Consider the following 57,671-nt stretch of genomic DNA (forward strand, 5'->3'; position numbering starts at 1 on the left):
CGCGCACCGCGAGTCGACCCACCGCGCCAAGGTAGCCGGCCGGGCGATCGGCCACCGGTGGTTCGAGTACCGTCAGGGTCTGGGGCGCCGAACGCGCCGAATGGCTCTCCTCGCGCGAGAAGATGGAGTTCGAGAGGGGCACCGAATACGTCAGCCGAGCCGGAGGGACGACCTGCGTCCCGGGCGACAGGGGAAAGAGCGCGCGGGAGAACACGTGCACATCCCACGTGCGATCCGCCTCGCGACGCTGGAAGAGCCGCGCCGGGACCGGCAGGTCGTAGGCGATCATCGATCGCACGTCGGGAGGCACAAACTGCGGGTTGCTCCTCAGGCGGCTGCGCATCGCCTCGCTGAGGAAGATCCCGATCTGGTACGTGGCCTGCTGACCCACGTAGAGCCGCGCGGGCCAGACCCCCGACGCGAAGTTGATCTCGCGCGACGGATCGAGCCGCGCCGCCTCGACGATCTCGGGCGGCGTGCCCGACGAACGGCCCTGCGCGCCAACGCTCACGGCCATCGCCGCCAGCGCGCCAGCCACCACGACGCAGCCCCTCACCAGTCCTTGCCCCCGGGCGGTGGCTTGGGACGCGCGTCCTTCTGCTTGCGCCCCTGCACGCCCCGCTCCTCGCGGGCTGCCGCGTTCAGCAATTGCTCCGCCTGTTGCTGACCCAGTCCACCGGCCGGCTGCTGCGACTGCGGCGTGTCGGGCTCGGATTCGCTCTGGTCCGCGTCGCTGTTGCCGCCTCCACCACCGCCGCCGCCTCCGCCACCTCCACCGGCCTGATCCTCCTTGCGCAGGGCCAGTTCGTAGTTCCACTTGGCGTCGACATCCGACGACCGAAGGAGCAACGCCTCCTTGTAGGTCGCCACGGCGGCCGAAAATGATGCTCGCGCCGACGAATCCTGCAGGGCCTCCGCGGCCAGCCCGCGCTTGAGGTGTGCGAGCCCACTGTTGAACAAGGCCCGAAAGCGCAGCTCCGCGTTGTCGCTGGTTCGCACGCGCTCCAGCGCTTCGATGCCGTTGAGGGTCGAATCCGCGGCCACGAGGGCCGTGCCAAAGTTGTAGGCCATCGACGGCCTCGCGTCGCCCCGCGCAATGGCCCGGCGGTACAGCGCGCTGGAGGCTGCGTACCGCCCGGCGTTGAATTCGCGCGCGGCGTCACGCGGCACGTTGCTCGCGAGTGAACACGACGCCGTCACGAGCGCCCCGGCCGCGACCCCCGTGAGCGCGGCCGCTCGCCGCCGGCGCCTCACCTGCATCCACGAGTCCAGCCCAAGCAGCAACAAGGCCGGCCACAGGAACCACTGGAAGCGCGGCGTGCGACTCGTGCCACCGGCCAGCGAACGCTGGGACGTTCGGAGGCCCTGCAAAGCGCCGCGAATGCGCGCGGCCTTGTCCGTCGCTCCCGCATCAATGAAGGTGCCCTGCGCTCCCTCGGCCACCGCGCGCAGCGTTTCGGGATGATAGCGCGAGATGACGACGTCGCCGTTCTCGTCGCGCTTCACCTCGCCACGATCGCCAGCCAGCGGAATCGTGCTGCCCTCGGTCGTGCCGAAGCCCACCGTCACGACGTACACGCCGTTGTCCTTCGCGCGCTGCGCCGCCTGGGCAATATCCTCGGCGGGCTCGAAGGCCTCGCCATCGCTCAGGATCACGAGCGCGCGATCCGATGCCGTGCGCGTGGCCAGCAACAGGTCCGTGCCCTGTGCGATCGTGCGCGCGAGCGAGCTCCCGGCCTGTCCCACGACCGAGGGGTCGAGGTTGTCCAGGAACAGCTCGATGGCACCCTCATCCACGGTCAGCGGGGTCAGGATGTAGCTCCGTCCGGCGAAGGCGAGGAGCGCGACACGATCGCCGCGCGAGAGGTCGCGGTAGCGGCGCACCTCCTGCTTCATACGCTCCAGACGATTGGGGCGCTCGTCGGTCGCCATCATGGACAGCGACGCGTCGAGCGCCAGGACCACGTCGACCCCTTCTCCTCGCATGGCGGTGGGCTCCTCGCCCCAGCGCGGGCCGGCGAGCGCGAGCCCGCCGAACACGGCCACGAGACCGAGCCGAATCGCACGCGCACCGGCGCGACCGGCATCCAGGGGAACGAGTCGGGGAAGCAGGTGCGCCTCGGCGAGTGCCAGCAATCGACGCCGGCGGCGTGCGTGTCCACCGATCACCAGCCAGCCCGTCAACGCGCCAAGGAATACGGCCACGGCAACCAGCAGCAGCGAGTCGAAGACGCGTGTGGTCATGCCGCCTTCGCCGCCGTCGCTGCCTGCCGGGCCTCGTGCACCGACGTGACGATGGCCCGGCACTCACCCGCGAGTTCGACCGCCCGTGCCTCGGTGACCGGCAGTCGGGCAAACTTCACGAGGTCGATGTCGTGCAGCACCCGCGCGAGTCGGGGCAACGAGACCCGCGACTCGCCACGAAGCGCCCACGCGACCTCCGAGGTCGTCAACGAGACCCTGGCGACCGGGACGACGCGCGCGAGATACCCGCGAACGACCTCGGCGTTGAGCGCCAGGTAGTGGCCGGTCTCACCGGCCGCAACGAGGCCTAACGATTCGACGTGCGCAAAGGCAGCGAGGGCGTCGTCGTAGGGGTCGCGCGCGATCGAGGGGGCCCGCTTTCGTCGTCGCCACCACCACCACAGGAGACCGACGAGGGCCAGCCCGATCAGGGCAACGACTACCCAGTACCACCATGGCGGGCCAAACTCGAACACCGGCCGCACGGGCTTCGGCACGCGCAGCGCGCTGTCCGCGGGCAGCACGCTCGTGACCACGATGGCAAGGTCACGACCGACGGCGATGCGACGCTCCTGTCCGTCGAGGCGCAGGAGCACGTCGGCGAAACGGAGCGGCAGCCGGCCCACGTCCCAGGCAACCAACCGGTAGGTCGCGGTGTGATCGACCACTGTCGTGTCGGCCCCCGGTGTCACGCTGACCCGATCGAGCGCCTCCACCCCGCCCGCGGAGTCGGGCATGTCGGGAAACTCGAGCACGGCGCCCCTGGGTGCCCGGATCCGGATCGTGACGTGGAATGGGTCGCCCACCGTGACCGATTCCGGCTGCACGGCCACCCCGCGCTGGATCGACACGTCCTGGGCCGCGGCAACAACAGGCGCGAGGAGCGCGCACATCAGAACCGCGGGCCTCATCCGCGCGCCACCCGCCGCTCGCGGGCCCTGAAGAAGCGCAGCAGCGGCTCGATGAAGCTCTCGCGCGTCGATATCGGAATCTCGTCGATGGCCAGTCGGCGGAGCATCTGACGCACCGCCGCGCGATCGGCGACCATGGCCGACTCAAAGGCGCGGCGTACCTTCGGATCGCTTGTGTCGACGTCCACCAGGTCACCCGTCTCCGGGTCCACAAACCGCGCGAGCCCGAGATCGGGCAGGGAGGACTCCGTGGGATCTTCGATACGCACCACGACCACATCGTGTCGCTGGGCCAGCAGCTTGAGCGGCCGTTCGATCGCCTCGTCGGCAAGGTCTGAGATCAGGAACACGATCGTGTGCTGCCGGAGCAGCTGGCGCAGAAAGTCGAGCGCGGCCCCGATGTCGGTCCCGGTTCCCCTCGGTTGATGCACGAGCACGTCGCGGAGGATTCGCAGCGCGTGCCGCCGGCCCTTGCGCGGCGGCACGAAGTGCTCAACGCGATCGGTGAACAACAACGCGCCCACGCGGTCGTTGTTGCGCACCGCGCTCATCGTGAGGACCGCGGCCAGTTCGGTGGCCATCTCCGCCTTGAAACGCGACACGGTGCCAAACTGCTCCGAGCCGGAGACGTCCAGCGCCACGACCAGCGTGAGTTCGCGCTCCTCGATGTAGCGCTTCACGAACGGCCGCCGCATCCGCGCGGTGACGTTCCAGTCGATTGACCGCACTTCGTCGCCGGGCTGATACTCGCGCACCTCGGCGAACTCCATGCCCTGCCCCTTGAAGATCGAGCGGTACTCCCCGGAGAACAGCGAGTTCACGAGCCGGCGCGTGCGGAGCTCGATGCGCTTCACCTGACGCAGCACATCCGGCGAGATCCCCAGCGCCGATGACGAGCGACCCGCGGGCGTGAACGACTCGTGCGAAAACGCGTTCGGCGAGGTGCCCGAGCCGGCACGGCCAGGCGTCTTCGCCGTCGCCGCCCGCCGCCAGAACCGCACCTACGGCGCCTCGACCGTGTCCAGGATGCGCTTCACGATCTCATCGCTCGTGACCTCTTCGGCTTCGGCCTCATAGGTCGTCAGCACCCGGTGCCGTAGCACATCGGGCGCGATGGCCTTCACGTCGTCAGGCGTCACGTACGTCCGCCCGCGCAGGAACGCATGGGCCCGCGACGCCTGCGCGAGCGCGATCGTCGCGCGGGGCGAGGCACCAAACTCGATCAACCCAGTCAGGTCCTTCAGGCCCGCTTCCGCCGGCACGCGCGTGGCGTGGACGATGTCGACCACGTAGTCGACGATGCGGTCGTCCATGTACAGCTCGGTGATCCGCTTGCGCGCCTCGAGGATCGCCGCTGGATGCGCCACGGGCGTGATGGGGATGGGTTCGCCACCTGCCATGCGCCGCATGATCTCCTTCTCTTCATCGCGCGACGGATAGCCCACCCGCAGCTTGAGCATGAAGCGGTCCACCTGCGCCTCGGGGAGTGGGTAGGTCCCCTCCTGCTCGATCGGGTTCTGTGTCGCGAGCACGAGGAACGGTTCTTCGAGGACGAACGTCTGGCCGCCAAGCGTGACCTGCTTCTCCTGCATCGCCTCGAGCAGCGCGGCCTGCACCTTGGCCGGCGCGCGATTGATTTCGTCGGCGAGCACGATGTTGGCGAAGATCGGGCCGTGCTTGACGCTGAACGACCCGGTGGACTGATCGAAGATCTGCGTGCCAAGCACGTCGGCCGGGAGCAGATCCGGCGTGAACTGGATGCGTTGGAACGCCGTGTGGATCGTCTCGGCCAGCGTGCGCACCGTCAGGGTCTTGGCGAGCCCCGGCACACCTTCGAGGAGCACATGTCCGCCGGTGAGAAGCGAGATGAGCAGCCGCTCGACCATGTACTCCTGACCCACCACGCGTTTTCCGACTTCGCGTGTCACCCCCTGCACGAGGGCCATGTCTGTACTGCTGGCTACCGCTGTCGTCACGAAGCGCTCCGTCGCACGTAGTCGTCGAGTCCCTGGCCCCGGGGCCGAGGGCCACGCATCACGCTACCGCCCTACCCCCTCGCGAAGGTCGCGGTTCCCCGCTCACCCTTCGTCGAACGCGTCCCCGAGGGCCAGAATCTCGCGACGTGTCAGCGGACGTGACACCCCCGACGCCAGCTTCCCGAGCTTGACCGGCCCGAACTGCGTGCGCACGAGCTGCTCCACCTCGAGGCCTAACGCGGCGCAGATGCGACGCACTTCGCGATTGCGGCCTTCGCGCAGCGCAATCTCGAACGCCCAGCGCCGCTGGCCGAGCGGCCGCACCTGGACCCACGCCGGCCTGACCGGGCCGTCGTCGAGATCGAGCCCGGCGCGTGCCTGCTCCATCGCGGCCTTCGCATTCCCGCGGACCGTGGCCACGTACACCCGCTCGACGCGCGCACTCGGGTGTGTCAGGCGGTGCGCTGCCTCGCCATCGGTGGTCAGCAGCACCACACCTTCCGTGAGGTAGTCGAGCCGACCGACGTAGGTGAGCCCCGGGACCTTCGGCACCAGATCGAACACCGTGCGGCGCCCCTCGGGATCGCGCCGTGTCGTGACCACGCCCGCCGGCTTGTGCAGCACGAACCAGCTCGCCTCCGATGGCGCCGGTTCGATCGGCGCGCCGTCGACGACGATGCGATCCCGCGAGGGATCGACGGACTGGCCGGTCCGCGCGACTGCTCCGTTGACCATCACGCGTCCGGCGGCGACGAGTTCCTCGGCGCCGCGTCGGGATGCGACTCCAGCGCGCGCGAGGGCGCGTTGGATCCGCATGGTCTCGCCCATCAGAGCGCCCGGGGCTCGGCGCGCAGGGCCACGGCGAGCTCGTCGGCCCGTGGCAACTCCTCGAGGTGACGGAGGGCGAACTGTTCGAGGAACAGTGGCGTGGTGCCGTAAAGGAGCGGGCGACCGAGCCCTTCACCGCGACCGATCACGTCGATCAGGCCGCGCTCGTGCAGGGACTTGAGCACGCCTCCGACGTTCACGCCCCGGATCTCCTCGATCTCGGCGCGGCCGATCGGCTGACGGTAGGCGATGATCGCCAGGGTCTCGAGCGACGCGGCTGAGAGTCGGTGCGGGCGCGCCGCGAGCTGGGCGCGCTCGATGGCCTCGGTGTACTCCGGACGTGTGAGCACCTGATAGCCCTCGCCCAGCTCCACCAGCTCGATGCCGTGGCCGTTGACGTCGTACGCTTCACGCAATTCGTCGAGCGCGGCGCGCACGGCGGCAGGCGACGCCTCGGGGTCGAGGGAGGCCAGCTCTTCGACCGGAACGGGCCGCGCGCTGGAGAACAGCGCGGCCTCAAGCAGCTTCGCTAGGGGACTCACGACGGATGTGGACGTTGGCAAAGGGCGACGCCTGCGCGAGCCGAAGCTCCCCGCGGCGTGCCAGTTCGAGAAGGGCGAGCAGCGCCGAGAGAATCTCCCACCGCTCGGCGCCGGACCGGACGACGTCACGCCAGCGAAACTGTGCCTTGAGTTCGAGCACACCGCGTATCGTGGCGATCGCGCCGTCCACGTCCAGCGCGCGCGGAATGACGTCGTGCATCGCCGGATCGCGCACCACCCGCAACACCCGATCGACGGCGGTCAGCAGCTCAACGAGGGAGAGCGCCAGCGGGGCCGGCGCCGGCTCCACCGAGGATGGCGGAAAGTAGGAGCGAGAAAAGCGCGAACGACGATCCTCGGCCAGGCGCTCGAGGACGTCGACCACTTCGCGCATCTGCTGGTACTCGAGCAGGCGCCGGACGAGGTCCGCACGGGGATCCTCCCACGCGTCGTCACCATCCTTGCGCGGCAACAGCAACTGCGCCTTGATGCGCACCAGGCGCGCGGCCATCTCGAGGTAGTCGGCGGCCTGGTCGAGCTCGAGCGACGCGATACGGGCCAGGAACTGATCGGCGATGCGGGAGACCGGGATGTCGTAGATGTCGACGCGCTCGTCGCGGATCAGCGAAAGCAGCAGGTCGAGCGGCCCCGAGAACTGCGTGAGCTCGACGACGAAAGGCGCGGCCTCGTCGGCCCAGGGCGGCGTCATCGCAGGAGAGACTCGGTGAACGGGCTCGTGAGGAAGAAGCGGCTCACCAGGCGCATGGCGTTCACCTCCATCGCAAAGGCGGGCGCCATCCAGGCGCTGAGGAGCCCGCGACCGACGCCGGTCGCCATGAAGAACACGAGGATGAGGATCCCGTACATCCCCAACTGCTGGTAGCGGAGCGCCCAGGCCGGCGGCAGGATGTACTTCATCACGTGCGATCCGTCGAGCGGCGGAATGGGCAGCAGGTTGAACATGGCCAGCATCAGGTTGAACCGGATGCCGAACACGGTCATGACCTGCAGGATGGCGAGCGTGTCGTTGGCCGCGGGCAGGGCCCGGCCGAGGAGTCCCAGGACGGCGAACAGGCCCACGAGGACGACGAACAGGATCAGGTTTGTGACGATCCCGGCCATCGATACGATGATGTCGCCCTTGCGGTAGTTGCGATAGTTGCGCGGGACGACCGGGACCGGCTTGGCGCCGCCAAAGAGGAACCCTCCCCCGAAGAACGTGAGAATGGGGAGGAGGATGGTCATGAAGGGATCGATGTGCTTGACCGGATTCCAGGTCAGGCGTCCGAGCTGGTACGCCGTGGGATCGCCTTGCCTGAGGGCGGCGTATCCGTGGGCGTATTCGTGCGCTACCATGGAAAACAGCAGCGCCGGCGCGATGAGGAGGAACAGTTCGACTCGACCCAACCGGACCTTGCCTCTGGGGAGTGATGATCGCACCCGGCGTGCGAACCGGCGGCAAGCTAGCAGGCCCCGAAACCGGAGTCAAAACCGTGTCATTGCTTGACATGGACGATTTCGGCCGGTAGTATTTTTCCTCTGATCCGCACTTCCCAAACGACCAGCCTTTCAGTTCCGTGCCAAATATCGCGTCGGGCAAAAAGAACATGCGCAAGTCGCGGGCGGCTAACGCCCGCAATCGGGCGCAGCGCTCTTCCCTCAGGACCGCGCTCAAGAAGGCCAGCACCACCGCCGCCACACCGGCCGACAAGCTCGCGGCCGTCAAGTTGCTTGATCGTGCGGCTCGCAAGGGACTGATCCATCGCAACAACGCGGCTCGACAGAAGAGCCGGCTTGCCACGGCTGGAAACTAACTCCTCCCAGTTTTTCCAGCACACGTCGGGCGGACCGCTTCGGTGGCTCCGCCCTTCGCGTTTCACGGGAGTGCATGGCGTTCCACCCGGTGCCCCGATCGAAGGGTGAGAGGTACGGGTGCGCCTCCTGTTGCACATCCGCGCGGACGTCATCCACGCCGAGGACAAACGCAGAGGGCGAGCCACTTCGGCTCGCCCTTGTGTTTCCCCGATCCTGACGGCGCGTTACATCGCCGCCAACTCGCCACCGCAGCGCTCGCAGTACCACTCGGTCGGGAAGTTCATCGTGCCGCACTCCTGGCACTTGAGCGTCTTGACCTGTTCGGTGGGCATGTCCTTGAGGAACGACGGCATGTTCGTCGGCGTGATCGATCCGTCACCCTGCACCGCGCGAAGCGGGTCACGAAGGCCCGACAGGGTGCCGCTGCTCATGGGCGTCGCGCCGCGCCTCGGAGCGGTCAGGACCGGAGGCGGAACCAACTCGCTCCCTGCCTCGGCCGCGGCAACCCCCGCGTCCTGCGTCGACACCACGGACCGAAGGAACTCGAGCTCGGCCACCGCTGACGCGTTGGTCGGTTGCGCGACGGCAGGCACCTCCATCGGCGCCTCTGGTACCACATCGGGCGCGAGCGCCGTGATGGACTCGAGTACCGATGCGGTGTCGCGCGACGGCTCAACGTCGGGAGCCGGTGCAGCGACCGGCTCCGGCATGGGCGCGGGCGCCTGCACCACGAGGACGAGCACCTGTTGGAGCTTTGCGAGCTCGCCACCCAGGGCATCGCGCTGGGCCGCGAGGCTCGCGATTGCCGCGTCACATTGCTCGATCGTGGTGCGCGCCTGGTCAGGTGGAAACTCGCCGACCGACGCACGTAGCTCGGTCTCGGCGCGCTCGTCGCGCCGCGCCTCTTCTTCACTGGCCAGCGCGGACAGCCGCGAGCGGAGCGAAGCGACGCTCGCCTCGAGGTCCACCGCGCGACCGCGCAGCTGCGTCGTCACGTGATCCAGGCGCGCGGTGTAGTCCGCGCGAACCCGTTCGAGCACGTGCAGCGGGGTCGTGGCCCGACGCTCTTCGAGCTGATGCAGCCAGCCCTCGTAGCGACCGCGCTCCGCGAGGAGCTCGTGCAGGCCCTCCATGGATCCTTCGGTGGGATTCGTCATGCGTCACTCCGCCCGCGGGCGCGTGGGGGACAACCGGAAAAAGGACTGTCAGGGAGGGCACGGCGCCGTGCGTCAATCAGCGCTTCGACCTGTGGCCCCGACAGGGTGTTGACGCGGCCAAGCATCCGCGCGGTGAGCAGGATCCTGGCGCTGTGCTCCAGGCTTTCCATGCGCTGGTGGGCCATCATCAAGGTCGGACCCACGGTCGTGGCCCCATGGTTGGCCATGAGAAACGCGTCATGGCTCGCCAGGTAAGGCTCGAATGCATCCGCAAGTTGGGGTGTGCCGGGAGTCTCATAGGGAACGAGGGGTACCCATCCCACCTGAAAGATCATTTCCGGCAGTACGCAGGTGTCGAACGATTCGCCGGCGACTGCGAACCCCGTAGCCAGCGGGGGGTGGGCGTGGACAACGGCATGGACATCGGGGCGCCGCTGGTAAATCCGCAAATGCATCTGCACTTCCGACGAGGCCCTCCGCGATCCCCGAACATGTGTTCCGCTGAGCGAAAGTTCGACCAGGTCCTCACCGGTGATGTCCACCTTCGACATCCCGGCCGGCGTGACCAGGATGCGATCCGCCGCCACCCGTACCGACACATTGCCGTCGGGCCCGGCGATCAGCCCGCGATCGTACAGGCGCTTGCACACCTGGACGATCTCGCGCCGAAGAGCGGGCCCGCCGCGCAACATCCTGCCTACTCGCTCTGCCGGTAGACGATCCGGCCACCGACAATGGTACACGCCGCGCGACCGGTCAGCTGCATCCCGGCATAGGGGCTGTTGCGGCCCTTGGTGAGGAATGCCGAGGGCTCGACGGTCCAGCGCCTCAGCGGGTCGAACACTGTGACGTCCGCCACACTTCCCTTTCGGAGCGTCCCCCCCGGGAGGTTGAACGTGCGCGCGGGGGTGCACGACATGCGATCCACGAGCGTCCCGTAGCCGATGATCCCGGGCTCGACGAGGTGTGTGACGAGCACGGCGAGCGCTGTTTCCAGACCAACGATCCCGTTCGGGGCATCGGCGAACTCGCGCTCCTTTTCGTCGTAGTGGTGCGGCGCGTGGTCGGTGGCCACCAGGTCGATCGTCCCGTCCTTCACGGCTTCCTGGAGCGCGGCGACGTCCTCCGCGGTCCGGAGTGGCGGGTTCATCTTCGCGTTGGTGTTGTACCCCTCGACCGCGTCTTCGGTCAGCGAAATGTGGTGCGGACAGACCTCGGCGGTGACCCGGATCCCACGATCCTTGCCCCACCGAATCAGCTCGACCGAGCCCTTGGTGGACATGTGACAGAGATGCACGTGACCACCGGTGCGACGGGCGAGCAGGATGTCGCGGATCGCCATGATCTCCTCGGCTTCGGCCGGAATCCCCTTGAGGCCGAGTCGCGCCGACACGAGACCTTCGTTCATCGCGCCACCGTGGGCGAGCGTCGGCTCTTCGCAGTGATCGGCCACCGGAATGTTGAAGGCGCGCGCGTACTCCAGCGCCGAGCGCATGAGCTGTGCACTCGCGACCGGCTTGCCGTCATCCGACACCGCCACGGCACCGGCGCCGATCATCTCGCCGAACTCGGCGAGGGCCTCTCCCTTTTGTCCGAGTGAAATGGCGCCGATTGGGTAGACGCGCGCCGCGTCGGCGCGTTGCGCCTGGCGGATGATGAAGCCGACCGCTGCCTGGTTGTCGGTCACGGGGTCGGTGTTGGGCATCGCGCACACCGCCGTGAACCCTCCGGCCGCGGCGGCGCGCGCCCCCGTGGCAATGGTTTCGACGTCTTCGCGGCCGGGTTCCCGCAAGTGGCAGTGCACATCCACGAACCCCGGTGAGACTACACGGCCGGTGCAGTCGATCTCGATCAGATCACCGTCCCGCCGCACCTCACCCAGCGAGGCCCCGGCGTGCTCGATACGCCCCTCGCGCAGGAGCACGTCGCCCACCTGATCGAGGTTGGTGGAGGGATCGAGCACGCGGCCGCCGCGCAGCAGGACAATGGGATCTGGCAAGGGTCGGAGAGAAATGAGAGTGAACGATCAGCCTTTGGCTGCCTCGGCGACTTCAGGCCGGCCACCGGCCAGGAGATACAGGACGGCCATGCGAACCGCGACGCCGTTGGTCACCTGATCAAGGATGACACTGTGCGGTCCGTCGGCAACGTCGGAATCGATCTCGACGCCACGGTTCATCGGGCCGGGGTGCATGATCACCAGGTCCCGGGGCGAGCGCTCGAGGCGTTCGCGGGTCACACCGAACACGCGATTGTACTCGCGCAGAGACGGGATGTAACCAGCCTGCATCCGCTCCAGCTGCAAACGGAGAATGTTGAGCGCCTCGGCCCATTCAATTGCTTCCTCGATGCGACCGAACACCGTCACGCCGAGTTCGTCGATGGCGTTCGGCAGCAGGGATCGCGGCCCGCAGACCGCGACCTCGGCGCCAAGTTTGCGCAGCCCCCAGATGTTTGACCGCGCGACGCGCGAATGCAGCACATCCCCGCAGATGCACACCCGGCGACCTTCGAGCGAGCCCCATCGATCGCGGAGCGTGAGGATGTCGAGCAGGCCCTGCGTCGGGTGTTCGTGTGTCCCGTCGCCGGCGTTGATGACGTTCGACCGGATGCGATCGGCCAGGAACTTCGCCGCGCCGGACGCGCCATGGCGCATCACCACCATGTCGATCTTCATCGCTTCGAGGTTGCGCGCCGTGTCCACAAGGGTCTCGCCCTTGGACACGCTCGAGCCCGATGATGCCACGTTCACCGTATCGGCCGACAGGCGCTTCTCGGCGAACTCGAAGGAGATGCGCGTGCGGGTGGAGGCCTCGAAGAACAGGTTGACGATCGTCATGCCGCGCAGCGTCGGCACCTTCTTGATCGCCCGGAGGCTGATCTCCTTGAAGGGTTCGGCCGTATCGAGAATGAGGCGAATCTGGTCGGCACTCAGGTGTTCGAGCCCGAGCAGATCCTTCCCGATCGGCGCGGCGCTCACCCCTTTCCGCCTCCGACGAGTTCCACCGCGTCGTGACCGTCCAGCTCCGTCACCATGACGTCGACGCGACTGCCCGGTGCCACGTCGAGACGCTTGCCCACGACATCGGCGTGAATCGGCAGCTCGCGCCCGCCGCGATCGACGAGTACCGCGAGCGCGATGCGTGCCGGGCGACCGAAATCGGCCAGTTCATCCAGGGCCGCCCGGATGGTGCGGCCGGTGTAGAGCACGTCGTCCACGATCACGAGTCGCTTGCCGTCGATCGCCCAGGGCAGGTGCGTCTTGCCCACGACCGGGCGCGGCCCCACCGTCTGCAGGTCGTCGCGATACAGCGTGATGTCGAGAGCGCCGCGCGGCACGCGCACCCCTTCGATGGATTCGATCACCGCGGCCAGACGGTCGGCGAGCTGTACGCCGCGGCGCTGGATGCCGACGAGGACCAGGTCGTCGGTGCCATCGAACAGTTCGACGACCTCTTCGGCCATGCGCCGAATGGTGCGCGCCACGGCCTGTGCGTTCAGGACGGTCGAGGAAGAGGTCATTCCGGGAGCAAAATATGGAGGCACGACCGCCCGAATTGAAGCGGTGCGCCCCTCAGGCGATCAGCCCTGCCGGCAGCCCCTTGTGCTTCTTCTGCTCGTAGAGCATCGCGTCGGCCGTCGAGAGCAGGTCCTCGATTGAGGGCGGCCTCGCGGGATCGAACGACGCGAGACCGACGCTGAAGGACAGGCGATAGGGGAACCCATCCCGGTCGTTCCGCTCACGCAATTCCGAGCGCAGGCGCTGAACGATCACGTCTTCGGTCCCGTGCACGATGTCGGCCGCGAGCACCACGAACTCGTCGCCACCGAGCCGCGCGATGATGTCGGAGTCCCGAAAGGTCTTCCGCAGGATCGACGCCGTGCGGCGCAGCGCCTCGTCGCCCTCGGCGTGGCCAAACGTGTCGTTGATCTCCTTGAAGTCATCCATGTCGACGAACAAGAGGAGCAGTTCGCGATGGCCGCGCCGCGCGAGCTTGAGTTGCTGCTGCGCCAGCGTGAGGAACCCTCGGCGATTGTAGAGCCCCGTGAGTTCGTCAATGAGCGACAGCGCCCGGAGGGCCTCCTCCTGCTGCTTGCGATCCGTCACATCGCGCGAGGTGATCGCCACGCCGTCGCGCAGCGGAACGACCTGGTGGTGAATCCAGGCCGCGCGCACGTCAGGGGTGGTGACCTCGAACTCCTCCTCCAGCACGGTGCCATGGGTCATGACACTCACGTACTTGTCGAGAAAGCCGTTCACCCGGTTGGAGGGGATCAACTCGCAGAGGCGTTGTCCCACCACCTCATCGCGCCGCTTGCCCAGCAGCGTCTCGGCGCGACGGTTGACGTCGACAAACTCGAAGTCGAGCACCTCGCCGCGCGCGTCATGCAGCGCGCGAAGCACGTAGAAGGCATCCAGGCTGCCGTCGGTGGCGGCGCGAAACTGCGCCTCGCTCTGCACCAGTGCGTCCTCCGCGGCGCGGTGACTGCTGAGCTCACGGTGCATGGTCAGGTACGCCACCGGGGCGAGGACGAGCAATACGCCGAGCGCGATGCGCAGCAGCAGGTCTCCGCTCCGGGCCGCGCCAGCCGCGTGCGAAGCGCGTGCGGTCAGATCCCGATCGTGGTGAGCGAGGACCTCGTCGGCGAGGGACAGGGTCGCGCGCACGCGTGGCGATGCCACGATGAGCGCCTCGCTGGCCGTCGATGTCGGTGTCCCAGCGATCTGATGGAGAGCCGCCGCCGACGAGTCGATGGACGCCACGAGCCTCCGCAGCTCGCCCCAGTCCTTCGCATAGTCCGAAAGCTGGCGCGCTGCCGTTTCCGCGATGGCAATGTTCTCGTACGCCTGGCCACGAAGCGTCGTGTCGGCGCGGGCCACCCAGGCCGCCCCGCCACGTTCGGCGCTCGACAGCGCCTGCACCGCCCGAGCAATCTGTGCGGCGACGCGGCGCCCATCGTTCAGGCTCGCTGTCGTCGCCGCCAACTCCCTGGTGTTCGCGTATGACAACAGCCCTGCCCCCACCAGCAGGGCCAGGGCAACGACGAACAACAGGCTGAGTTTTCGGCCGATCGTGACGCCCATGCGAGTCCCACGCGTCCGGAAGAAATTGCCGGTCCTTCCTTACGAGACGCTCGAGCCCGGCGGGTGTCACCTGGCCGGCCCGGTACAACCTGCCGACGCGCGACCTAGTCGACCCGACGGGACTGCGCGCCCAGTGGACGCGGCGGCGTAATCTCCTCGATCGGCAGGACGGTTCGGCGCCGGGTCCGCGCCGGCAGTTCGACCTCGGGTTCAAGCGGCGCCGCATCGGCGAGCATGACCTCGGCAGTGCCCACCCGATCCCACTCGGAGGCCACGAGCTCGGGAGTGTGTTCGATGCGAAGACGACGCAAGCGCCGCCGGGCCTCGGCGTTCGCCTGGAAGGCGCTTCCGATGGGGGCGTCGGCGGGTCGCTCCCTCGCCTGGGTAACGAGCACTGACGCGATCCGGAATCCCGTGCGCAGAATCATCGCGAGTCCTGCATACGCGGCGAGGTCGGCAACGTTGAACACGAGCCCGTGCGTCGCGCTCCAGTGCACAGCAATGAAGTCACCGACGCCGGCCGGCGGCGCGAGGAGCGAAACCAGATTACCCAGTGCGCCGCCGACGATCAGGCCGAGCGCGATCGGCGAGGCGGCATCAACACGCTCGAGATCCCGCGTGACGGGGATGACGAAGACGATCGCCGCCAGCGTGAGCGCCAGATTCAGCTGCCACGTGTAGGCACCGGCGGAGAGACCGAACGCGCCACCGTAGTTCTGCATCACGGCAAGCGACAGCCAGCTCGTGACGTTCAGCGCCTGTGACGACCAGAGCGCCGACGCGAGCGCCTTGGTCAGGAGATCTCCTGCCGCGACGAAGAGCGCGATACGCGAGAGACGAACGAGTGCCGGGTTCAGCGACGTGGGGCGAGGACGCGTCAAATCTGCTCTCACGGCGTAGAGAGTGGCGAGTGGGTTCGTGCGCCAGTCCGGCGAACCGGGCCTGGGAATTTCGGCGCGACGGGTGGCGCACGAGTCCCACTCGAGCACCTCAAGGAGCAGAGGTTGTGCCATGGATCACGTGCCCGAGATGCCCGTGGCGAGGTCGTTTGACGGCCTGATCGTGGCACCGTGTCAACAACGGGTCGCGATTCGCGTGCGCGCGCACGCAACGCTCCGGCGGTTCGTAACGGTCAGAATGCCGGAGGCAGCCGCTCGTACCCGGAATGCAAAGCGCCCCGGCATGCCGAGGCGCTCGAAACGACGGACAGGGCGGGATTCGAACCCGCGAGTGAGTTTCCCCACCACACGCTTTCCAGGCGTGCGCCTTAAGCCACTCGGCCACCTGTCCCTGGGTGTATTCACCGATGCTCCGACCACGGGAGGTTGACGCGACGTAAAGCGTCAGTGTCTACCGCCCCGGCGCCGCGACCTCGCCCACGTCCCCTATTGCCTGCTGGCGCTTTCCGTGCTGATCAAGCGGACAGGGTGGGATTCGAACCCACGATACCGTTACCGGTATACCGGTTTTCGAGACCGGCTCCTTCAACCACTCGGACACCTGTCCTTGAGAGCCGAGTAAGCTAACCGGGCAAACAGAGGCTGGTCAACGCGTTCGCGCTGATGGGCCCCGACCTGGCGTGGGCGAGCTCTCGTCGTCCCCGATGTGCGTGACCACAGCGCGCCAGTCGCCACTGAGCACGCGATGGGACGACGACGTGTGCACGCGGTTGCGACCGGCGCGCTTGGCCTCGAGGAGGCGCTTGTCGGCGGCGTGGACGATCTCCTTGTACGACGTCCCGTCGAGACGCGAAGCCGCGAGCCCGCCGGACACCGTCAACCGGATTTCGCCCCCGGTCGACAGGACGATCGTGTGTGACTCGATGTCGTGACGAAGTTGTTCGAGCTTGCCAAAGGCCTCCGCCAGCCGCGTTTCGGGGAACGCGATGGCGAACTCGTCGCCGCCGACGCGGCACACGAGATCGGTGCGCCGAACCGAGCGACGGAACACGCTGGCGACCACGCGCAGTGCGGCGTCGCCGCCCGCGTGTCCATGCGTGTCGTTGACGCTCTTGAACGCATCAACGTCGAGAACGGCCACGCAGACCGGAATCTCGTGCCGGCTCGCGCGTGAGAGTTCGTCGGTCAGGCGCTCCTCGAAGTATGCCCGGTTCATGAGTCGGGTGAGTGCGTCGTGCGTCGACGAAAATCGGAGTCGCCTCGATTGCTGGATGATCGCGAGGCACAGGATGGTGAACGCCGCCAGCAGGACGATCCGTCCCGCCTGCTGGCCGAGGACGAGTTGGCCGTGCGTCACCACGCTCTCCGCGGTGGGGTCCCAGGTGTAGAACGCGCCGCCGACGATGAGGCCGTACTGTGCCACGGCCAGCGCACCGGAGATCAGGCAGAGGCGCGGATCCCAGCGAAGGCAGGTGCTGCCGATCGCAACGAAGTACGCGGCGAACGTGGTGCGACTGTTGGCCGCAACCGAGGCGAGCCCCTGCGTGAGGTAGAGAAACTGCGTCAGCGAGACCAGCGACACGTCGAAGACGGTGGTCGCGACGGCGAGATGGCGGATGCGTTGCCCGAGCTGCAGCGCGCGAAGCGTGAGTCCTGCCACGATGAGGCCTGCGCCTGTAGCGACGAGCGCAATGACGTTTTCGCTCCGGGTCGGGGCCTGCAGGATCGTGATGACCGGCGACAGCAGCACGGCGAGCAGCGTCCAGAAGCGAACCCCGGCAACGAGCAGTTCGCCCCGATGCCCTGCGTCGATGAGGGCCGGGTCATCGGGGGCGAACATCAGGTCGCCCCACCATCCTCGCAGGCCGTTGATCGTTGGGGCGCTGGAGGGCGTCACGGACGGTGGGCTCTGCATCACGCCTGTAGGACGCCCGTTCGACCGCCCGCGTCACCCTATCAGGCCGGCCGTCGACGTTCCTCGAAGAAGGCTCGCAACAGCTCGGCGCACTCCGCCTCGCGGACTCCTCCGCGCACGCCGGGCCGGTGATTGAGACGCGGGTGCCTCACGACGTCTTCGACCGAGCCGACCATGCCCGCCTTTGGATCCCACGCACCGAAGACGAGGTGGTCGACGCGAGCGAGGAGCGTGGCTCCGGCGCACATCGCGCAGGGCTCGAGCGTCACCACCAGAGCGCAGCCGGTCAGCCGCCAGCGGGCCAGCGTGCGCGACGCAGCGCGCAAAGCCATGACCTCCGCGTGTGCCGTGGGGTCCTGGTCTCGCACAGTCCGGTTGCTTCCCCGCCCCACGATCACGCCGTCATGGACGACCACGGCGCCGACGGGCACGTCGCCGTGCTGCGCTGCCTCCCGCGCGAGATCGAGCGCCGCGTCCATCCACGCGTCGCACTCGTCTCCCCTCACGCGACGCACTCCGTCACGCCACGTCGGCTGCCGCGCCGCGCTCGACCCGTTCGAACTGCAGCACGTCGTCGCTGGCCACGGTGGCGAGCACGTGATCGCCGTCGGCGAACTTGCCCTCGAGGATCGCGAGCGCCAACGGGTTCTGGATCATGCGCTGGATGGCCCGCTTGAGGGGCCGAGCGCCGAATGCCGGGTCGAACCCGGCGTCGGCGACGGCGGTCCTGGCCTCGTCCGAGAGGTCGAGCGTCATGTGACGCTCGGCGAGGAGGGCGCGGAGCCTGGCCAGCTGCAGGTCGACGATGTGATCGATGTCAGCGCGACCTAACGGTCTGAAGATCACCACGTCGTCCACACGGTTGAGGAACTCCGGCTTGAAGTGCTGCCGCAAGGCCGACAGCACCTGCGTCTCGACGAGCCCCCAGTCGCCCTGGCCGTGTTCCAGGATGAAGCTCGATCCGAGGTTCGACGTCATGATGATCACGACGTTGCGGAAGTCGACGGTGCGGCCCTGCGAGTCGGTGAGCCGACCTTCGTCGAGGATCTGCAACAGCAGGTTGAACACGTCGGGATGGGCCTTCTCGACTTCATCGAACAGGACGACCTGGTACGGTCGGCGGCGGACGGCCTCGGTCAGCTGCCCACCCTCTTCGTAGCCTACATAGCCCGGCGGCGCGCCAATCAGGCGCGCGACGGCGTGCTTCTCCATGTACTCGGACATGTCGATGCGCACCATCGCGTGCTCGTCGTCAAACAGGAACTGCGCGAGGGCGCGGGCGGTTTCGGTCTTCCCCACTCCAGTGGGACCCAGGAAGATGAATGAGCCGATCGGACGGTTGGGATCCTGCAGTCCCGCGCGCGACCGCCGCACCGCGTTGGACACCGCCTCCACCGCCTCGCGCTGTCCGACGACGCGGCGCGCGAGTTCGTCCTCGAGTCTGGCGAGGCGTTCGCGCTCGCTCTCCAGCATGCGCGTGACAGGAATGCCGGTCCACCGCGACACCACTTCGGCGATGTCGTCGGCGGTGACCTCCTCCTTGAGGAACCGCCGGCCGCCATCCTGGCGCGACGCGAGGTGGCTCTCGGTTTCCCTGAGTTTGGCCTCGAGCTGCGGAATGGTGCCGTACTGGATCTCCGCCGCGCGACCCAGGTCCCCGCTCCGCGTGGCCTGCTCGGCGGCCACCCGCGCGTCCTCGACCTGCTGCTTGATGGTGCCCACCGCGCCCAGCGTCTCCTTCTCGCGTTGCCACTGGGCCTTCATGCCCGCCGAGCGTTCCTTCTCTTCGGCCAGCTCCCGCTCGAGCGCACTGCGTCGCTCGACCGCGGCGGCGTCCTTCTCCTTGGTCAGGGCCTGGCGCTCGATCTCCAGCTGCACGATGTGGCGCTCGACCTCGTCGATCTCCTGCGGCATGGAATCGATCTCGATGCGGAGACGCGAGGCCGCTTCATCGACGAGGTCGATGGCCTTGTCGGGAAGAAAGCGGTCGCCGATGTAGCGGTTCGACAGCGTGGCGGCCGCCACGATGGCTCCATCGGTGATGCGAACGCCGTGGTGCGCTTCATAGCGTTCCTTGAGCCCGCGCAGGATCGCGATGCTGTTTTCGACGGTCGGCTCTCCCACGAAGACGGGCTGGAAGCGTCGCTCGAGCGCCGGATCCTTCTCCACGTGCTTGCGGTACTCGTCGAGCGTGGTCGCCCCAACGACGCGCAGTTCCCCGCGGGCGAGCATCGGCTTCAGCATGTTCCCGGCGTCCATCGATCCCTCGGCCTTCCCCGCGCCGACCAGCGTGTGCATCTCGTCGATGAAGGTGATGAACAGGCCCTGCGAGTCGGTGATCTCCTTGAGCACGGCCTTGAGCCGCTCCTCGAACTCGCCGCGGAACTTGGCCCCGGCAATGAGGGCGCCGAGGTCCAGCGCGATCAGGCGCTTGTTCTTGAGGCTCTCAGGCACATCACCGTTGACGATGCGCTGCGCGAGCCCTTCGGCGATGGCGGTCTTGCCGACGCCGGGCTCACCGATGAGCACCGGGTTGTTCTTGGTGCGCCGCGAAAGCACCTGCATGACGCGACGGATCTCCTCGTCGCGACCGATGACCGGGTCCAGCTTGCCCTTACGCGCAGCCTCGGTGAGGTCGCGCGTGAAACGCTGCAGCGCCTGGTACTTGTCTTCCGGCGTGGTGTCGGTCACCCGGTGCGATCCGCGAACCGCCGTCAGCGCTTCGAGCAGTTCGGTCCGCGACGTGCCAAGAGACGCGAACAGCGCCTTGCTCTCCGTTCCTCGCGTGTCGGCCAGCGCGAGCAGAAGGTGTTCGGTCGAAATGAAGTCGTCACCGAGCTGCTTCGCCTCCTCCTCGGCGCGATCGACCACCTGATTCATCTCGCGCGACAGCGAAGGCGACGCTTCCGACTGTTTGGGATAGCGCGCCATCTCGCGCACCACGGCCTCGCGGAGTTGCGCGACGTTGACCCCGACCTTCTGCAGCACCGGCACCACGATGCCTTCGTCCTGGCCAAGCAGCGCGTGCAGCAGGTGCAGGTCGTAGACGAGCGGGTTGCCCTGCTTGCGTGCCAGAGCCAGCGCTTCGTTGAGCGCCTCGGTGGATTTGACGGTCAGGCGATCCGGATTGATCATCGCAAGTTGAGCGAAAGACGGCGGCTGGGTGGAGCGTGCGTGGTCGAGGGCCGACGGAAGCTGGTGGTGTCAGGAGTCAGGTCACCCCGGGGGCAGCGGTCCGCGTCCGAGCGCCGTGTGTCGAGTTACGCGGATCGTCCCCGTGCTCTCGCAGGTCCGATGCTTGACGTTCCTGCCGATCCGGCGCCGTCCGATCGCTCTCCACGCAGTCCGGTGATGTCGCGCTGACAGTCACGCCGTCCAAGGTGGCGGGATCATCGCGCAAACGAAAGCGCCCGGACACCAGGTGCCCGGGCGCGCCCGCCGATGATCGCTCAGCGGATCACCGTCATCTTGCCGATCATGACTCGACCGTCGACCTCGAGCCGGTACAGGTAGATCCCGGACGACGCATCGCGCCCCGAGTTTGCATGCTTGCCATCCCACACCGCGGTGTACTGACCACAACTGAGCGTCAGCTCCCGCACGGGCTCACCTCCTCCTGCACCCGACGACCCCGTCGCGAGGACTGCTGTCGCGATCTGCTGCGTGAGCATGTTGTACACCCGCAGCGTCACCCGGTATCGCCGGGAGGGGTCGGCACATTCAGGCGCCCCTCCAATCGCGAAGGGGATCGTGGTCTCCGTGCTGACCGGATTCGGATAGTTCTGTCCTAGCGACGACCCGGTAACCGCATCAGTTCGTGACCGCTGCCCAGCCTGTGCCTCGATGACTCGTGGAAGGAACCCGATGCAAGCAAGCACGACGATCCGTGCTGCCCACCGTGACTTCATGTGCTTCTCCAGTCTGACAAAGGATGCTGTTGCGTGCTAACTCCTGTTGCCGGTTGATGTTTGGGCCCGTGGCGCGAACATAGGATTTGGCCCAAAACGTGTCAAGCAATTGCACCGCCTACGCCTCGTCCCCACCACTCCCACCCACCAGCCATACCCTGCCATCTCCACGCCGTTCCGTGATACGACGCCGGTCACAGTACTCCAGCAACGGCATGAGAAACTTGCGCGACACCCCGAGCACCTCCCGCAGCATCGAAGGGGTGTACACCCCCCCATTGCGCATTGTCCGCGCCAGAACCTTCAGGCCGGCGGCCAGCGCCTGCGCCTCGTAGTACCGGTCCGGCTCTACGGCCACCACCGCGGATGCCTTTTCCAGAATCCTCAACAGGGGCAAGGGGTCACGGTTCCGTTCGGTTCGAAGTTCCGAGACCGATGGCGGTTCCATTCCCGCCGCACCCAGTCGCTCCACCAGCCAAGCCTTCTCCGCCTCAGCCGCTCCCGAGACCTCGGGGCTCCAGCCCCGCCGCTTCACCACTCCTGAGACAACCTGGACGCGCTTTCGGGTTGCCATCCGAGCAAGCAAGGCATCGACCATCGCGCCCTGCGATCCCAGATCCGCCCGAAGCTTCGCCACGGAGATTCCCTCGTCGGTCGGGCTCAGGTGGTGATGTGCAAGTACCTGCTGCTCAATACGTTCCTCAGCACTCGTGACAGACTCCTTGAGGTAGATCCTCCCATCGATCTTCACCACAGGGCTCACGGGGGATTCCAGCGCTTTTCTGCTCGGGGCGTCAGCGCCCACCCGGATGCTCACGGCCGGTTCCGCCAGTCCGCCAGGCCCAGCATCCCGAACCACGGCGGCGAGCCGCTCCATCGCATCGTCCCTCCAGCCCTGCGTCGGCCGCCGCGTCCTCATCGGAGCCGGGTCGATGACTCGACCCCCTCCGATCGTTCCCAGCTCCTGACTTCGACGAAGCACGAAGCGGTCTCCGGCGCGCAGGACCAAAGGCGACTCGGGAACGATGCGGGCCACCGCGCCTCCCCCACTCGCCACGACATCAGCAACCGGCACGACTCGGGCTGAGACTTCGGAGGTCGCGACGTGAAGGCGAAGCCATTCACGCGCGCGAAACGGCGTGGCGCCGGCCTCGAGGCTCACCTCGGCGAAGAAGCGGCTCGACGGCTGCCAGGCGTCGGAACCGACCAACACACTGCCGCGTGGAATCTCGTTGACGTCGACGGCGGCCAGCGCCACGGCTGTCCGCGCTCCTGGCGTTGACTGCTCAGCCACCTTGCCGTGTGACTGGATCCCGCGGACTCGGACCGCGCGTCCAGCCGGGAAGAGGTGCAACTCGTCGCCAACGGCGATCCGCCCGCTCCACACCGTGCCTGTGACGACGGTGCCGGTGCCCTTGACGGAGAACGCCCGATCCACCGGGAGGCGAAAGACGTCGTCATGGGCGCGCGTACTCACGCGAGCGAGCTGCCTCGCGATCGTCGCTTTCAGTTCGGGGATCCCCTGACCGGTGCGTGCAGAGGTCTCTTCGATCGGAGCGCCATCGAGCGGCGTGCCGGCCACGAGGTCTCGCAACTCCTCCCGGACGAGATCGATCCAGTCACGTTCGACGAGGTCGCACTTGGTGAGCACGACGACCCCGGTGCGCACATCGAGCAACGTGAGGATCCTGAGGTGCTCTCGGGTCTGCGGCATCACGCCCTCATCGGCGGCGACGATCAGCAGCCCCAGGTCCATGCCGGTAGCGCCGGCGACCATGGCGCGAACGAACGCCTCGTGCCCAGGCACATCAACGATGCCGACGGTGCCGATGCCGGGGAGTTCGAGCGGAGCGAAACCAAGTTCGATGGTGATGCCGCGCCGCTTCTCTTCGGGGAGTCGATCCGTGTCGACGCCCGTGAGCGCGTGGACGAGCGCCGTCTTGCCGTGGTCGATGTGCCCGGCGGTGCCGACGATCACGTGACGGGTTGCGCGCTCACGCGAACCGCGCCTCCCACGCGCGGAACGCCCGTAGCTCCGCCCCTTCTGCTACGTGGTGCATGACGAATTCGCGCAGCAACCGGACGTGGGCCCGGCGCGAGGCGTCGCTGCCAAGGGCAACCTCCCCTCCCACCAGCCATTGGCGCAGGGCACGTCGAGCGTCGCCGGGGAGTTGTCGGCCGAGACGAACCTGCGTCGCGCACGTCGCACAGGCGGCCCCGCCGACCGCGTGACTGAAAAGTGCCGCAGCCTCCGGATCGATTGCCTGATGACACCGGGCACATTGGTCGACCGCTGGTGCGAACCCGAGTGCAGCGGTCACACGCCACGCCGCGCCGAGGCCGGCCTCGCGTGCCCCGGAGCCCTCCGAGCGGGCCACAACATCCAGCGCATCCGAGAGGGCTTCGAAGAGGCCTCCCTGGTCATCGCCCGCGGAACATCGCAAGGCGAGTTCGCAGAGCATCGAGGCGCTGGTGAACCGATCGAGATCCAGCGACAAGGCGCTGCGCGCATTGGTGACATCGAACGCGGTGAGCTGCTGCAGGTCACGACCCTGACGAACCTGCAGCTCCGCGGTTCCACTGACGAACAGGTCGAGTGCGGCCCCAAAGCGGCGCACCGAGCGGCGCGCGCCACGGGCAAGCACTGATTGCACGCCGGACTCCCTCGTGACGAGGCGCAGGATGCGCGACGTCTCGAGGTAGTCGAATGCGTGAAGGACGATGGCGTCGGTGACCTGCGCGGGCATGCCTCAAGATAGTGCGCGCTCAGCGCCACTCGGCGCGGAGTCCAGCAAAGAGCACGCGGCGCGGTGCGTCAAAGTTCGCGACCTCCCGGTACGCCGTGCCGAACAGGTTGTCGGCCCTCACGATGAGCCGCAGGGTTGCCGGCGCCGTGAGTGGCGTGATTCGGACCTGCGCACCCAGGTCAACCCGCGTGTAGGCCGAAAGCTCCACCGGAACCGCGGGGAACCCGCTGAAGTCCCGGTCGTCGCGCGTACCCACGCGCACGACCTGCACGTCGAGGTCGGTCCGCGATCCGGCGCGCCCGGACGCCCCAAGGGTCACGGTCTGCGACGGGCGCCGCAGCAATCGAGCGCCATGCACGAACAAGGCACCGGCACCTTCGTCAAAGCCGGCGTCGTCGACGCGCGTCCTGAGGAACGTCGCTCCCGCGCGGACTCGCGCGGTGGCCGACACCTGGTACGAACCTTCGAGCTCCAGTCCGCTCGCGCTCGCCGCAGCCACGTTGAAGTACGAGGGGTCGGTTGATGACGTGAACGTGTACTGGATCAGGTCACGAAATCGCTGGGCGAAATACGTGGCGCCGACGCTGAGCCGCTCACCGCGGCGTTCGAGGCCGGCGTCCCAGCTGGTACTGCGTTCGGGCACCAACGCGGCGTTGCCGACGGAGAAGGCGGTGTTGAACTGCTCGAAGAAGGTTGGCGCCTTGAAGGCCGTTCCCGCGGCCACGCGCAACCGAGCGTGCGCAGGCAGCGCCAGCGCCGCGCTGGCGCGCAGCGTCCGAAAGGTTCCGTACACATCGTTCCGGTCGATGCGCCCGCCGAGCGTATACGAGCCACGCTCACCGTGACCCATGACCTGCGCGAATGCGGCGCGCGTGATCCGGTTGGCATCGAACCGTGACGCCTCGACCGCGTAGTTCGAGGAGTCGGACAGTCGCTGGTGCTCGGACGCCCATTCCGTGCCGAGAATAACGGCGTGCTGCGTGCGTGGTTCCCATTGCACGGTGGCGGCCACATGGCGACGGCGCATCGAGCCGTGGCTCTGGTAGGCGTGCAAACCAAGCGTATCGGCCGGTCCGTCCGCTGCGTCGTTGGTGCGACCGGCGTCGTCGAGCCAGCCGGCGGTCAGCCGCGCCGTCGTGCCCTGCCCCAGTGCACGCTCGGCGTCCACAGCGACGGACGTTCGACGATCGGCGCGCGACGCATTGCGATCCACCACGCGGCCCGCGCCGTCCGTGGGATACGCATAGCTGTTGTCCACATGACGCACGGCGATCGACGCGGGGATGGGCCCATCCAGCGTGACACGTCCACCGGCGACGGTGTTCCGGTAGGCGTTGTTGAGCGGCAGGATGCCATCGCTCGTGTGACGGGCGAGCGACGCGGCGCCCCCCACGAGACCAGCGGTTCCCGAGAGCGACGCATCCATCGTGCGGCCGCCGTAGCTCCCGCCGCCGGCCGCCACGTGCGCCGCGCGCCGCGCGCCGGCCCGCCGCGTGACAATCTGCACGACGCCGCTCACGGCATCACTTCCATGCACCACGCTTGCCGGTCCGCGCACGACTTCGATCCGTTCCACATCGTCGAGTGTGAGGGCACCAAGGTCCACGGCACCACCCGGGTCGTTCATGGGCACGCCGTCGACCAGAATCTTCGTGTAGTCGCTTTCGCCCCCCCTGGTAAAGAGGCTGGTCTGTGCCCCAAACGACCCACTGCGGGCGACAGCGACCCCCGGCACGCGACGCAATGCGTCGATCACGTGGGTGACGCCGGCGGCGCGGAGGGCGGCGCCATCCAGGACACTGACGGTGGCGGTGACCCGTGAGAGCGGGACAGGCACGCGGTCGGCGGTGATCACGAGGCGAGGCAGTGCGGTGGTGTCGCCGGTGGCCTGGGCCCCGACCGTGGTGGCGATGATGGCCAGCGGGGCAAGACGGAATGCGAGCGTTCGGAGCATGTCGGGAAAGAGTGGGAGACGTCAGCGATGCCGCCGAAGCGGCACGAGCATGGGAGAGCCAACCGCCGGGTCGCGACTCACGACCAGGGGCCACTGATAAACGCGTTCGAGCACTTCGCCCCGCATGACGTCGGAGGGATCACCGAATGCCGCGAGGGTGCCTGACGAGAGCAGGCCGACGCGGCGGGCAAAGCGCGCCACGAGATTGAGCTGGTGACTCACCACGAGCACGGTGCGGCCGCGCGCCGCGAGCGCGTCGAGCAACTCGAAGCAGGCCATCTCGTGGGCCACGTCGAGGAACGTCGTGGGCTCATCGAACACCACGACCGGCGTGTCCTGCGCCAGGGCGCGCGCCACGCGGACACGCTGCCACTCGCCGCCGGAGAGGGTGTCGGTCCGGCGGTCCCTCAGCGCGATGACATCGGCCTGCTCCATGGCCGCCAGCACCCAGGCGCCGTCCGCGGCATCGGCGCCCTGCCACGCATCGCGCCAGGGATGGCGGCCGAGGGCGACGTAGTCGTTCACGAGGAGCGGAAACGCCGGCTCCTCGCGCTGCACGACCACGGCCAGAAGCCGCGCGAGATCCCGGGCGGCACCACCGGCCACCCGCGTGCCGGCAACCCGCAGGTCTCCGGCCGCGAGCGGAACGCGCCCGAGCAGCGCACGCACCAACGTGCTCTTGCCGGACCCGTTAGGCCCCACGATCGCCGTGAGCACACCGGGTTCCGCGATCAGCGAGACGCCGTGCAACGCATCGGTGTCGCTGCCCGGGTATCGCACGCGGAGCTCGCGCGCCTCGATCATCGCGCGCTCCGCAGCTGACGCAGGAAGAACGGCACGCCGAGCAGCGCCGTGATCGCGCCCAGGGGCAACTCGGTGGGCGCACGTGCCGTGCGTGCGGCCAGGTCGGCCACGAGCACCAGCGCGCCGCCAGCGGCCGCGGCCACCACGATGGTCCGTCGGCTGCTTCCGACGCCCACAAGCCCGCGCGCCACGTGCGGAACGATCAGGCCGACAAAGCCGACCAGACCCGAGGCGGCGACCGTCGCCGCGGCCAGCAGTGAGGCAAGCACGAAGAACCGCACGGCCGCCCGCTCGGGCGTCACCCCAAGGGAGGCCGCCGTCTCCGGGCCCAGCGCGAGCACATCGAGCTCACGCGCGTAGTGCACGAGGCAGCCACCGAGCCCCACGACGGCTGCACCCAGCCACGCCACGTCGGCCCAACGCGCCGCAGCGATCGATCCCATCATCCACCACAGGGCGTTGCGCTGCGCGGTCGGTGTGCTCTGGGCGAGCACCACCATGATCACCGCGTTGGCGAACGCACCAGTGACCACGCCGGCCATGAGCAGCGTCGCCGGATGCCGCGCGCCGTACCGGTCGCGCCCGAGGCCGAGCACCACCACGATCGCTGCCAGCGCGCCGAGGAACGCGAAGGCGGCCAGTCCGCCCGTGCCTTGCACCCCAAGGCCCACGGCAAGCACCGCACCGACGGCGGCCCCCCCGGACACGCCGAGCAGATAGGGCTCGGCAAGTCCATTCCGGAGCGACGACTGCATGGCCGTGCCGCTGGCCCCGAGCGCGGCGCCGACCAGGATGCCTAACGCGGTTCGTGGCAGACGGAGGTCGCGGACAATGGTGAGCGTGGCCGCGGCGCCCTCGCCGCGCAGCGCCGCCCACACGTCGGCCGGAGCGATCGCCACGGCACCGAACGACACGCTCGCGAGCGCGGCGACGACCAGCACCACGATCAGGCCAACCAGCGATCCCGCGCGCATCTCAGCGCCTCACCTTCGCCAACAGGTCGGCCAGCGATGCGGCGGCGGCACCAAGCCTCGACGAGGGCTGCGAGACGAGCGTCGTATCAAAGCCGAGCACCCGTCCCTCGCGCACGGCGCGCAGGCCTTTCCACCCTGGCTCCGCGCGCCATCGCAACGCGCTCACCGGGCTGGCCAGCACGACGTCGGGGTCGCGCCGCACCACATCCTCGAACGACACGGTGAGCGACGGCGCCGGTGACTCGCCATAGACGTTTTCGCCGCCGGCGATGCGGACCAGCTCAGAGAGGTAGCTGCCGCCTCCAATGGTCATGAGCGGTTGGTCCCAGACGGGGATGAACACGCGCAGGGCCGGCGTGTGACGCGCGCGCTGGCGCACGGCATCGAGTTCGCGACGGATGGTGGCGGTCAGCGAATCGGCGCGGGAACGCGCACCCACCAGCACACCCAGCGAGTCGACCGCTCGCAGGTAGTCGTCGATGGTGTCGATGCGCAGCGCCACCACGTTGATGCCGGTGCGCTGCAGGCCGTCGATCGACGCGGCGTTGTCGCTCGCGGCATACAGCACCACGAGGTCCGGGCGAAGCGCGATGATGCGCTCCAGACTCGGTCGGATCGCGTCGCCGACGTCGGGCACCTGACGCACGGTCTCCGGCCACGTGTCCCACCTGGATCGGCCGACCAACCGATCGAGCGCACCGAGCGACGCGAGGATCTCCGTGCCGCTTGGCCCAAGCGAGACTATGCGCTGCGGGCTGCCGCTCGTCCGGCGATCCGTCTGAAGCGACTCCGCGCGCCCGCACGCGGCCGCGAGCAGCAGCAGCGCCGCGTACGTGACGGACAGGATCCGGAAAAACAGAACGGACATTGCAGCTCCCGAGTGGAGAGAATGTCCGCGGACGCGTCGTCGACGACCGGAAGGTCGCCACGCCCAGCGATCCTCCCCCGAAGATCGATCATGTGGCTCGGACGGAGGTCGTCTCCTGGCTTCGGGCACCGTGTTCGCCTTCCCGACCGCAGAGGCCAGTGGCGCGTGAACACGGCGAGATGCCCGTTACAGTGGCGGGGCCGCACCGGCATTGCACCGGTTTCCGTTTCCGCCGTCCGACGTTTCAGTTGTTGAGGGGAACCTATGGACGATCCTGATCGCCGGCAAGCGCCGCATCGAGTTCGGCCTGGAGCCCCGCTCGATAGTCACGGAGTGCGGCGTGCGACGCGACGGCGGTGGCGCTGTCGGCCAGCGTGGCATCGACGCCGGCGATCGCCCCCCGCAGTTCGTCGGTGCGCGACCGTGGAGGCGGCGCCGCAGCCACCACCACTGGCGCCGGACGCCGACGCAACGACCACCCGATCGCGCCTAACGCGGCGACTGAGAGGGCGGCCAGCCAGCCCCAGCGCGCAACGCCGCCCCCCGCGGCCGAGGGGACGAGCACCTCGAGACGGCGCCCCCGCGGCAGATCCCGCCCCAGAAAGCGCACGAACGAGCGGCCCTCACTGGAGACCGCACCGAGCGCGGCCAGGCTGTCCCCCTCGGCACGCGCGGCCGGCTCCTCCAGCAGTACCTCGACCACGGCGACCGTATCGTTGAGGGTGACGCCAAGCGGGAAGGCGCGAGGTGGAAGCAGGTAGCTCACGGCCAACTGCCGAATGCCGGGCGACATCGGCGCCACGACCCCCAGGCCGCCAGGCACCGCCACCACCGCGTCCCCCGTGAAGTCGCCCTGCGCGGCCCGCGCATCGCGTGCCAGCTCCGGCAGCTCGGCCACGAACGATGGCTGCGCCGGGGACCCGAGTCGCGTCAGCACGGTGTCGTTTGACAGTTCGTATACGTCGAGGATCGTCCGGTTGCCGTCCGCATCGGGCGCGGATACGACCAGATGCCGGCCGGTGACGCGAATGCGGACGGGCGCCGACGTGGTATCGAAGACCTCGATCTCCCCGTCGGCCGACGGATCACCCGCGCGAACGGGCGACGCGAAATAAGCGAGCCCGCCGTGGCGTGTGGTTGGCAGGTACATCGCCTGCGTGTCGGGCGACGCCACGCGGAAGCGATACCGGCCGAAGCGATCGGCGCGCGCGGAATCCACCGGCCCCGCGGACGATGCCCCGATGCGGTGCAGGGTGACCATGGTACCGGGGAGTGCGATCGGTCCCCGCGTCGTGACGCGCACCACGCGTCCCTGAACCACCGTGGGTGATTGTGCCCCCGCCGCGCTTCCGATCGCGAGGAGCATGGCGCACGCGCCACGGACCATGCTCACGGGTTGAACTTGCCGAAGTCCTCCGGTCTCAGACCGGCGAGGTACTGCTTGAGCTGCTCGGCGCTCATCTCCTCCGTGGACTGCGGCAACTCGGTCGGCGGGACCACGGTGTCGTCGTCATCGTCCGCTTCGTCAGGCGGGTCGAGGAGCAGCGACTCGGAGGCGTAGATGGGCGACGCGGTGCGCAGGGCGATGGCGATGCTGTCGGACGGGCGGGCATCGACCTGGTAGAGTTCGCCGTCGCGCGCGAGGTGCAACTCGGCGTAATACGTCCGGTGCTCGACGCGTGTGATATTCACGCGCTGCAGCGTCGCGCCGAGCCCGACGATGAGGCTCTTGCAGAGGTCATGCGTCAGCGGACGTTCCTTTCGCACGCTGTTGATCTCGAGCAGGATCGACTCCGCCTCGGGCTGGCCGATCCAGATGGGCAGGATGCGGTCGCCGTCCTTCTCGCGAAGGATGACCACGTAGGTGTTTGACGATCCGTCGAGCCCCAGTCGGGCGACGGCAACTTCAACCAGCGGATCCATGCCCCGGGCGTTGCTGCGGTCTCTGAACTATCGCACGGACCGCTTGAGTTCAGCAACCTTGTCCAGGCGCTCCCACGTGAAGGCGGTCGCGGTCACTTTGCGTGCCTTCTTGCCGTTCCCGTCCGCGGTGGTGTAGACGAGCTTCTCGGACGCACGCCCGAAGTGTCCGTACGCCGCCGTGGGAGAGTAGATCGGCTTGCGCAGGTCGAGCGCCTTCATGATGCCCTTGGGCGTGAGATCGAAGCAATCGCGGATGGCCCTGGCAATCACCGGATCGGGCAGCTCGCTCGTCCCGAAGGTATTCACCATCACGCTGACCGGTTCGGCCACACCGATCGCGTAGGCGACCTGCACCTCGCAGCGCCGCGCGAGTCCGGCGCCCACCACGTTCTTTGCCACCCATCGCGCCGCGTAGCACGCCGAGCGATCCACCTTTGATGGATCCTTGCCGCTGAACGCGCCACCGCCGTGGCGACCCATCCCGCCGTACGTGTCCACGATGATCTTGCGGCCCGTGAGGCCCGCGTCTCCCTGCGGTCCGCCCACGACGAAGCGGCCGGTCGGGTTGATGTGGTACGTTGGCTTCTGCTTGCGCCACTCCTTCGGGATGGCGGGTTCGATGATCTCGGCAATCACCGCGCGACGGATCTTTTCAGACGAGGCTCCCTCGTCGTGCTGCGTCGACACCACCACCGTGTCCACCGCGACCGGACGATCACCGTCGTAGGCCACGGTGACCTGCGCCTTGCCGTCCGGACGGAGCCACTTGAGGTGGCCCGCCTTCCGGTGATCTGCCAGCGCTCTGGTGAGGCGATGCGAAAGCAGGATCGCGGCGGGCATCATCTCTTCGGTCTCGTCGGTCGCGTAGCCGAACATCATGCCCTGATCGCCGGCACCTCCCGTGTCCACGCCCATGGCAATGTCGGGCGACTGCTTGTCGATCGTGCTCATGACCGCACACGTCTGCGAGTCGAAGCCGAACGAGGCGCTGGTGTACCCGATGCGTTCGATCGTGCCGCGCACGATCCGCGGGATGTCGACCCACGTGTCCGTCGTGATCTCTCCGGCCACGACCGCCAGTCCCGTCGTCACGAGGGTCTCGCACGCGACACGGGCCATGGGATCGTCGGCCAGGATGGCGTCGAGGACAGCGTCGGAAATGGCGTCAGCCACCTTGTCCGGATGACCCTCGGTCACCGATTCGGACGTGAAGAGCACGCGTTCAGTCACGGGGAGTGGGGGATGAGTCGGCTCGATCTGGGCGGGATTCGTGCCACGGAACGATACACCGACCCCAGCGGGTACGGCACTGCCGACGTCGGCGCGGGTTCTCCCCGACGCCTCAGAGCCCGCCCTCACGAATGAACGCGACGTTACCGAAGGCCGCCTTGAGTCGGAACTCCAGCTGAGCGCGCGCCTCGTTGGCCGTGCGCGCGCTCACCGCGGCCGCCGCGGCCTCGCGGGCAAATGACGCGCTGACGCCACGAATGATGCGTTTGACCAGCGGCACCGAGCGGGGATTCACGCTGAGCTGACGGATGCCGAGCCCGAGGAGCGCAAAGGCCATGAGCGGTTCCGACGCCATTTCTCCGCAGACACTGACTTCGAGACCGTGTGCCCCCGCGACCTCCGCGGTGCGCTGAATGAGGCGCAGGACCGCGGGATGCAGTGGGGTATAGCGCGAGGCCAGGTTGGCGTTGCCCCGATCGACGGCCAGCGTGTATTGCACCAGATCGTTGGTCCCGATCGAAAAGAACTGTGCGTCCTCGAGGAAGGCGTCGATGGCGACGGCAGCGGCCGGCGTTTCGATCATGACGCCGAGCGGAACGTCCCGTTTGAACGGCACACCCCGGGCTTCGAGCTCCTGCATGCACTCGCGCAGGAGCTGGCGCGTCGCCCGCACCTCGTCGAGGGTCACGACGAGCGGCAGCAGGATACGCACGTCGCCATGCACGGCGGCCCGCAGGAGCGCGCGCAGCTGCACCTTGAAGAGTTCGGTCTCGTCGAGGCACATGCGGATCGCCCGCCAGCCCAGGAACGGGTTGGGCTCGTGGGGAAATCCACCGACCGGCAGCTTGTCGCCGCCGATGTCGTAGGTGCGAATGACCACGGGGTGCCCGCCAAAGGGACGCAGCACCTTCACGTACTCCTCGTATTGCTCCTCTTCGTCGGGCAACGTGGTGCGGCCGAGCACGAGGAACTCGGTGCGCATGAGCCCCACGCCCTCGGCGCCGCTGCGCGCCGCCTGCTCGGCTTCATCGGGGAGATCGACGTTGGCGCGCACCGTGAGCAGCACGCCATCGGTCGTGACGGCTTCGGCGTCGACCAGCTTCTGCAGCTCCGCCTCATCCTGGGCTTCGAGCTGCGCACGATGCCGGAACGTGTCGACCTCGGCGTCGCTGGGATTGACGATCAGCATGCCGCTCGAGCCGTCGAGCACGAGCGTTTCGTCGCCGCGAAGCCGCGTGGTCGCGTCACGAAGGCCGACGACCGCCGGAATGCCGAGTGAGCGCGCGAGGATGGCCACGTGCGACGTGCGCGTGCCCGAATCGGTGGCGATGCCGGCGATCGACTCGCGATCGATCTGCATCGTCAGGCTCGGCGTGAGGTCGTGCGTGACGAGGATCGCGTTCGCTCCCGGGGCCAGTTCCACCGGATCGTGATCGCCGAGGCCGAGGAGGATGGAAAGCACGCGGATGTGCAGGTCGGTCAGATCACCGACGCGCTCGCGCATCATCGGGACGCTGCTGCGGGCGAAATGCTGCCGCCAGTCGAGCATCACCACGTCGAACGCCTTCTCGGCGCCGATGTTCTGGCGGATGTACGCCTCCACCCGCGAGGTGATGTCTCCATCGTCGAGCATGTGGAGCTGGACTTCGAAGATCGCGGCTTCTTCGGGACCGGCGCGTCGTTCGGCCCGCGCTTTCACCTGGACAAGGCGAGCCTTGGCCTTCGTCACCGCCTCGCGGTAGCGCGCCAGCTCCGAGGGAACGTCGTCGTCGGCGATGATGCGATGCGGCACGTCGGGCACTTCCCAGTGCAGGAGGTGCACGCGCCCGACCACGATACCGGGTGACGCCGGGATGCCGGTGAGGGCGCGCTCCATCAGGACTCCCCGAACCGCCCGGAGATGAGGGTCGTGAGCGCGGCCAGCGCATCGTCGGCGTCCGGGCCGTCGGCCCGGAGCGTCAGCGTGGCGCCACACTCGGCGGCCAGCATCATGACCCCCATGATGCTCTTGCCGTTCACCTCGAGGTCGTCGCGCAGCATGGTGATCTGGCTCCGGTAGCGGGCCGCCAGCTTGACGATCTCCGCCGCGGGCCGGGCGTGGATGCCGTTCTTGTTCGTGACCTGGACCGAGCGTTCGATCATGCGCGCACCATCGCGACGAGGGCGATCAGGGTCAGGATGCCTAACGACCACTTCCACAACTCGTACCGCCCCTTCAACCGGGACAGGCCCAACCCGATTGCCCCAACCGCGGCGAGCAGCCCGGCGAGCTGTGCCTGGGTCGGCGCTTCGCCGATCCCTCGCGAGATCGCCAGGGGAATGGCCACGCCGGCGAGGGCCGCTCCGGCCCGACTCACCCACTGCGCCCCCGAGCGCAGCACCGGCACCGCGAGGGCCCGGGCCACCTGCATCCCCAGGGCATACCCCTGCCGCAGCCCCCATATCCGTAACGCCAGGTGCCCCACGTTGTATGCGACGAGGAACGTCAGGACCACGGCCCCCGCTCCACCACCGAGTCCAAATGCGAGCAACCCCAGCAACACGCTGAAGGGAAGCCAGGCCGCCCACACCAACCGGTCGCCCGCCGCACCGAGCGGACCGCACAGCGCCGTGCGGAACCGCACGATCCTGGTCGGATCTTCCTGGTCGAGTTCCACTCGCGCCAGCGCGCCGACCGCGACGGATGCGAGGTACGGATGGGTGTTGAAGTACTGGCTCTGTCGCGCGAGCGCGGACTTGTAAGCTTCGCCCCCAACGCCCCCGGGCAACAGGCGGAGCGCGGGTTCCACCGAAAACCCGATGCCGTTTCCCACCAGCGTTTCGTAGTTCCAGGCCGACTGGATTGCCAGCAATCGAAGAAAGATTGCCAGTCGCGTTCCGACAGGAAGGACCGGGGCGGCGGACATCAGCGCAACACCAGGACGAGGAGCCCGAGCCCGAGTCCGAGCAGGAAGTACCATCCGGTGCGTGGCGTCGCGTGAAAGACCTTGTAGACGGCACCCACCGCCGCGACGCCAGCCAGCGAGATCAGGAGCAACCGCGTCGCGCCCAGGCCGATGCCCCACGTCTCCAGCGAGCGCGCATACAACGGCGCGAACACCAGGAGCCCGACCACGGTCATCACCGCGCCACGCAGCAGGTCGGCCGAAATGCCGTAGAGCTGCAAGCCAATCACATCACGACGCGATCCGGCGTTCACGAACGCCTGCCGCTGGTGGGCCCATCGCGCGTTGAGTCGACGGAGTTGCACCATCGACCAGCCGCCTAACCAGGCCATCAGGACGGTGGCCACGACCGCGGTGAGCATGGACCCGGCCGTGAACTGCGGCGACGTCGCCACGAGGGCGCCGCCCACGGCGGAAGACGAGCCCCATTCAGGGTAGCGCGCCGCACCGACGGGCAATGTCTCCAGCGCAAAGGCCTCGACGAGCGCGCCGAGGAGCAGGCCCGCGGGTGCCGCCCCGAGCAAGCCCGCGGTCACGGTGCACGCAACTATCGGCCTCGAGTACATGGCCTGCGGAAAGCTCACCGTGTCCAGCCCGAGTACGGCACCAAGCAGGGCGATGATGGCCATGTCGGCGAAGGTCATCGGTTGCCCTCGCCCGCGAGCACCTCAGCCAACGGCAACGGTCGCGCGGCGGGCACATCCTGTGCGGACACGCGCGTCCCGCGAGCCACCAGCGACAGGAGCACCTGCTCCTCGTCTTTCGAGAGGAACAAGTAGCGGAGGCGCTGTGTGCGCCCGGGCTTATGATGCACGCCGCCCAGGTTGATCGCACTGATGCCGCCCGATTCGAGCACGAGCCGACGCATGGTGTCGATGTCGCCCGTGAGCAGGATGCCGACTCGCGGATCGGCCTGGAACGCGGCCAGCCGGATGACCGCGCTCGCGACCGACTCGAAGTAGACCTCCATTTCGGGAGGAACACCCATGCGATACAGCTCCTGCTCCCACTCGCTGCCGGCGACCTCGTCATCCACGAGCACGAGGAACTGCACGTCGAGCGGCTGGCCCCACCCCACGACGACCTGTCCGTGGATGAGTCGGTCATCGATGCGGTAGAGCTCAAGACCCACGGGACACCCCCGCACCAAGGATCGCGATGGCGGCTCGCCCCTTCTCCGCCGCCTGGCGCGCCGCGACGGCGTCATCGGCATCGTCGAAGATGAAGTCGAGGAGCGTCGCGAGGTTCACCCCAACGACAACGAGCAGGTCGGCGCGCTCTCGCTGCAGACGGCGCGCGGCCATGGTGCAACTGCCTGCGGGAAGATCGGTGAAGACGACCCGAGCCCCTGTCTCGTCGAGGATGCGGGCCATCGCCGCCGCCACGTCCGCCGCGCTGAGGCCGCGGTTGCTCAGCGACACAAATACGTCGTCGCGACCGGTGATCTGGACCGCGGCCGACACGAGGCCGGTCGCAAAATCGCCATGCCCCGCAATGAGGGCGCGCACGCTACTCATCATCCTCCACAAGGTACCGACGGACGTCGGCTGCCTGTCGCATGTGGCCGAGCAGCCGCTGGTTGAACGCCTCGGCGGGATCGATGCCACTGTAGCGCAGCAGGTGATTCATCGCGATGACCTCGCTGATCACCGTGATGTTCTTGCCGGGATTCAGGAAGACGGTGATCAGCGGCAGTTCGACGCCAAGGATCGTGGTGACCTCGCCGTCGAGTCCGGTGCGATCGGCGGCGATGTTCTCCGACCATTCCTTGAGCTGCACCACGACCTCGATGCGCTTCTGCTGGCGCACGGCGCGAATGCCGAAGACAGCCGGGATGTCGATCAAGCCGACGCCGCGGATCTCCATGAAGTGGCGCTGCAGCTCGTGGCCGCGCCCGATGAGCACGTCGTTGCCGCGCCGCGAGACAATCACCACGTCGTCCGCCACGAGTCGATGCCCACGCTCCACCAGGTCGAGCACACACTCGGACTTGCCGATCCCGCTCGCGCCGGTGAACAGCAGCCCGACGCCGAAGACGTCGGCGAGTGAACCGTGCAGGGTGGTGGAAGGCGCGAACATGAGTTCGAGCACGGGCTTGACGTGCCGGTAGAACTCATTCGTCTTGAGTGACGTGCGGAACACGGGCACGCCGGCGCCAACGGCCAGGTCGAGCAGCGGAGGCGCCGGATCCATGCCCTTCGTGATGAACACGCATGGAAGCGGGAACGAGAAGAACAGGCCCAGGTTCCTGCGCCGCTCCTCATCGGTGAGCGACGCGAGGTACGTCATCTCGGTCTCCCCGATCACCTGGGAACGCTCGGACATGAAGCGCCCGACGAATCCGGCGAGCGCGAGCCCGGGGCTGGAGATGTCCGAGTTGCCGATTTCGCGGTCGTGCCCATAGTCCCCGGCCAGCTGTTCGAGCTGCAGGGTGCCGTGGAGACGTTCCAGCAACTTGCCGACGGTGTGTGTCTGGGTCACGCGCGCCCTGCCCGTGCCGTGCGTTCCCTGGCGGTGCGTCGCGCGCTCGTGACCTGTCGCGAGAGATGGGCCCCCGCGATGGCCAGCGCCGGTCCGTAATACCGGCCGTAGCCCTCCGCGACCATGACCTTGTGACGCGGAGCGCGGAGCACCAGTTCGACGCGGCAGCGCGTGCCCTCGCGTTCGAAGCGGATGTTCGCCGCGGCGGGACGGCCGAGACGCGCGGCGACCTTGGTCACCAACGCCTCGGCGCGGCCGCGCAGTCGATCTGAAATGACAGCGTTATGCGCCTGCCAGACGATTTCCATGGAATGCCCCCTCGGCAAGGATGGCGCGCAGATGGGCTTCGGTCTCGTCCGCGCTGCGTTCCCACGTGAAGGTTGCCGCAAACTCGCGACCCGCGCGACCCATCCGCGCGACCAGATCCGCGTCGCCGGCGATCCGGCGCATCGCGGCGGCGAGGGCATCGACGTCGCCGTGCGGCACGAGAAACCCCGTCTCCCCATCCCGCACGGATTCACGGATTCCGGGCGAGTCGGAGGCAACGACCGGCGTTCCGCTGGCGGCAGCTTCGAGATTGGTGATCCCCCACCCTTCCTTGGGCGAGGTAAAGGCCAACGCCCACGAGCGACGCAGCAACGAAACTTTCTCCGGCTCGCTGATTCGCCCAAGAAACCGCACCCGATCGCCAAGGTCAAGCGAACGCGCCAGGGCCTCGAGCGCCCCGCGATGATCGCCCGCCCCGGCGATCTCCAGCCGAGCCTCGGGGTGGTCGAGCCGGGCAAAGGCCCGAAGGATAAGGTCCACGCCCTTGTAGCGCTTGAGGCGCCCCAGATACGCAAAGACCGGCTGCGCGGCACGCGCCGCGGGCGCAGGCGTATACGCCGCACTGTCGATCCCGCAATAGATCACCGTGATCAGATCGCGCCGAATGCCGCGCGCGGCGAGATCGTCGGCGGTGCTGCGACTGATCACCTGGAAGGGCACGCCACGATACACCGCGGGGATTGGTCGCTCCATGGCCCACACCATGGCGGCAACGGGCGCCGGCACCTCCTGGAACGCGGTACCTCCGAAGAGGTGCGGCACGACACCGACGACGGGCGTGTCGGACCAGCGTGGCGTGAACAGCGGCACCTTGTTGATGTCTTCGACCACGAGATCCCACGCGTGCGACCGTTCGAGTGCATGAAAGGCACGCGCCGCGAGAAACGGAAACGTGTAGCGCGTGCCCACGCGATGGACGCGCATGCCGTCGAGCGTCGCCGTTGGCGGGCATCCCTTCCAGCCGCTGCACAGGAGCGTGACCTCGTGCCCGCGCGCGGCGAGACGACCAAAGATCTCGTGCAGGTGGATCTCGGCGCCGCCGGCCTGCGGGTTCTCGCGGTCCTGCCAGTTCACGACCAGCAGCCGCACGGCCTAGAGTCTCCCGAGGTGCCGTCCGAGCGCGTCGAGCACGCCATTCACGAACCGCGCGCTCGCGTCCGAGCCGAAACGCTCGGCCAGCACGACCATCTCCTGGATGATCACGCGCGGTGGCGTGGCTTCGCGCGCAGCGTCGGCGGGCGCGAGCAGTTCCGCAGCCCCGAGGCGCAGCACGGCACGCTCGATGGCCCCGATGCGTTCCGGGCGCCAGTTGTGGGCGTGCTCGGCGATGAGCCGGTCGGCGTCGCTCAGGTGCTGCGTCACCAGGCGCTGTAGCGGGGCGACGACGTCGCGTTCGTCGATGCCTAACGCGAGATCGTCCCACAGCCGCGTGGCGACGTCGTCGAATGCCGCCCGGTCGCGCACGGCATCCCAGGCGTAGAGCGCCTGCACCACCCGGGCCCGGGCGCGACGGCGCGCGCGTCGCCAGTTGCGCTGCTCGCGACTACCCTTCGTCTGTCGCATCCAACCGCGCGAAGAGGTCGGCCATCTCGAGCGCGGCGAGCGCCGCGTCCCACCCCTTGTTCCCGTGGCTGCCGCCGGCGCGCGCCTCCGCCTGCTCCATCGTGTCGCAGGTCAGCACGCCAAATCCGACCGGCAAGTCGTACTCCGCCGACGCCTGTCCAAGCCCCCGCGCCGCTTCACCGGCGACATAGTCGAAGTGCGGCGTGTCGCCCCGAATGACGGCACCGAGTGCCACCACCGCGTCGTACCGATCCGCGCCGAGCAGACGCCGCGCGGCGGCGGGCAACTCCCACGCGCCCGGAACCCACACGACGTCCACGTCGCCAAACGCCACACCGTGACGCGTGCAGGCGTCCACGGCCCCCTCCATCAGGCGGCGGGTGATCGTCTCGTTGAACCGTGAGACCACGATCCCGATGCGTCGGCCACTGCCGTCGGGCGTCCCGGAGAATTCGGCCATGCCGTCGGAGGTCGCTGGAGGAATGACAGGGAGGGTGCGCGAGTTGGCGCGAAGGTCCGCCACGTTCAGTGGCTCAGCAGGTGTCCAAGCTTGGTCCGCTTGGCCTCGAGGTAGCCCGCATTCTCCTCGGTCGTCGGCGCTGCGATCCGCACACGATCAACGATCTCGAGGCCATAGCCTCGGAGGCCGACCAGTTTCATCGGGTTGTTTGTCAGCACGCGCATCGATCGCACACCCAGGTCGAGCAGGATCTGCGCCCCGATCCCGTAGGTACGGAGATCGGCCTTGAAGCCGAGCTTCTCGTTGGCCTCGACGGTGTCGTGCCCGGCGTCCTGCAGTTCGTACGCCTTGAGCTTGTTGATCAATCCGATCCCGCGTCCTTCCTGGTCCAGGTACACGACGACGCCGCGGCCCTCGCGCGCAATCATCTCCATCGCGGTGTGCAGCTGCCACCCGCAGTCGCAGCGCTGTGAATGAAACACGTCACCGGTCAGGCAGCGGGAGTGCATGCGCACGAGAACATCGGCGCCGTCACCGAGGTCGCCGTACACGATCGCGACGTGCTCGCGATCGTCGACGTCGTTGCGATAGCCGACGATGCGCCATCCCTCGCCCCCAAGGTCGGACGGCAGCCGTGCTTCGGCCTCCCGATGTACCAGTCGCTCGTGCTGCAGCCGGTAGGCCACCAGATCGGCCACCGTGATGAACGTGTGCCCGTTGGCGATCGCGTACTGCTCGAGTTCGTCGCGCCGCATGGTCTGCCCGTCGTCGCCGAGGATCTCGCACAGCACGCCGGCCGGTGCGAGCCCGGCCAGCCGGCACAGATCGAGCGCCGCCTCCGTGTGGCCCACGCGCTGGAGCACGCCTCCCTCACGCGCCTTGAGTGGGTGGACGTGGCCCGGCCGACGCAGGTCACCGGGCCCGCGGGACGGATCGGCGAGCAGCTGAATGGTGCGGGCGCGGTCGGACGCGCTGATGCCGGTGGTGACCCCGAATTCGGCAGCCCCGTCGACGCTGACGGTGAACGCCGTTTTCATCGCTTCGGTGTTGAGGTCGCCCCCCTGCATGGGAAGCTCGAGGCGCGCGATGCGCTCCGCCGGCAGCGAGACGCAGATCATGCCCTTGGCCCGCAACATCACGTTGACCATGGCGGGCGTGATGAGCTGGGCGGCGCAGATCAGGTCGCCCTCGTTTTCGCGGTCCTCGTCGTCGGCCACGACCACGAACCGGCCGTTACGAATGTCCTCGATGGCCTGGGCGACGGTTCCGAATGGCATGCCGAATCCTAATCGCCCGGCGGGCGCTGCAGGAGGCGACGGACATACTTCCCGAGGACGTCGGCCTCGAGGTGCACGCGGTCCCCTGGCCGGCGCTCGCCGAGCGTCGTGTGGCGGCGGGTATGCTCGATGATCGAGACCTGCAGGACGCGGGGTGCCGGAAGGGCGTTGACCGTTAGGCTCACCCCATCCACCGTCACCGAGCCGTGCGGCACCAGCAGTTCGTCGACGTCGGTCGGTACGCGAATGTCGATCAGCAGCGCGTCTCCCTGCACCACCACCGCGGTGACCTCGCCAACCCCGTCGACGTGGCCCAGGACGAGGTGGCCGCCCAGGCGGTCGCCCACCGAGAGCGCGCGCTCGAGGTTGACCCGTGTGCCGACCCGCCACCCGTCGATCGCCGTGCGACCCCGGGTCGTGTCCACGGCCGCCACGCGGAACCACCCGGCGCCATGGTCCAGCACCGTGAGGCACGCGCCGCTGCAGGCAATGCTCTCGCCCATCGCCAGGTCGGCGTAGCGCGTCCGGATCACCAACTCGCGGCCCACCGCCGACGTGCGAACCTCGGTCACCTCGCCGACGTCGTCCACCAGACCAGTGAACACCTACGACTCCCGCACGGCGTAGGTGGTGGCGATGTCGTCACCGAGCGGCTCACGCGACACAACGCGCAGGCGATGCGCCGCTTCAGCACGTACGGCCGGCATCGCGGCAAAGGCGTTGAGCGCACCGCGACCAAACACGATCGGCGCCTGCACCAGGACGAGCCGGTCGACGAGCCCCGCCTCCCAGAGTGACGCCGCGATCCCTGTTCCGCCCTCGACCAGCACCGAACGCATACCCATCGCGCGCAACTGTCGCATGCCGGACGCCAGGTCCGGCGCGAGTACCACCTCCACGCCATGGCTGCGCAACGCCGATTCGTATTCGGCATCCACCTGCTCGGCCAGCACGATGACCGGCCCCTGTTTGAGCGAGTTGGCGAGCGTGGATGTGAGCGAGAGGCGGCCTGTGCGCGAAAAGATCACGCGCGCCGGCGCCACCCGCGGCGCCGGGGCCTCGCGCACCGTGAGCAGCGGATCGTCGATGCGCACCGTGTTCATGCCGACGGCGACGGCGTCGTGGCCCGCACGGAGGTGGTGCGCGTAACGACGGGCCTGCGGGCCCGTCACGCGGCTCGTCGTGCGGGTGCCGTCGGCGATGGCCCCATCGAGCGTGATCGCCAGCTTGAGCGTGACCCAGGGCCGCTCCGAGTGCCAGCCATGCAGGAACGCGGCATTCAGTTCACGCGCGTCGGCCTCCAGCGTGCCGATGCTGGTCTCGATGCCCGCGGCGGCCAGCGCGGCGAGACCGCCCGCAGCCTCCGGGTTGGGATCGCGCATCGCCACCACCACGCGGGCGACGCCAGCGGCACGGATCGCGTCGACACACGGCGGCGTCTTGCCGTGATGCGCACAGGGCTCGAGCGTCACGTAGAGCGTCGCACCACGCGCCGCCGGGCCGGCGGCGGCCAGCGCATTCACCTCGGCGTGCAGCCCCCCGAACCGCTCGTGCGCCCCTTCGCCGACGATCCTGCCGTCCTGCACGAGCACAGCACCGACCATCGGATTGGGCGCGACCTGGCCCCAGCCCTGTCGCGCCAGATCCAGCGCGCGGCGCATGAATGGCGCATCCGTGTCGTGACTGGCGGCGTTCACGACCCTAGAATCGAAAGCGGAACCCGGCGGAGCCGTACGTGAGCGGATCATCGGCGCGCTTGCCGGCAAACGTGTTGTAGGTGGCAACGCGCCCACCACTCGCGCGCCCGCCCTCGGCAACAAGAGCAAACGCGCCGAGGTCGAGCGCGACGGAACCGAAGGCGTTGTCGCGGCGCATCGTCTGCGTGGCCACGATCCGACTCGCCGATGTCGTGACTCCACCGCGCGTCACCCTGACCTGCGCGATGGTACTCGTCCGATACCGATCCTGGCCAAAGCCGCCGGTGAGCACCACGACGCCGAGGCTCTTGCCGATCACCCCGCGCCACGCCGAGGTCCTGACCTGGAAGTCATCGATCTCGATTTCGTCCGCCCCCGGTGAACCCTTCACCGCGAGGTGTGGCAGGTCGCGACGCAGGAAGCTGAACGAGATCCCCGGGGTCAGCACGCTCTCGCTGACGAGCGACACGCGTGCACCGATGCCCAGGCGCACGGGTCCGTCGGGGAGCGACACCTCGAAGTCCCCCGCGCTGAGCGACGGCACGACGGCAACGTTCAGCAGCCCGTCGAGGCCGAACGCGTACGAGCCGCCGATCGGAACGCCGCGGAAAATGCCGACCGCTGCATCGATGGTCGGGACTGGAATGACCTGCTCCTTGATTGCGTAGTCCGACGCGACCGCGCCCGTGATCGCCGGCGAAACATCGTCGACGAGCGGCAGCCGCGCGTTGACCACGTTGAAGCGGATGCCGACGGAGCTGTGCCCTCCTCGGCCAATGACCGAGTGCTCCCCGCTGATCGCGTTGCCTCCCGTGAGCGCGCCGCCGAGTTGCGGGGCCATGAAGAGGAACAGGTCGATCGCCTTCTGGCAGGCGTCCTGGGTGGTACGCTCCGCGACGGTCGTTGCGCGGCACTGCGAATCGATCGTGCCACCCTGCGCCGTCGCGTTACCGCGCGGCAGCAGCGCGGTGCCAATCAGAGCGGCTGCAATGTGTCGTCTCATATACTCCTCCCGGTGAACTGGACGACACCCGTGCCCGGTCGGACCCCGCCAAGGACCCACGCACCGACACCGGCGTCGCCCGCCGCAGCGATCATCGCGTCCGCATCGCCGCGGGCCACGATGGCCACCGCGCCGACGCCCATGTTGAACGCTCGGAACATCTCGTCGCGCGCCACCTGCCCGCCATCTTCCAGCACACGAAACACGTTAGGCAGCGCCCAGCTCGCTTCGTCCACGACGGCATCGAGATCGGGGGGCAGCGCGCGGTTCAGGTTGCCGGGAAGCCCGCCACCCGTGATGTGCGCCAGGGCATGCACGCGGTCCAGCATCGGCCGAACCGTGGCCAGGTACGAGCGGTGCACGCGGAGCAGAACCTGCGCGACCGTGGCGCCAGCCTCCCCCGGAAACGCGTCGCCAACAGAGAGACGCATGCGTTCGAACACGATCCGGCGGGCGAGCGAGTAGCCGTTGGTGTGCAGGCCGGAACTCTCGAACGCCACGAGAGCATCGCCATCGCGCACCCTCGCCGCGCCGATCGTCCGGTCCTCCTGCACGACGCCCACGATGAATCCGGCGAGGTCGTAGTCGGGCGGCGTGTACACACCGGGCATCTCGGCGGTTTCGCCACCGATCAGGGCGCAGCCGTTTTCGCGGCACCCTGCGGCCACGCCGGCGACGACGCCTTCGACCACGCTCGGCACGAGCGCGCCGAACGCCACGTAGTCGAGAAAGAAGAGCGGCGTGGCGCCGAGGGCGAGGATGTCGTTGGTGCAGTGATTCACCAGGCAGTGCCCGACCGTATCGTGCACGTTCGCGTCGATGGCCACCTTGATCTTGGTGCCCACCCCGTCGGCACTCGAGACCAGCACCGCACCCGCCTGCTGCGGAGCGCGGAAGAGTCCCCCGAACGTGCCGAAGTCCCCCACGCATCCCGCCGTCCGCGTCGATTCGACGAGGCGCCGGATGCGGCCTTTGGCGTCGTCCGCCGCTTCGATGTCGACGCCGGCTGCGCGGTAGTCGAGCCCCCGGGGCGTTCCGGTCACGTGGCCAGTACCTCCTCGAAAGCCACCAGGCGCCGGAAGTCGGCGAGACGTGCGTGGATCTCGCGATCTCCGATCTCCATGAGCCGCTGGATCGAGAACCGTTCGACCGCAAACGACCCCATGGCCGAGCCATGCACCACGGCGCGGCGCAGGTGCGCGTCGTCAACCTTGCCGGCTCGTGCGAGGTAGCCTATGAAGCCACCCGCGAAGGAATCGCCGGCGCCGGTCGGGTCGAAGACGTCTTCGAGCGGGAATGCCGGGGCGAAGAACACCGTCGACGACGTGAACATGAAGGCGCCGTGTTCCCCCTTCTTGATGATGACGTGCCGGGGCCCGCGTTCCAGGATCCAGCGTGCCGCCTTCACGAGGTTGTTGTGTTCGGTCAGCTGCCGGGCCTCGGCGTCGTTGAGGAGCAACACGTCGACGTGGCCAAGGAGTGTGATCAGGTCGCTGCGTCGGCTCTCGATCCAGAAGTTCATCGTGTCGCACGCCACGAACCGCGGCGTCTCGACCTGGCGGAGCACTTCGAGCTGCAGGCGGGGGTCGATATTGGCGAGAAAGACAAACGGCGAAGTGCGAAACGCGTCGGGAATCTTGGGCCGGAACTGCGAAAACACCCCGAGGCGCGTCTCCAGCGTCTCCGCGGCATTGAGGTCGTGCCGATAGCGGCCGCGCCACCGGAACGATTCGCCCTCGGCGTGCTCCAGGCCCGACAGGTCCACGTTGCGCGCCCGCAGCGGGTCGAGCTTGTGGACCGGATAGTCGTTGCCCACGACGCCGACAAGGCGCACCCGGGTGAAATGCGATGCCGACGCGGCGAAGAACGTGCCCGACCCCCCAACGACCTCATCGGCCTTGCCGAACGGGGTCTCCACGGAATCGAGCGCCACGGAACCAACCACGAGAACAGTCATGCCTGACGAGTGCGGGAGGGAGGCCGAGCGACGAGGCTTACAGGCGTTCCATGGCGGCGTCGAGCACCACGGAACCCATCGTGCGGGATGAACGCATCTGCTGAGCGCCCATGTCTACATGCGCTCCGGAGCGGAGATGCCCAGCGCACCGAGTCCGTTGCGGAGCACGATCTGCGCGGCGCGAGCCAGCGCCAGCCGTGCCGATCGGACGGGCTCGGGTTCTCCCAGCACGTGATGCTTGTGGTACCACGGGTGCACGAGGCCAGCGAGGTCAAGCAGGTAGCCGGCCACCAGGTGCGGCGCGCGCGTGCGCGTCGCGGCCGCGAGCAGCGCGGGATACCCCAGCAGGGCCTTGACCAGCTCGCGTTCGCGCTCGGACGCGAGGGCCGTCCAGTCGACCCCGTGGCCCGTCACCGACGCCGGGTCAATCTCGCCCACCCGGAAGATGCCGTGCAGCCGCGCATGCGCCATCTGGATGTAGTAGATCGGATTCTCGTCGCTCTGTGATCGCGCCACGTCCACGTCAAAGACGAGCGGTGAGTCCGCCTTGCGCATGAGCAGGAAATAGCGCACCGCATCGCGACCGACCTCGTCGATCAGGTCGCGCACCGTGACGTAGGAGCCGGCGCGCTTGGAGATCTTCACCTCCTCGCCCGCACGCATCACGGTCACCATCTGGTGCAGCTCGTACTCGGGGTACCCTTCCGGGATTCCCATCTCGAGCGCCTGCAGACCCGCGCGCACACGCGTCACCGTGCTGTGATGGTCAGCGCCCTGCACGTTGATGGCGCTCGCAAAGCCCCGTTGCCATTTCGTCACGTGATAGGCGACGTCCGGGAGGAAATACGTGTACGTCCCGTCGCGCTTGCGCATCACGCGATCCTTGTCGTCCCCGTAGTCCGTGGTACGCAGCCAGAGAGCGCCATCCTGTTCAAAGGTGTGGCCGCCGCGCTCCAGCATGCCGACGGTCTGCTCGACCTTGCCGTCGCTGTAGAGCGACGACTCCAGGTAGTACACGTCGAAGCGGACGCCGAACGCCTGCAGGTCGAGGTCCTGCTCTCGGCGGAGCGCAGCCACCGCGAACTCCCGGATCCGGTCGAGCGCCTCGCCCGCGGCATCGTCGGCGTTGGCCGCCACGTACTGGCGCGCGATGTCCCGGATGTATTCCCCGTGATACCCACCCTCGGGCAGCGGTGCGCTGACCCCCGCCATTTCGCGCACCCGCGCCTGCACACTCAGCGCCAGGTTCGCGATCTGCACGCCGGCGTCGTTGTAGTAGAACTCGCGCGTGACCTTCCAGCCACTGTACGTGAGCAGGGACGCAATGGCGTCGCCTAACGCCGCCTGGCGGCCGTGCCCGACATGCAGCGGGCCGGTGGGATTGGCCGAGACGAACTCGATGTTCACCGCCCGGCCGGCTCCGTCGCTGGTGCGACCGTAGTCGTCACCCGCCGCGATGATCGACGCCAACCGCGCCGCCTCGGCGCCAACCGCCATGCGGAAGTTGATGAAGCCCGGTGCGGCCGCGTAGGCCTCGCTCACGCCGGCCTTCGAGACGTCGAGGCGCGCCACCAGGTCGCTGGCGATATCCATCGGCTTGCGACGGAGCACCCGGGCAAGGTTCATCGCGGCGTTGGTCGACCAGTCGCCGAACGCGGCGTCCCGTGGCCGCTCCAGTTGCGGCTCGAACTCCGCCGGTGCCCCGAGATCACGCGCCGCGTCAGCGAGCGCGGCCTTGAGTACCACTTCGGCGCTCATGTGGCGCCCGACGCGCCGGATCCACCAGATGCACCAGATCCACCCGATCCACCCGATCCACCTGAGGGAGTACCGCCTGCCGACGATCCGCCGCCGCTGCTTTCGGCCTTTGGTGGCGAGGCGTTCGTCCCCTTCGACTCACCGGCCGCTTTGGGCTCTCCCTTCGACTCCGACTTGCCCTCCGCCCTGGTCGTGGCATCGCGCTGGTCCTTCTTGCCATCCTTCCCGTAGTCGGTGATGTAGAACCCGGACCCTTTGAAGATCAGTCCGGCTCCGCCCGAAATGATGCGGACCGCCTCCCCGCTGCCGTCCGGAGCCGGAACAGCTTCAGGAACCTCGCTGATCTTGAAGATGCGCTCGATGATCGTCCCGTCGGGACAACGAAACTGGTAGGTGGGCATCAGAACGTCGAAAACACGGTGCACCAGCAAAGCGCCGGGCTCCCACACTCCGGATGGGAACCCGCGGTGTCAGACCCGCAAGTGGTATTCAAGCAATAACTTAGCTGACCCAAGCCACGCGGACCAGTGCAGCCGTCACGGCAGCGCGGACCAGCGTCACGATCAGCCCGGCCGGTACTCCCCGAACCGCTCGCGCAGCACATCGCTGATTTCGCCGACCGTCGCGCGCGATCGGACGGCCTCGACCATCAACGGCATGAGCGGCTCTCTGCCGGCGGAGTCTGGTGCGTCGGCGTACGTCGTGGCTGCCGCACCGAGCGCCGACAGGGCGCGACCCACGGCCTGGGTGTCGCGCCGCGATCGCAGGTCGCGCACGCGGGACACCTGATCGCGTTCGAGCGCGGAGAAGTCGGGCGCGGGAATCTCCGGTGGCTCCACGCCGTCGCTGAACTTGTTCATGCCCACCACGACCGTTTCCCCGGACTCGATGCGCAACTGGTGCGCATACGCGCTTCGCCCGATCTCCTCCTGGAAGAACCCCGCGGCGATCGCCGGCGCGGCCCCACCGAGCTGCTCGACCTTCTCCATCAGCACCAGCACCTGGCGCTCCAGCTCATCGGTCAGCGCCTCAACGTAGTACGAACCGGCGAGCGGATCCACGGTGGACGCGGCGCCAGACTCGTAGCCAACGATCTGCTGCGTGCGCAGGGCAAGCGTGGCCGCTTCGGCCGTCGGCAGCGACAGCGCTTCGTCGTAGCCATTGGTGTGCAGGGACTGCGTACCACCAAGGGTAGCGGCCAACGTCTGCACCGCCACGCGCACCACGTTGTTCAACGGCTGCTGTGCGGTGAGCGTGACGCCGCCGGTCTGGGTGTGGAAGCGGAGTCGTGCGCTCGCGTCGCTCGCGTGGAATCGGTCGCGCATGAGGCGCGCGTAGATCCGGCGGGCAGCGCGGAACTTGGCCACCTCTTCGAACAGGTCGCTGTGCGCGGCAAAGAAGAACGAGAGTCGCGGTGCGAACACGTCGATCGCGAGCCCGGCCTCGAGGGCGCGCTCCACATATTCAACCGTGTTCGCGAAGGTGAATGCGAGTTCCTGCACGGCCGTCGCACCAGCTTCGCGAATGTGGTAGCCGGAGATCGAGATCGGGTTCCAGTTGGGGACATCCGAGGCGCAGTATCCGAAGATGTCGGCGATCATCCGCAGGCTGGGCCCTGGCGGATAGATGTAGGTGCCGCGCGCGATGTATTCCTTGAGCAGGTCGTTCTGGATGGTGCCGCTCAGCGCCGAGCGCGCGATGCCACGTTCTTCCGCGACCACGACGTACATGGCCAGGAGGATCCCCGCCGTCGCATTGATCGTCATCGACGTCGAGATGCGATCGAGGGGCAGTTGGTCGAGCAACAGATGCATGTCCTCGACCGAATCGATCGCCACACCCACGCGGCCCACTTCGCCGGCGGCGCGCGGCGAATCGGAATCGATGCCCATCTGCGTGGGGAGGTCGAAGGCGACCGAGAGCCCGGTCTGCCCCGCGGCGAGCAGGTGCCGGAAGCGCGCGTTGGTCTCGGGCGCCGTGCCGAATCCGGCGTACTGTCGCATCGTCCACAGCCGGCCGCGGTACATGGTGGGCTGCACGCCACGCGTAAACGGAAAAGCGCCCGGCGCACCAAGTCGCTCGGCGAGTCCCTCGCCCACATGGCGCGGACCGTAGACGGGTTCGATGGGGATACCCGACGGCGTCAATCGCTCCGGGTCGGTGGGCCTGGTCATGGCGGTGAAATCTGATCGCGGGCGCCGCGCGCTGGCACCGTCGGCGTCACCGAAAGACCAACGGGCACCGTCCAGGGACGGTGCCCACTCATCGCGCCCGGCACCTCGTCGCCAGGCGATACCTCACGGACCCTGGCGCGCGGGGACGGCGCTCAGGCGACCTTGCGCGACAGGAACTCGCGGGCGGTCTCGATGTCGTCGCGGCTGCCGATGTACAGCGGGCAGCGCTGGTGCAGTTCCGTCGGCGAGAGGTCGAGGATGTCCTGCACGCCGTTGGTGGCCGATCCTCCGGCCTGCTGCACCACGAAGGCGAGCGGATTGCACTCGTACAGCAGCCGCAGCTTGCCGTTGGGCGACTGCGTGTTGGCAGGATAAGCGAACACGCCGCCGCCAAGGAGATTGCGATGGAAGTCGGCCACCAGTGACCCGACGTAGCGCACCGACATGGCCTTCTGATGCCCATCGAGTCCGCGATACCGCCGCATGAGCGCCTTTACGTTCTCATCCCAGTGCTGCTCGTACGAGTCGTTGACGCTGAGGTAGCGACCACGCGGCGGGATGCGGATGTCGGGGTGCGAAAGGAGGAACTCGCCGATCGACGGATCGAGTGTGAAGCCATGGACGCCGTGGCCGGTCGTGTAGACCAGCATCGTGCTCGAACCGTAGATGATGTAGCCCGCGGCCACCTGGCGCCGCCCGGGCTGCAACACGTCTTCGAGCTCCCCGCGGACGCCGCGGGTGATCTTGCGCATGACGGAGAAGATCGTGCCGACGGGCACGTTCACGTCGATGTTCGAGGAGCCGTCGAGCGGGTCGAAGGCGAGCACGTAGTTGCCGCAGCGGAACTGGTCGGGAATCGGGATGATGTCCGGCTCTTCCTCGGACGCCATGGCCGCCAGGTGGCCGCCGTGGTCGAACGCCTTGACGATCGTCTCGTTCGCGAAGACGTCCAGCTTCTGCTGGATCTCGCCCTGGACGTTTTCGGAATCGAGCGCCCCGAGGATGTCCACGAGTCCGGCGCGGCGCACCTTGTTGGCGATCAGCTTGGCCGCGAGCGCGACGTCGTAGAGGATGCCGGACAGCTGCCCGGTGGCCCCCTGATGCAGACGTTCCTGCTCGATGATGTAGCGGTCGATCGTGACCACCGAAGTGGCGGTGTTCTTGACCACGAATCATTCCTCCGGCTGGAGGGGCGTCATCGCCCTGGTAAGTCGCTCGGCCGCGAAGCGCCGGGCGTCGACCTCGAAACGGTTGTTGAGGTATCCCCGACGCAACGTTTCCCACCAGTACCGCAACGGAAACGCCGCAAGTGCCTGAAACTGGTGAACATGGCGAAGCTCGTGCAAGAGTAGTTCCGCCGACATCGGCGTCGGGGGGGCGAGCCAGACGTGACGACCGATCGTTATGCCGTCCACCCATCGGCGGCCGAGGCACCAGCCGCCAAGCCGCGGCGGCAAGCCTCCTCGACGAAGCCTGACCAGGCCAAGCTCGGGGTACGCGCCCAGCAACGTCGGCGGAATCACCGAGGGGACCCCGACGAGGGCGCGTGCGAGCGCGGCAAGGATGTCCATCTGCTGTCCTGAGTCCGGTAGTCGATGCTCACGCCGTCGGTCGCGAGCATGATGGTCCCGTCGTCGTCTGTGCGCAACACATGCACCCCGCGCGCGTCGAGGGACTGCAACACGGCCGCCGACGGGTGGCCGTAGTCGTTGTCGGCGCCTACCGAGATCAGCGCAAGGCGCGGCTGCACGGCATCGAGAAATGACGCGGTGCTGCTGGTGCCGCTTCCGTGATGACCGACCTTGAGCACGTCGGCGCGCAGACCTCGGCCGTATCGCTGCACCAGCCAGCCTTCAGCGCCAGCCTCGGCGTCGCCGGTGAGCAGCATCGTGATCGTGCCATACCGGATGCGAAGGACGGCGCTTGCCTCGTTAGGGTTCGTCTGCATGGGCACCCAGGATGTGGCCGGCGCCAGCACATCGACCCGGACCCCGTCGAGATTCATGGAATCGCCGGCGACGGCGCGCTTCCACACCACTCGCCGCGCCAGGGCGGAGTCCAGCGCTTCGCGATAGGCAGGGCTCGCGCCGTGGTACCCAGGATCCCAGAGCGTGTCGACACCCGCGAGGCCCACCAGCGACCGTACGCCGCCGACATGATCGGCGTGCGGGTGAGTCATGACGACGTGCACGACGTCTCCACCCCGCCGTCGCAGGTAAGGCGCCACGATTGCCGCGCCCGCATCCCCTCCTCGCCAGGCGTTGCCCGCGTCCACCACGATCCATCGCCCGCGTGGGGAGCGCAGGGCCACGGCGTCGCCCTGCCCCACGTCGATGACGTGCAGTTCGAGCCGCCCCGCCGGGCCGGGCAGATGTGGCCACCACGTCGCCAGGACCAGCGCGCCAAGCGCGACGCCCATGGGACGCTGCCAACGCTGCACCACGCAGGCCACCACCGTGGACACCGCGACCACCGTGATCGCGATCCCCGTCACCGCCGATGGCGCAACGGCGATGACGCCGAATGGAATCGCCGCACCGATACGGGCGACCCCACCGATGAGGGCGAGCGCCGCGCGCGTCGCGTCGCCAAGGTACGCGGCCACCGGGGCGATCCACTCCAGAAGCACGGTGGCAAACAGCAGCGGCTGCGCCACGTTGAAGAGCGGTCCTGCCGCCAGGTTGGTGACCACCGCGGCCACACTCAACCGACCAAAGGTCCATGCGACGATTGGCGCGCTCACGATCGTCGCCACGCCGGTCGCCACGACGCCCTCCACCATGGGGCGACGCCACCCGACCAGCGGACCGAACCACCGCGACGCGAGGCCGCCACTGGCGATGAGGCCGGCCATCCCGCCAACACTGAGTAGCCAGCCCAGGTCGATCGCAATACGCGGCTCGATCAGCGACACGCCGCTGCCCACGGCCCAGATGGCCCACGGGCAGGTCGGGCGCTGGAGCCATTTCGCAACGTGCGTCAGGGCGAGCATGGCAGCCGACCGGACGGCGGGTGGCGGCGCGCCGATGAAAGCGACGTATGCGACGAGGACCAGGATCGCCGCGAACGGGGCGACGCGTCCCGGTAACCCGACGGCAGCAAACGCGGCGAGCAGCCCGCCGGCGATGATCGACACGTGCAGGCCTGAGACGGACACCATGTGGATGATGCCGGCGTCTGCATAACGAGTCCTGAGATCGCTCGGCAGGTCGTACTGTTCGGCGAGGACGAGGGCGCGGGCCAACGGGGCGTCGTCTTCGAATCGACGATCCATCATGGCGCTCACGCGTGCGCGCCACCGCTCGAGCAGAGCCGGGGCCTCATGCACCACGACGCGCGCACGGCGCACCGCGAGTCCGCCACCGGATCGCCGGAACGATCCGGACACGTCGACCACGGTGCCCGAAGCGACGGTCGCACCCGCGGCGGCAGAGATCCGCACGCGGAGCCCGCACGATACGGCGCGGGCGGATGCGGTACCTCCGGCTCGCAGGGGCTCGAGGAGTCTCGCGCGCACCGCGCCGGTGCGCAGCGCACGACGCGTGCACGCGACGTCCTCCGCATGAGCGTCCTGCGCGACAAGAACGCCAAGCACCAGCGCGCCGGCGCCGAGCATAGCACCGGCGTCGCGCCGGGAGGCACCGCGGACGGCCACCAGCAGCGCGGCACCACCCGCGGGGATGACAAAACCGCCGAACCCGAGCCACAGGCCGGCGGCGTATCCGAGAAAGAGCCAGGTGATGAGTGCCACGGAGCCTCGATCGGCCCGCCTGGCGAAAACGCCTACGCCGAGCGCCCAACTCCTTCCGCGATGTGGCGCGGGTTGGTGCGCACGACCTGCATGGCCTCGAGCATCACCACCGACATCTCGGCGCGAGCCTGACGCTGCGACAGGGCGACCCGGGTCACGGCGGAGCCGATCGGTGACCCGCTGATGTACCGGGGCCGAAGTTGGTTCAGCGCGCGCGTGATCACGTCATCACGGCATTGCGGACATGAGCAAAAATCCGCATGGCGTTCGCGCAGCTGCTGGAATACTTCGTCGGCGATCTCTTCGATGGCGTTCTTCATCACCGATCGGGCAATGGGCGGTACCCACCGCCCTCCTGGCGGCGCCGTACACACGTGAAGGACGACGCGGGGCACACGCAGGGAACGTTCATGAGCAGGTCACGGCGGACGGTGACGCACCGCACATCGCCACCGCACGCGGCCACCCACCGCACGGTGCGGGACCGGCCCGAAACGCCCTACGCGACGTGTGGCTGCGATGCCTCGCCGGCCATGGGGAGGGCCGCGCGCTCCCGGATCACGGTCCCCGTGAAGGTCGAGCCGGTGGTGCCCGTGAGCTCCACCGTGACATACCGGCCGATGAGCGACTCGTCGCCCTGGATCAGCACGGTCTTGTAGTCACGGGAGCGGGCCTGCAGCAGTTCGCCGCGGCGCGCCGGTTTCTCCACCAGCACCTCGCGTCGCGCACCCAGGAGTCGGAGGTTGCGCTCGCGCGCGCCCGAGCGCACCACCTCGATGAGCCGGTCGAGACGCGCCTGGGCCACGCCGTCGCCGATCTGCCACTCGTCAGGCATGCGCGTCGCAGGGGTTCCCTCCCGAGGCGAGAAGCGGAAGGTGAACGCATCGTCGAAGCCGACCTGCCTGACGAGCGAGACGGTCTCGTCGAAGTCCTCGTCGGTCTCGCCAGGAAACCCGACGATGATGTCGGTCGTGACGGAGAGCCCGGGGATGCGTGCACGCAGGCGATCAACGCACTCGAGGTAGCCTTCACGCGTGTAGCGTCGCAGCATGCGCTTGAGCACCGACGTCGACCCGGACTGCAGCGGCAGGTGTACGTGCTCGCACACCGCGGGGACGTCGGCCATGGCCGCAATGACGTCGTCGGAGAAGTCGTTGGGGTGCGGACTCGTGAAACGGAGGCGGCGCAGACCCGGGACGGCACCAACCGCGCGCAGCAGGTCACCGAATCCGCGGTTGCCCTCGCTCCAGGAGTTCACCGTCTGCCCAAGCAGCGTCACCTCGGAGAGACCGTCGCCCACCGCGTGCGTGACCTCACGGACGACCTCATCGAGGCCGCGGCTGCGCTCCGCGCCGCGCGTGAACGGCACGATGCAGTACGTGCACTTGTAGTCGCACCCCCGCTGCACCGGGATCCACGCCCTCACGCGATCGGAGCGGCGCGGCACCACGTCGGCGTAGTGCTCCTCGAGGTCGAACGCCGTCTTCACGGAGCGCTCGCCCTCACGCGCGCGGGCCACGAGCTGCGGCAGCGCGCGGTAGCCGTCCGGCCCGACCACGAGGCTCACATGGCGCGCGTGGGCCAGGAGCTGCGGCCCCAGGCGCTGCGCCATGCACCCGGCGACGCCGACGACCGCTCCGGGCCGCATGTTGCGCTTGAGTTCTCCGAGGCGGCCAATGACCCGCTGCTCGGCGTGATCGCGGATTGCGCAGGTATTCACCAGGATGACGTCGGCCTCGTCAGGCGTCTCGACGGGGGCGTAACCGTCGGCAGCGAGCGTTCCGAGGATCAGCTCGGAGTCACTCACGTTCATCTGGCACCCGTACGTCTCGACGTACACCGTCTGGCGGGGGCTGCTCACGCGACCGAGGGAACGAGGGAAGAGGCCACCAGGCCGGACGCGGTCGCCTGCAACCGCATCCGGGCCCGCGATCCTCGCGGGAGCCGGGCTCCCTCGAGGCGAACCGCAAGATAGTCCCCCGTGAGTCCTTCGGGCCGGTCGCCGCGCACCGCCACCACGTCGGCGTCCGTCCCATCGCGCGAGATGCTGTAAGCCGCCCGGCGTTCGGCGCCAAGCTCCCGGAGTTCCAGCGCCCTTTCCTGCGCACACGCCACGTCAACCCGCCCTGACAGCCGTTCGGCGGCCGTTCCCGGCCGCGGAGACCACGGGAACACGTGGAGGTAGGTGAACGGCAGGTCACGCACCAGCGCCACCGTGGCCGCGTGATCGGCCTCGGTCTCGCCCGGGAACCCGGCGATCAGGTCGGCGCCCAGACCAAACGTCCCGCGGCCGGCCACGATGCGCGTGATGGCCCGGGCATAGGTGTCCGCCGAGTACCAGTGGCGTCCCATGCGGCGCAGGATGGCGTCGGACCCGGACTGCAGCGGGGCGTGCAGGTGAGGCGCCACGCGATCGGGGTTCTGCAGGAGTTCGGCGAGGGTCGCGTCGACTTCCGTCGCCTCGATCGACGACAGGCGGAACCGGACCCGAGGCACCTCGGCGACGAGTTGCGCGACCAGGTCGCCTAACGACGCGCCGAGGTCATGGCCCCAGGTGCCGATGTGCACGCCGGTGAGCACGATCTCCGGATGGTGAAGCGCGAGCTCCGTCGCCTCGGTGACCAGATCCGCGGCGGGTCGGGACCGGTTGGCCCCTCGCGCAAGCGTGGTCGCACAGAACGTGCAATGGGCGTCACAGCCGTCCTGGATACGGAGGAGCGCGCGCGCGCCCTGTTGTGTGCTCGCCGTCCCCAGCGATGACGCCGGCAGCGCAAGCGCCTCGGCGATCCGGGGGAAGTCTGCGCCGGGCATGAGGTGGTCGACGCCGAGGCGCGCCAGTCCGGCGTCGGCGCCTGACGACATGCATCCCATCACGAGCGTTTGCAGCGGCCGTCCCGTCCGTTGCGCGCGACGAATGCCCTTCCGCAGGTCCCGCTCCGCCTCCGCGGTCACCGTGCAGCTGTTGAACACGGCGACATCGGCGTCGTCACTCGACGCCACGACGGTCCCTCCGCCCCGAACCACCATCGCCCTGACGGTCTCGGAGTCGTAGTGATTGGCCCGGCACCCGTAGGTCTCGATGTAGACCTTCACGGCGAAGCGCCCAGTCGCATCGTCTGCGACGGCGGATCGACCGGCAGCAGCACGTGGAAGGTGCTCCCTTCGCCCACCGCGCTCTCGACCCAGATGCGGCCACCATGTGCCTCGACCACCAGCCGACAGAACGTGAGCCCAAGCCCGGATGTGCGCGGCCGTGATTCGCGGCGCGCGGCACCCTTCTGAAACTTGCGGAAGATCGACTCATGAAACTCAGGCGCGATCCCCGGGCCATTGTCGCGCACCGAAATCCGGACGCCTGCTTCGTCGAGTTGGATCGCGAGCCACAGGTCGATCGGGCGCGCCGAGTGTATGAGCGCGTTCTGGATGAGGTTGCCCAGTACGCGTCGCAGGAGCGCGCGATCGCCGCGAATGGGCGGCACCGCCTCATCGAGCCGCCGATGCACGGTGGTCCGCTCCTGCTCGAACCGCGACGCGGACTCGCGAATCAGCTCGTCGACGAGCCGCACGGTGTCGATCTCCTCGAGCGTGAGCGCGATCGACGTCTCCTCGATCCGACGCACCTCGAGGAGGTCGTCGATGAGGTTGAGCAACTCGTCGGACTTGCCCATCGCGTCCTGCACCGCGGAGCGCTGCATGGTCTCGAGCGGCCCCAGATCGCCGTCGCCCAGCAATTCGAGTGTGGCGAGAATGCTGGTCAGCGGCGTCTTGAGGTCGTGCACGATCATCTTCATGAGATCGTCGCGCACGCGCTCGAGCTCTCGCAATCGCTTGAACGACTCCTCCAGCGCGTCGGTCGCGGTCTTGAGTCGGAGCAGCGACCGGACCCGGGCGCCGAGCACGAGGCGATTGTGCGGCTTCACGAGGAAGTCGTCGCCACCCGCCTCGATGGCGAGGAGTCGGTCGGTGCTCTCGGTCAGCGCCGTGACGAACACGATCGGAATCCGCGCCGAGGCAGGATCCGCCTTGATGCGACGACACACCTCGTAGCCCGCGCTGCGATCGGCCACCTCGAGGTCGCCGGCAGGCATCTGCACGTCGAGGATCACCAGGTCCGGACGGTGCTCCCAGACCGCCGCGAGGGCGGCGCGCGCGTCGTGGGCCATGATCGTCCGGAACCCGAGCGAGTGCAACTGCTCGGCGAGTAGCTCGCAGTTGGCCTGAGAGTCGTCGGCGATCAGGATGACCGGCGCCTCTCCGAGGCGCGCGGTCATTGGAACGTCATGGACGGATGGTGAGACCAACACTGAGCATCCAGGCGCGCTCGGAGAGTGACCCGGCGGCCTCGCGCGTGGCGCGCTGGAGCGCGAGGTCCATCGTGGCTCTCCCACCGGCGATCGGCGTGGAGGTGCCGCCGGAAACGATCCGCTCGCGCACGATCGCGCCGGACACCGCGAACGGCAAGTCGCGCACACGATATCCCACGCTGTAGGTCCAACC

Annotated in this window: 58 protein-coding genes, 2 tRNA genes and 1 riboswitch (2 of these 61 running past the window's edge); of the genes, 1 reads left to right on the forward strand and 59 read right to left on the reverse strand. The window is 68.3% G+C overall.

What is annotated here, in order from left to right; genetic code table 11:
- The 9 genes from IT361_15855 to IT361_15895 form a co-directional block, all read right to left on the reverse strand.
- On the reverse strand, positions 1-556 hold the start of the coding sequence (locus IT361_15855; protein ID MCC6319149.1) for a BatD family protein. It extends 1,565 nt beyond the left edge of the window; the window shows 556 of its 2,121 coding nt (coding positions 1-556); it begins with the start codon at positions 554-556; its stop codon lies off the left edge, out of view.
- A complete protein-coding gene (locus IT361_15860) occupies positions 553-2,244 on the reverse strand; it encodes a VWA domain-containing protein (protein MCC6319150.1) in 1,692 nt (563 codons plus the stop codon). The genes IT361_15855 and IT361_15860 overlap by 4 nt, the downstream gene beginning before the upstream one ends.
- Positions 2,241-3,137: a hypothetical protein gene (locus IT361_15865; protein ID MCC6319151.1), complete on the reverse strand. Its 897-nt coding sequence runs from the start codon at positions 3,135-3,137 to the stop codon at positions 2,241-2,243. Before IT361_15865 ends, IT361_15860 begins: the two co-directional genes overlap by 4 nt.
- A 14-nt stretch (positions 3,138-3,151) precedes the next feature.
- Positions 3,152-4,039: a DUF58 domain-containing protein gene (locus IT361_15870; protein MCC6319152.1), complete on the reverse strand. Its 888-nt coding sequence runs from the start codon at positions 4,037-4,039 to the stop codon at positions 3,152-3,154.
- A gap of 117 nt (positions 4,040-4,156) precedes the next feature.
- Positions 4,157-5,101, reverse strand: a complete 945-nt coding sequence (locus IT361_15875; GenBank protein ID MCC6319153.1) for an AAA family ATPase — start codon at positions 5,099-5,101, stop codon at positions 4,157-4,159.
- A 132-nt stretch (positions 5,102-5,233) separates the two neighbouring features.
- Positions 5,234-5,959: an rRNA pseudouridine synthase gene (locus IT361_15880; protein MCC6319154.1), complete on the reverse strand. Its 726-nt coding sequence runs from the start codon at positions 5,957-5,959 to the stop codon at positions 5,234-5,236.
- Entirely contained in the window at positions 5,959-6,501 is a 543-nt protein-coding gene (gene scpB, locus IT361_15885) for an SMC-Scp complex subunit ScpB (protein MCC6319155.1), read from the reverse strand. The genes IT361_15880 and scpB overlap by 1 nt, the downstream gene beginning before the upstream one ends.
- Entirely contained in the window at positions 6,476-7,210 is a 735-nt protein-coding gene (locus tag IT361_15890) for a segregation/condensation protein A (protein MCC6319156.1), read from the reverse strand. Before IT361_15890 ends, scpB begins: the two co-directional genes overlap by 26 nt.
- Positions 7,207-7,908: a site-2 protease family protein gene (locus IT361_15895; protein MCC6319157.1), complete on the reverse strand. Its 702-nt coding sequence runs from the start codon at positions 7,906-7,908 to the stop codon at positions 7,207-7,209. The genes IT361_15890 and IT361_15895 overlap by 4 nt, the downstream gene beginning before the upstream one ends.
- 170 nt (positions 7,909-8,078) lie before the next feature.
- On the opposite strand from IT361_15895, the gene rpsT reads away from it, so the two are divergent.
- Entirely contained in the window at positions 8,079-8,315 is a 237-nt protein-coding gene (rpsT, locus tag IT361_15900) for a 30S ribosomal protein S20 (GenBank protein ID MCC6319158.1), read from the forward strand.
- 225 nt (positions 8,316-8,540) lie between these two features.
- Here the strand turns inward: rpsT and IT361_15905 are convergent, their stop codons facing one another.
- From IT361_15905 to IT361_16150, 50 genes are all read right to left on the reverse strand, one after another.
- Positions 8,541-9,473 carry a hypothetical protein gene (locus tag IT361_15905; protein MCC6319159.1) on the reverse strand — a complete coding sequence of 311 codons (933 nt, stop codon included), beginning with the start codon at positions 9,471-9,473 and terminating at the stop codon, positions 8,541-8,543.
- Positions 9,470-10,165, reverse strand: a complete 696-nt coding sequence (locus IT361_15910; protein MCC6319160.1) for a class II aldolase/adducin family protein — start codon at positions 10,163-10,165, stop codon at positions 9,470-9,472. The genes IT361_15905 and IT361_15910 overlap by 4 nt, the downstream gene beginning before the upstream one ends.
- A gap of 5 nt (positions 10,166-10,170) precedes the next feature.
- Positions 10,171-11,460 (reverse strand): dihydroorotase, encoded by a 1,290-nt coding sequence (locus IT361_15915; protein ID MCC6319161.1) that lies wholly within the window; start codon positions 11,458-11,460, stop codon positions 10,171-10,173.
- A gap of 39 nt (positions 11,461-11,499) precedes the next feature.
- On the reverse strand, positions 11,500-12,453 hold the full coding sequence (locus IT361_15920) for an aspartate carbamoyltransferase catalytic subunit (GenBank protein ID MCC6319162.1): 954 nt from the start codon (positions 12,451-12,453) through the stop codon (positions 11,500-11,502).
- Entirely contained in the window at positions 12,450-12,995 is a 546-nt protein-coding gene (gene pyrR / locus IT361_15925; GenBank protein MCC6319163.1) for a bifunctional pyr operon transcriptional regulator/uracil phosphoribosyltransferase PyrR, read from the reverse strand. The genes IT361_15920 and pyrR overlap by 4 nt, the downstream gene beginning before the upstream one ends.
- Before the next feature lie 52 nt (positions 12,996-13,047).
- A complete protein-coding gene (locus IT361_15930) occupies positions 13,048-14,559 on the reverse strand; it encodes a GGDEF domain-containing protein (protein ID MCC6319164.1) in 1,512 nt (503 codons plus the stop codon).
- A 104-nt stretch (positions 14,560-14,663) separates the two neighbouring features.
- On the reverse strand, positions 14,664-15,440 hold the full coding sequence (locus IT361_15935; GenBank protein ID MCC6319165.1) for a signal peptidase II: 777 nt from the start codon (positions 15,438-15,440) through the stop codon (positions 14,664-14,666).
- 322 nt (positions 15,441-15,762) lie between these two features.
- Positions 15,763-15,849: transfer RNA gene (locus IT361_15940), tRNA-Ser, on the reverse strand.
- 129 nt (positions 15,850-15,978) lie between these two features.
- Positions 15,979-16,065, reverse strand: a tRNA-Ser gene (locus IT361_15945).
- 39 nt (positions 16,066-16,104) lie between these two features.
- Complete coding sequence (locus tag IT361_15950; GenBank protein ID MCC6319166.1) at positions 16,105-17,355, reverse strand: GGDEF domain-containing protein; 1,251 nt, start codon at positions 17,353-17,355, stop codon at positions 16,105-16,107.
- Between the two features lie 59 nt (positions 17,356-17,414).
- On the reverse strand, positions 17,415-17,852 hold the full coding sequence (locus IT361_15955; protein ID MCC6319167.1) for a nucleoside deaminase: 438 nt from the start codon (positions 17,850-17,852) through the stop codon (positions 17,415-17,417).
- Positions 17,853-17,892: 40 nt separating this feature from the next.
- Positions 17,893-20,508: an ATP-dependent chaperone ClpB gene (gene clpB, locus IT361_15960; protein ID MCC6319168.1), complete on the reverse strand. Its 2,616-nt coding sequence runs from the start codon at positions 20,506-20,508 to the stop codon at positions 17,893-17,895.
- Between the two features lie 314 nt (positions 20,509-20,822).
- A complete protein-coding gene (locus IT361_15965) occupies positions 20,823-21,065 on the reverse strand; it encodes a hypothetical protein (protein ID MCC6319169.1) in 243 nt (80 codons plus the stop codon).
- Between the two features lie 334 nt (positions 21,066-21,399).
- The gene (gene selB / locus IT361_15970; protein MCC6319170.1) at positions 21,400-23,259 is read right to left on the reverse strand and encodes a selenocysteine-specific translation elongation factor; all 1,860 of its coding nucleotides are present in this window, start codon (positions 23,257-23,259) and stop codon (positions 21,400-21,402) included.
- A gap of 16 nt (positions 23,260-23,275) precedes the next feature.
- Positions 23,276-24,028 (reverse strand): DNA repair protein RecO, encoded by a 753-nt coding sequence (recO, locus tag IT361_15975; GenBank protein ID MCC6319171.1) that lies wholly within the window; start codon positions 24,026-24,028, stop codon positions 23,276-23,278.
- A gap of 19 nt (positions 24,029-24,047) precedes the next feature.
- Entirely contained in the window at positions 24,048-25,982 is a 1,935-nt protein-coding gene (locus IT361_15980; protein ID MCC6319172.1) for a TonB-dependent receptor, read from the reverse strand.
- A gap of 21 nt (positions 25,983-26,003) precedes the next feature.
- The gene (locus IT361_15985) at positions 26,004-26,786 is read right to left on the reverse strand and encodes an ABC transporter ATP-binding protein (protein MCC6319173.1); all 783 of its coding nucleotides are present in this window, start codon (positions 26,784-26,786) and stop codon (positions 26,004-26,006) included.
- Positions 26,783-27,760, reverse strand: coding sequence for an iron ABC transporter permease (locus IT361_15990; GenBank protein ID MCC6319174.1), 978 nt, complete (start codon positions 27,758-27,760; stop codon positions 26,783-26,785). The genes IT361_15985 and IT361_15990 overlap by 4 nt, the downstream gene beginning before the upstream one ends.
- A 1-nt stretch (position 27,761) precedes the next feature.
- Positions 27,762-28,628 (reverse strand): cobalamin-binding protein, encoded by an 867-nt coding sequence (locus tag IT361_15995; GenBank protein ID MCC6319175.1) that lies wholly within the window; start codon positions 28,626-28,628, stop codon positions 27,762-27,764.
- 88 nt (positions 28,629-28,716) lie between these two features.
- A riboswitch (cobalamin riboswitch) is annotated at positions 28,717-28,909 on the reverse strand.
- The gene (locus IT361_16000; protein ID MCC6319176.1) at positions 28,891-30,021 is read right to left on the reverse strand and encodes a hypothetical protein; all 1,131 of its coding nucleotides are present in this window, start codon (positions 30,019-30,021) and stop codon (positions 28,891-28,893) included. (Overlaps the previous riboswitch by 19 nt.)
- Positions 30,018-30,551 carry a bifunctional nuclease family protein gene (locus tag IT361_16005; protein MCC6319177.1) on the reverse strand — a complete coding sequence of 178 codons (534 nt, stop codon included), beginning with the start codon at positions 30,549-30,551 and terminating at the stop codon, positions 30,018-30,020. The genes IT361_16000 and IT361_16005 overlap by 4 nt, the downstream gene beginning before the upstream one ends.
- A gap of 27 nt (positions 30,552-30,578) precedes the next feature.
- Positions 30,579-31,781, reverse strand: a complete 1,203-nt coding sequence (locus IT361_16010) for a methionine adenosyltransferase (GenBank protein MCC6319178.1) — start codon at positions 31,779-31,781, stop codon at positions 30,579-30,581.
- 112 nt (positions 31,782-31,893) lie between these two features.
- Complete coding sequence (gene ptsP, locus IT361_16015) at positions 31,894-33,657, reverse strand: phosphoenolpyruvate--protein phosphotransferase (protein ID MCC6319179.1); 1,764 nt, start codon at positions 33,655-33,657, stop codon at positions 31,894-31,896.
- Complete coding sequence (locus tag IT361_16020) at positions 33,657-33,923, reverse strand: HPr family phosphocarrier protein (protein ID MCC6319180.1); 267 nt, start codon at positions 33,921-33,923, stop codon at positions 33,657-33,659. The genes ptsP and IT361_16020 overlap by 1 nt, the downstream gene beginning before the upstream one ends.
- Positions 33,920-34,687 (reverse strand): PTS system mannose/fructose/sorbose family transporter subunit IID, encoded by a 768-nt coding sequence (locus IT361_16025; GenBank protein ID MCC6319181.1) that lies wholly within the window; start codon positions 34,685-34,687, stop codon positions 33,920-33,922. Before IT361_16025 ends, IT361_16020 begins: the two co-directional genes overlap by 4 nt.
- Positions 34,687-35,370: a PTS sugar transporter subunit IIC gene (locus tag IT361_16030; GenBank protein MCC6319182.1), complete on the reverse strand. Its 684-nt coding sequence runs from the start codon at positions 35,368-35,370 to the stop codon at positions 34,687-34,689. The genes IT361_16025 and IT361_16030 overlap by 1 nt, the downstream gene beginning before the upstream one ends.
- A complete protein-coding gene (locus IT361_16035; GenBank protein ID MCC6319183.1) occupies positions 35,367-35,858 on the reverse strand; it encodes a PTS sugar transporter subunit IIB in 492 nt (163 codons plus the stop codon). Before IT361_16035 ends, IT361_16030 begins: the two co-directional genes overlap by 4 nt.
- A complete protein-coding gene (locus IT361_16040) occupies positions 35,848-36,234 on the reverse strand; it encodes a hypothetical protein (protein ID MCC6319184.1) in 387 nt (128 codons plus the stop codon). Before IT361_16040 ends, IT361_16035 begins: the two co-directional genes overlap by 11 nt.
- 1 nt (position 36,235) lies before the next feature.
- Positions 36,236-37,207 (reverse strand): HPr(Ser) kinase/phosphatase, encoded by a 972-nt coding sequence (gene hprK, locus IT361_16045; GenBank protein MCC6319185.1) that lies wholly within the window; start codon positions 37,205-37,207, stop codon positions 36,236-36,238.
- Positions 37,204-37,515, reverse strand: coding sequence for a hypothetical protein (locus tag IT361_16050; protein MCC6319186.1), 312 nt, complete (start codon positions 37,513-37,515; stop codon positions 37,204-37,206). Before IT361_16050 ends, hprK begins: the two co-directional genes overlap by 4 nt.
- On the reverse strand, positions 37,490-38,623 hold the full coding sequence (locus IT361_16055; protein ID MCC6319187.1) for a glycosyltransferase family 4 protein: 1,134 nt from the start codon (positions 38,621-38,623) through the stop codon (positions 37,490-37,492). The genes IT361_16050 and IT361_16055 overlap by 26 nt, the downstream gene beginning before the upstream one ends.
- Before the next feature lie 3 nt (positions 38,624-38,626).
- Positions 38,627-39,097 (reverse strand): transcription antitermination factor NusB, encoded by a 471-nt coding sequence (gene nusB / locus IT361_16060; GenBank protein MCC6319188.1) that lies wholly within the window; start codon positions 39,095-39,097, stop codon positions 38,627-38,629.
- The gene (locus IT361_16065) at positions 39,078-39,557 is read right to left on the reverse strand and encodes a 6,7-dimethyl-8-ribityllumazine synthase (protein MCC6319189.1); all 480 of its coding nucleotides are present in this window, start codon (positions 39,555-39,557) and stop codon (positions 39,078-39,080) included. The genes nusB and IT361_16065 overlap by 20 nt, the downstream gene beginning before the upstream one ends.
- A gap of 65 nt (positions 39,558-39,622) precedes the next feature.
- Positions 39,623-40,834, reverse strand: a complete 1,212-nt coding sequence (locus IT361_16070; protein ID MCC6319190.1) for a bifunctional 3,4-dihydroxy-2-butanone-4-phosphate synthase/GTP cyclohydrolase II — start codon at positions 40,832-40,834, stop codon at positions 39,623-39,625.
- An 8-nt stretch (positions 40,835-40,842) separates the two neighbouring features.
- Positions 40,843-41,439, reverse strand: coding sequence for a riboflavin synthase (locus tag IT361_16075; protein ID MCC6319191.1), 597 nt, complete (start codon positions 41,437-41,439; stop codon positions 40,843-40,845).
- Positions 41,440-42,531, reverse strand: a complete 1,092-nt coding sequence (ribD, locus tag IT361_16080; protein MCC6319192.1) for a bifunctional diaminohydroxyphosphoribosylaminopyrimidine deaminase/5-amino-6-(5-phosphoribosylamino)uracil reductase RibD — start codon at positions 42,529-42,531, stop codon at positions 41,440-41,442.
- 4 nt (positions 42,532-42,535) lie between these two features.
- A complete protein-coding gene (locus IT361_16085; protein MCC6319193.1) occupies positions 42,536-43,534 on the reverse strand; it encodes a hypothetical protein in 999 nt (332 codons plus the stop codon).
- Entirely contained in the window at positions 43,531-44,577 is a 1,047-nt protein-coding gene (locus IT361_16090) for a phosphoribosylformylglycinamidine cyclo-ligase (GenBank protein ID MCC6319194.1), read from the reverse strand. The genes IT361_16085 and IT361_16090 overlap by 4 nt, the downstream gene beginning before the upstream one ends.
- On the reverse strand, positions 44,574-45,491 hold the full coding sequence (locus IT361_16095) for a sugar kinase (GenBank protein MCC6319195.1): 918 nt from the start codon (positions 45,489-45,491) through the stop codon (positions 44,574-44,576). Before IT361_16095 ends, IT361_16090 begins: the two co-directional genes overlap by 4 nt.
- 114 nt (positions 45,492-45,605) lie before the next feature.
- Positions 45,606-47,249 carry an arginine--tRNA ligase gene (locus IT361_16100; GenBank protein ID MCC6319196.1) on the reverse strand — a complete coding sequence of 548 codons (1,644 nt, stop codon included), beginning with the start codon at positions 47,247-47,249 and terminating at the stop codon, positions 45,606-45,608.
- The gene (locus IT361_16105; GenBank protein ID MCC6319197.1) at positions 47,246-47,650 is read right to left on the reverse strand and encodes a zinc ribbon domain-containing protein; all 405 of its coding nucleotides are present in this window, start codon (positions 47,648-47,650) and stop codon (positions 47,246-47,248) included. Before IT361_16105 ends, IT361_16100 begins: the two co-directional genes overlap by 4 nt.
- A 162-nt stretch (positions 47,651-47,812) precedes the next feature.
- Positions 47,813-49,423 carry a methylmalonyl-CoA mutase gene (locus tag IT361_16110; GenBank protein ID MCC6319198.1) on the reverse strand — a complete coding sequence of 537 codons (1,611 nt, stop codon included), beginning with the start codon at positions 49,421-49,423 and terminating at the stop codon, positions 47,813-47,815.
- Positions 49,424-49,575: 152 nt separating this feature from the next.
- Entirely contained in the window at positions 49,576-50,592 is a 1,017-nt protein-coding gene (gene fbp, locus IT361_16115) for a class 1 fructose-bisphosphatase (GenBank protein ID MCC6319199.1), read from the reverse strand.
- Positions 50,593-50,595: 3 nt separating this feature from the next.
- On the reverse strand, positions 50,596-50,994 hold the full coding sequence (locus tag IT361_16120) for a hypothetical protein (GenBank protein ID MCC6319200.1): 399 nt from the start codon (positions 50,992-50,994) through the stop codon (positions 50,596-50,598).
- Entirely contained in the window at positions 50,943-53,174 is a 2,232-nt protein-coding gene (locus tag IT361_16125) for a DNA internalization-related competence protein ComEC/Rec2 (GenBank protein MCC6319201.1), read from the reverse strand. Before IT361_16125 ends, IT361_16120 begins: the two co-directional genes overlap by 52 nt.
- A 32-nt stretch (positions 53,175-53,206) precedes the next feature.
- A complete protein-coding gene (locus IT361_16130; GenBank protein MCC6319202.1) occupies positions 53,207-53,494 on the reverse strand; it encodes a late competence development ComFB family protein in 288 nt (95 codons plus the stop codon).
- 179 nt (positions 53,495-53,673) lie between these two features.
- A complete protein-coding gene (gene miaB, locus IT361_16135; protein MCC6319203.1) occupies positions 53,674-55,035 on the reverse strand; it encodes a tRNA (N6-isopentenyl adenosine(37)-C2)-methylthiotransferase MiaB in 1,362 nt (453 codons plus the stop codon).
- Positions 55,032-56,267: a MiaB/RimO family radical SAM methylthiotransferase gene (locus IT361_16140; GenBank protein ID MCC6319204.1), complete on the reverse strand. Its 1,236-nt coding sequence runs from the start codon at positions 56,265-56,267 to the stop codon at positions 55,032-55,034. The genes miaB and IT361_16140 overlap by 4 nt, the downstream gene beginning before the upstream one ends.
- Positions 56,264-57,445 carry a response regulator gene (locus IT361_16145; GenBank protein ID MCC6319205.1) on the reverse strand — a complete coding sequence of 394 codons (1,182 nt, stop codon included), beginning with the start codon at positions 57,443-57,445 and terminating at the stop codon, positions 56,264-56,266. Before IT361_16145 ends, IT361_16140 begins: the two co-directional genes overlap by 4 nt.
- Positions 57,446-57,452: 7 nt before the next feature.
- Positions 57,453-57,671, reverse strand: the final stretch of a protein-coding gene (locus IT361_16150) for a hypothetical protein (GenBank protein MCC6319206.1). It continues 930 nt past the right edge of the window; the window shows 219 of its 1,149 coding nt (coding positions 931-1,149); its start codon lies beyond the right edge, outside the window; it ends in the stop codon at positions 57,453-57,455.

It is taken from the genome of Gemmatimonadaceae bacterium (genome assembly GCA_020846935.1).
GTDB lineage: Bacteria > Gemmatimonadota > Gemmatimonadetes > Gemmatimonadales > Gemmatimonadaceae > RBC101.

What these genes read in the sequence shown, in the direction of transcription:
- IT361_16070 (MCC6319190.1), bottom strand. Translation starts at nt 40,834, where the DNA reads ATGCCATTCGGAACCGTCGCCCAGGCCATCGAGGACATTCGTAACGGC.
- IT361_15865 (MCC6319151.1), bottom strand. Translation starts at nt 3,137, where the DNA reads ATGTGCGCGCTCCTCGCGCCTGTTGTTGCCGCGGCCCAGGACGTGTCG.
- ptsP (MCC6319179.1), bottom strand. Translation starts at nt 33,657, where the DNA reads ATGGAGCGCGCCCTCACCGGCATCCCGGCGTCACCCGGTATCGTGGTC.
- IT361_16050 (MCC6319186.1), bottom strand. Translation starts at nt 37,515, where the DNA reads ATGGAAATCGTCTGGCAGGCGCATAACGCTGTCATTTCAGATCGACTG.
- IT361_15990 (MCC6319174.1), bottom strand. Translation starts at nt 27,760, where the DNA reads ATGCGCGCGGGATCGCTGGTTGGCCTGATCGTGGTGCTGGTCGTCGCC.
- IT361_15930 (MCC6319164.1), bottom strand. Translation starts at nt 14,559, where the DNA reads ATGGGCGTCACGATCGGCCGAAAACTCAGCCTGTTGTTCGTCGTTGCC.
- IT361_16120 (MCC6319200.1), bottom strand. Translation starts at nt 50,994, where the DNA reads ATGGACATCCTTGCCGCGCTCGCACGCGCCCTCGTCGGGGTCCCCTCG.
- IT361_16030 (MCC6319182.1), bottom strand. Translation starts at nt 35,370, where the DNA reads ATGACCTTCGCCGACATGGCCATCATCGCCCTGCTTGGTGCCGTACTC.
- IT361_16095 (MCC6319195.1), bottom strand. Translation starts at nt 45,491, where the DNA reads ATGACTGTTCTCGTGGTTGGTTCCGTGGCGCTCGATTCCGTGGAGACC.
- IT361_15995 (MCC6319175.1), bottom strand. Translation starts at nt 28,628, where the DNA reads ATGTCCGTTCTGTTTTTCCGGATCCTGTCCGTCACGTACGCGGCGCTG.
- IT361_15955 (MCC6319167.1), bottom strand. Translation starts at nt 17,852, where the DNA reads ATGGACGCGGCGCTCGATCTCGCGCGGGAGGCAGCGCAGCACGGCGAC.
- IT361_16065 (MCC6319189.1), bottom strand. Translation starts at nt 39,557, where the DNA reads ATGGCCGAATTCTCCGGGACGCCCGACGGCAGTGGCCGACGCATCGGG.
- IT361_16105 (MCC6319197.1), bottom strand. Translation starts at nt 47,650, where the DNA reads ATGCCCACCTACCAGTTTCGTTGTCCCGACGGGACGATCATCGAGCGC.
- IT361_16025 (MCC6319181.1), bottom strand. Translation starts at nt 34,687, where the DNA reads ATGTCCGCCGCCCCGGTCCTTCCTGTCGGAACGCGACTGGCAATCTTT.
- IT361_16130 (MCC6319202.1), bottom strand. Translation starts at nt 53,494, where the DNA reads ATGAAGAACGCCATCGAAGAGATCGCCGACGAAGTATTCCAGCAGCTG.
- IT361_16085 (MCC6319193.1), bottom strand. Translation starts at nt 43,534, where the DNA reads ATGAGACGACACATTGCAGCCGCTCTGATTGGCACCGCGCTGCTGCCG.
- IT361_16110 (MCC6319198.1), bottom strand. Translation starts at nt 49,423, where the DNA reads ATGACCAGGCCCACCGACCCGGAGCGATTGACGCCGTCGGGTATCCCC.
- IT361_15875 (MCC6319153.1), bottom strand. Translation starts at nt 5,101, where the DNA reads ATGGCCCTCGTGCAGGGGGTGACACGCGAAGTCGGAAAACGCGTGGTG.
- recO (MCC6319171.1), bottom strand. Translation starts at nt 24,028, where the DNA reads ATGCCCGCGCAGGTCACCGACGCCATCGTCCTTCACGCATTCGACTAC.
- IT361_15980 (MCC6319172.1), bottom strand. Translation starts at nt 25,982, where the DNA reads ATGCTCCGAACGCTCGCATTCCGTCTTGCCCCGCTGGCCATCATCGCC.
- IT361_16005 (MCC6319177.1), bottom strand. Translation starts at nt 30,551, where the DNA reads ATGGATCCGCTGGTTGAAGTTGCCGTCGCCCGACTGGGGCTCGACGGA.
- pyrR (MCC6319163.1), bottom strand. Translation starts at nt 12,995, where the DNA reads ATGACCTCTTCCTCGACCGTCCTGAACGCACAGGCCGTGGCGCGCACC.
- IT361_15910 (MCC6319160.1), bottom strand. Translation starts at nt 10,165, where the DNA reads ATGTTGCGCGGCGGGCCCGCTCTTCGGCGCGAGATCGTCCAGGTGTGC.
- IT361_15905 (MCC6319159.1), bottom strand. Translation starts at nt 9,473, where the DNA reads ATGACGAATCCCACCGAAGGATCCATGGAGGGCCTGCACGAGCTCCTC.
- IT361_15880 (MCC6319154.1), bottom strand. Translation starts at nt 5,959, where the DNA reads ATGGGCGAGACCATGCGGATCCAACGCGCCCTCGCGCGCGCTGGAGTC.
- clpB (MCC6319168.1), bottom strand. Translation starts at nt 20,508, where the DNA reads ATGATCAATCCGGATCGCCTGACCGTCAAATCCACCGAGGCGCTCAAC.
- IT361_15890 (MCC6319156.1), bottom strand. Translation starts at nt 7,210, where the DNA reads ATGACGCCGCCCTGGGCCGACGAGGCCGCGCCTTTCGTCGTCGAGCTC.
- IT361_16020 (MCC6319180.1), bottom strand. Translation starts at nt 33,923, where the DNA reads ATGATCGAACGCTCGGTCCAGGTCACGAACAAGAACGGCATCCACGCC.
- IT361_16100 (MCC6319196.1), bottom strand. Translation starts at nt 47,249, where the DNA reads ATGAGCGCCGAAGTGGTACTCAAGGCCGCGCTCGCTGACGCGGCGCGT.
- IT361_15860 (MCC6319150.1), bottom strand. Translation starts at nt 2,244, where the DNA reads ATGACCACACGCGTCTTCGACTCGCTGCTGCTGGTTGCCGTGGCCGTA.
- IT361_15985 (MCC6319173.1), bottom strand. Translation starts at nt 26,786, where the DNA reads ATGATCGAGGCGCGCGAGCTCCGCGTGCGATACCCGGGCAGCGACACC.
- nusB (MCC6319188.1), bottom strand. Translation starts at nt 39,097, where the DNA reads ATGCGACAGACGAAGGGTAGTCGCGAGCAGCGCAACTGGCGACGCGCG.
- IT361_16145 (MCC6319205.1), bottom strand. Translation starts at nt 57,445, where the DNA reads ATGACCGCGCGCCTCGGAGAGGCGCCGGTCATCCTGATCGCCGACGAC.